55 protein-coding genes and 3 pseudogenes are annotated in these 55,991 nt (G+C 61.5%); 44 read left to right on the forward strand and 14 right to left on the reverse strand.

Translation table 11 applies throughout. From position 1 onward, the window contains the following. Window positions 1-240: 240 nt before the first annotated feature. From ABIB90_RS31480 to ABIB90_RS41695, 5 genes and pseudogenes are all read left to right on the forward strand, one after another. A pseudogene (locus tag ABIB90_RS31480) lies at window positions 241-540 on the forward strand (zincin-like metallopeptidase domain-containing protein); the annotation flags it as partial. A gap of 109 nt (window positions 541-649) precedes the next feature. Continuing rightward, a complete protein-coding gene (locus ABIB90_RS31485) occupies window positions 650-892 on the forward strand; it encodes a hypothetical protein (protein ID WP_354202052.1) in 243 nt (80 codons plus the stop codon). Then, window positions 892-1,953: a DUF7146 domain-containing protein gene (locus ABIB90_RS31490; RefSeq protein WP_354202053.1), complete on the forward strand. Its 1,062-nt coding sequence runs from the start codon at window positions 892-894 to the stop codon at window positions 1,951-1,953. The genes ABIB90_RS31485 and ABIB90_RS31490 overlap by 1 nt, the downstream gene beginning before the upstream one ends. Before the next feature lie 330 nt (window positions 1,954-2,283). Further along, window positions 2,284-3,207, forward strand: a complete 924-nt coding sequence (locus ABIB90_RS31495; RefSeq protein WP_354202054.1) for an SLOG family protein — start codon at window positions 2,284-2,286, stop codon at window positions 3,205-3,207. 135 nt (window positions 3,208-3,342) lie between these two features. Continuing rightward, window positions 3,343-3,522, forward strand: a complete 180-nt coding sequence (locus ABIB90_RS41695; protein ID WP_502918249.1) for a hypothetical protein — start codon at window positions 3,343-3,345, stop codon at window positions 3,520-3,522. 964 nt (window positions 3,523-4,486) lie between these two features. Here the strand turns inward: ABIB90_RS41695 and ltrA are convergent. After that, entirely contained in the window at window positions 4,487-6,013 is a 1,527-nt protein-coding gene (ltrA, locus tag ABIB90_RS31505; RefSeq protein WP_354202055.1) for a group II intron reverse transcriptase/maturase, read from the reverse strand. A 625-nt stretch (window positions 6,014-6,638) separates the two neighbouring features. On the opposite strand from ltrA, the gene ABIB90_RS31510 reads away from it, so the two are divergent. Next, window positions 6,639-6,959 carry a DUF736 domain-containing protein gene (locus ABIB90_RS31510; protein ID WP_354202056.1) on the forward strand — a complete coding sequence of 107 codons (321 nt, stop codon included), beginning with the start codon at window positions 6,639-6,641 and terminating at the stop codon, window positions 6,957-6,959. Window positions 6,960-7,013: 54 nt separating this feature from the next. On the opposite strand, the gene ABIB90_RS31515 is transcribed toward ABIB90_RS31510, so the two are convergent. After that, window positions 7,014-7,241 (reverse strand): helix-turn-helix domain-containing protein, encoded by a 228-nt coding sequence (locus ABIB90_RS31515; protein WP_219685726.1) that lies wholly within the window; start codon window positions 7,239-7,241, stop codon window positions 7,014-7,016. 197 nt (window positions 7,242-7,438) lie between these two features. Here ABIB90_RS31515 and ABIB90_RS31520 point away from each other — a divergent pair, with 197 nt between their 5' ends. From ABIB90_RS31520 to ABIB90_RS31550, 7 genes are all read left to right on the forward strand, one after another. Continuing rightward, entirely contained in the window at window positions 7,439-7,711 is a 273-nt protein-coding gene (locus tag ABIB90_RS31520; protein ID WP_354202087.1) for a DUF2285 domain-containing protein, read from the forward strand. Between the two features lie 165 nt (window positions 7,712-7,876). Beyond that, entirely contained in the window at window positions 7,877-8,071 is a 195-nt protein-coding gene (locus ABIB90_RS31525) for a transcriptional regulator domain-containing protein (RefSeq protein ID WP_219685448.1), read from the forward strand. A gap of 169 nt (window positions 8,072-8,240) precedes the next feature. After that, window positions 8,241-8,651: a DUF2285 domain-containing protein gene (locus ABIB90_RS31530; RefSeq protein WP_354202057.1), complete on the forward strand. Its 411-nt coding sequence runs from the start codon at window positions 8,241-8,243 to the stop codon at window positions 8,649-8,651. A 132-nt stretch (window positions 8,652-8,783) separates the two neighbouring features. Further along, on the forward strand, window positions 8,784-9,065 hold the full coding sequence (locus ABIB90_RS31535; RefSeq protein ID WP_018454787.1) for a helix-turn-helix transcriptional regulator: 282 nt from the start codon (window positions 8,784-8,786) through the stop codon (window positions 9,063-9,065). 21 nt (window positions 9,066-9,086) lie between these two features. Further along, window positions 9,087-9,968: a replication initiator protein A gene (locus tag ABIB90_RS31540; RefSeq protein ID WP_354202058.1), complete on the forward strand. Its 882-nt coding sequence runs from the start codon at window positions 9,087-9,089 to the stop codon at window positions 9,966-9,968. A 289-nt stretch (window positions 9,969-10,257) separates the two neighbouring features. Then, window positions 10,258-10,722 (forward strand): DUF2840 domain-containing protein, encoded by a 465-nt coding sequence (locus tag ABIB90_RS31545; RefSeq protein ID WP_354202059.1) that lies wholly within the window; start codon window positions 10,258-10,260, stop codon window positions 10,720-10,722. Next, a complete protein-coding gene (locus tag ABIB90_RS31550; protein WP_219685381.1) occupies window positions 10,719-11,231 on the forward strand; it encodes a S26 family signal peptidase in 513 nt (170 codons plus the stop codon). The genes ABIB90_RS31545 and ABIB90_RS31550 overlap by 4 nt, the downstream gene beginning before the upstream one ends. Window positions 11,232-11,737: 506 nt before the next feature. Here ABIB90_RS31550 and ABIB90_RS31555 read toward each other — a convergent pair. Next, window positions 11,738-12,778: an IS110 family RNA-guided transposase gene (locus ABIB90_RS31555; RefSeq protein WP_354202060.1), complete on the reverse strand. Its 1,041-nt coding sequence runs from the start codon at window positions 12,776-12,778 to the stop codon at window positions 11,738-11,740. A 210-nt stretch (window positions 12,779-12,988) separates the two neighbouring features. Between ABIB90_RS31555 and ABIB90_RS31560 the strand changes: the two genes are divergently transcribed. From ABIB90_RS31560 to ABIB90_RS31585, 6 genes and pseudogenes are all read left to right on the forward strand, one after another. Beyond that, window positions 12,989-13,675 carry a lytic transglycosylase domain-containing protein gene (locus ABIB90_RS31560; RefSeq protein ID WP_354202061.1) on the forward strand — a complete coding sequence of 229 codons (687 nt, stop codon included), beginning with the start codon at window positions 12,989-12,991 and terminating at the stop codon, window positions 13,673-13,675. A gap of 196 nt (window positions 13,676-13,871) precedes the next feature. Further along, window positions 13,872-14,935 (forward strand): annotated as a pseudogene (locus ABIB90_RS31565) (IS110 family RNA-guided transposase). A 547-nt stretch (window positions 14,936-15,482) separates the two neighbouring features. Beyond that, window positions 15,483-17,246, forward strand: coding sequence for a relaxase/mobilization nuclease domain-containing protein (locus ABIB90_RS31570; RefSeq protein WP_354202062.1), 1,764 nt, complete (start codon window positions 15,483-15,485; stop codon window positions 17,244-17,246). A 40-nt stretch (window positions 17,247-17,286) separates the two neighbouring features. After that, a complete protein-coding gene (locus ABIB90_RS31575) occupies window positions 17,287-19,272 on the forward strand; it encodes a conjugal transfer protein TraG (RefSeq protein ID WP_354202063.1) in 1,986 nt (661 codons plus the stop codon). A 6-nt stretch (window positions 19,273-19,278) separates the two neighbouring features. Continuing rightward, window positions 19,279-19,707 (forward strand): ribbon-helix-helix protein, CopG family, encoded by a 429-nt coding sequence (locus ABIB90_RS31580; RefSeq protein WP_027519220.1) that lies wholly within the window; start codon window positions 19,279-19,281, stop codon window positions 19,705-19,707. Between the two features lie 112 nt (window positions 19,708-19,819). Then, window positions 19,820-21,154, forward strand: coding sequence for an MFS transporter (locus ABIB90_RS31585; protein WP_354202064.1), 1,335 nt, complete (start codon window positions 19,820-19,822; stop codon window positions 21,152-21,154). A 10-nt stretch (window positions 21,155-21,164) separates the two neighbouring features. On the opposite strand, the gene ABIB90_RS31590 is transcribed toward ABIB90_RS31585, so the two are convergent. Further along, window positions 21,165-22,484, reverse strand: a complete 1,320-nt coding sequence (locus tag ABIB90_RS31590) for a type II toxin-antitoxin system HipA family toxin (RefSeq protein ID WP_354202065.1) — start codon at window positions 22,482-22,484, stop codon at window positions 21,165-21,167. Beyond that, the gene (locus ABIB90_RS31595; protein ID WP_354202066.1) at window positions 22,484-22,735 is read right to left on the reverse strand and encodes a helix-turn-helix domain-containing protein; all 252 of its coding nucleotides are present in this window, start codon (window positions 22,733-22,735) and stop codon (window positions 22,484-22,486) included. Before ABIB90_RS31595 ends, ABIB90_RS31590 begins: the two co-directional genes overlap by 1 nt. A 441-nt stretch (window positions 22,736-23,176) precedes the next feature. On the opposite strand from ABIB90_RS31595, the gene trbB reads away from it, so the two are divergent. From trbB to ABIB90_RS31650, 11 genes are all read left to right on the forward strand, one after another. After that, entirely contained in the window at window positions 23,177-24,091 is a 915-nt protein-coding gene (trbB, locus tag ABIB90_RS31600) for a P-type conjugative transfer ATPase TrbB (protein WP_354202088.1), read from the forward strand. A gap of 1 nt (window position 24,092) precedes the next feature. Further along, window positions 24,093-24,416 carry a TrbC/VirB2 family type IV secretion system protein gene (locus tag ABIB90_RS31605; RefSeq protein WP_219685390.1) on the forward strand — a complete coding sequence of 108 codons (324 nt, stop codon included), beginning with the start codon at window positions 24,093-24,095 and terminating at the stop codon, window positions 24,414-24,416. Next, window positions 24,416-24,679, forward strand: a complete 264-nt coding sequence (locus ABIB90_RS31610; protein WP_354164947.1) for a VirB3 family type IV secretion system protein — start codon at window positions 24,416-24,418, stop codon at window positions 24,677-24,679. The genes ABIB90_RS31605 and ABIB90_RS31610 overlap by 1 nt, the downstream gene beginning before the upstream one ends. Window positions 24,680-24,689: 10 nt before the next feature. Next, window positions 24,690-27,131: a conjugal transfer protein TrbE gene (trbE, locus tag ABIB90_RS31615; protein WP_354164950.1), complete on the forward strand. Its 2,442-nt coding sequence runs from the start codon at window positions 24,690-24,692 to the stop codon at window positions 27,129-27,131. Beyond that, entirely contained in the window at window positions 27,128-27,859 is a 732-nt protein-coding gene (trbJ, locus tag ABIB90_RS31620; protein ID WP_354164953.1) for a P-type conjugative transfer protein TrbJ, read from the forward strand. Before trbE ends, trbJ begins: the two co-directional genes overlap by 4 nt. Beyond that, complete coding sequence (gene trbK-alt, locus ABIB90_RS31625; protein ID WP_354164956.1) at window positions 27,859-28,215, forward strand: putative entry exclusion protein TrbK-alt; 357 nt, start codon at window positions 27,859-27,861, stop codon at window positions 28,213-28,215. Before trbJ ends, trbK-alt begins: the two co-directional genes overlap by 1 nt. Next, window positions 28,212-29,441: a P-type conjugative transfer protein TrbL gene (gene trbL, locus ABIB90_RS31630; RefSeq protein ID WP_354164959.1), complete on the forward strand. Its 1,230-nt coding sequence runs from the start codon at window positions 28,212-28,214 to the stop codon at window positions 29,439-29,441. The genes trbK-alt and trbL overlap by 4 nt, the downstream gene beginning before the upstream one ends. Window positions 29,442-29,541: 100 nt before the next feature. Next, entirely contained in the window at window positions 29,542-30,225 is a 684-nt protein-coding gene (trbF, locus tag ABIB90_RS31635; protein ID WP_354165209.1) for a conjugal transfer protein TrbF, read from the forward strand. Beyond that, window positions 30,222-31,256 carry a P-type conjugative transfer protein TrbG gene (trbG, locus tag ABIB90_RS31640; protein ID WP_502917000.1) on the forward strand — a complete coding sequence of 345 codons (1,035 nt, stop codon included), beginning with the start codon at window positions 30,222-30,224 and terminating at the stop codon, window positions 31,254-31,256. Before trbF ends, trbG begins: the two co-directional genes overlap by 4 nt. Next, on the forward strand, window positions 31,253-32,464 hold the full coding sequence (locus ABIB90_RS31645; protein ID WP_354164962.1) for a TraB/TrbI/VirB10 family type IV secretion system protein: 1,212 nt from the start codon (window positions 31,253-31,255) through the stop codon (window positions 32,462-32,464). The genes trbG and ABIB90_RS31645 overlap by 4 nt, the downstream gene beginning before the upstream one ends. A 3-nt stretch (window positions 32,465-32,467) precedes the next feature. Beyond that, complete coding sequence (locus tag ABIB90_RS31650; protein WP_007594481.1) at window positions 32,468-32,713, forward strand: DUF2274 domain-containing protein; 246 nt, start codon at window positions 32,468-32,470, stop codon at window positions 32,711-32,713. Here the strand turns inward: ABIB90_RS31650 and ABIB90_RS31655 are convergent. The 3 genes from ABIB90_RS31655 to ABIB90_RS31665 all read right to left on the reverse strand — a co-directional run bounded on the left by ABIB90_RS31655 (window position 32,680) and on the right by ABIB90_RS31665 (window position 35,172). Continuing rightward, window positions 32,680-33,639 (reverse strand): LysR family transcriptional regulator, encoded by a 960-nt coding sequence (locus ABIB90_RS31655; RefSeq protein ID WP_354164965.1) that lies wholly within the window; start codon window positions 33,637-33,639, stop codon window positions 32,680-32,682. The genes ABIB90_RS31650 and ABIB90_RS31655 overlap by 34 nt on opposite strands. A gap of 84 nt (window positions 33,640-33,723) precedes the next feature. Further along, window positions 33,724-34,356 carry an acyl-homoserine-lactone synthase gene (locus ABIB90_RS31660; protein WP_354164968.1) on the reverse strand — a complete coding sequence of 211 codons (633 nt, stop codon included), beginning with the start codon at window positions 34,354-34,356 and terminating at the stop codon, window positions 33,724-33,726. An 87-nt stretch (window positions 34,357-34,443) separates the two neighbouring features. Further along, on the reverse strand, window positions 34,444-35,172 hold the full coding sequence (locus ABIB90_RS31665; protein ID WP_354165215.1) for a LuxR family transcriptional regulator: 729 nt from the start codon (window positions 35,170-35,172) through the stop codon (window positions 34,444-34,446). A 311-nt stretch (window positions 35,173-35,483) separates the two neighbouring features. Between ABIB90_RS31665 and ABIB90_RS31670 the strand changes: the two are divergent. Beyond that, a pseudogene (locus tag ABIB90_RS31670) lies at window positions 35,484-35,732 on the forward strand (oxidoreductase dimerization domain-containing protein); the annotation flags it as partial. Between the two features lie 1,046 nt (window positions 35,733-36,778). Here the strand turns inward: ABIB90_RS31670 and ABIB90_RS31675 are convergent. From ABIB90_RS31675 to ABIB90_RS31685, 3 genes are read right to left on the reverse strand one after another with little or no spacing between them, the layout of a single operon-like run. After that, window positions 36,779-37,681, reverse strand: coding sequence for an efflux RND transporter periplasmic adaptor subunit (locus tag ABIB90_RS31675; RefSeq protein ID WP_007594476.1), 903 nt, complete (start codon window positions 37,679-37,681; stop codon window positions 36,779-36,781). After that, complete coding sequence (locus ABIB90_RS31680; RefSeq protein ID WP_219679320.1) at window positions 37,678-37,896, reverse strand: DUF1656 domain-containing protein; 219 nt, start codon at window positions 37,894-37,896, stop codon at window positions 37,678-37,680. The genes ABIB90_RS31675 and ABIB90_RS31680 overlap by 4 nt, the downstream gene beginning before the upstream one ends. Beyond that, window positions 37,893-39,962 (reverse strand): FUSC family protein, encoded by a 2,070-nt coding sequence (locus ABIB90_RS31685; RefSeq protein WP_354202067.1) that lies wholly within the window; start codon window positions 39,960-39,962, stop codon window positions 37,893-37,895. The genes ABIB90_RS31680 and ABIB90_RS31685 overlap by 4 nt, the downstream gene beginning before the upstream one ends. Window positions 39,963-40,052: 90 nt before the next feature. On the opposite strand from ABIB90_RS31685, the gene ABIB90_RS31690 reads away from it, so the two are divergent. Further along, entirely contained in the window at window positions 40,053-40,991 is a 939-nt protein-coding gene (locus ABIB90_RS31690) for an AraC family transcriptional regulator (RefSeq protein WP_148754953.1), read from the forward strand. Here ABIB90_RS31690 and ribB read toward each other — a convergent pair. Then, a complete protein-coding gene (ribB, locus tag ABIB90_RS31695) occupies window positions 40,950-42,026 on the reverse strand; it encodes a 3,4-dihydroxy-2-butanone-4-phosphate synthase (RefSeq protein ID WP_007594472.1) in 1,077 nt (358 codons plus the stop codon). The two genes, ABIB90_RS31690 and ribB, sit on opposite strands and share 42 nt — an antisense overlap. A gap of 142 nt (window positions 42,027-42,168) precedes the next feature. Beyond that, complete coding sequence (locus ABIB90_RS31700) at window positions 42,169-42,726, reverse strand: Lrp/AsnC family transcriptional regulator (RefSeq protein WP_245285907.1); 558 nt, start codon at window positions 42,724-42,726, stop codon at window positions 42,169-42,171. 676 nt (window positions 42,727-43,402) lie between these two features. Between ABIB90_RS31700 and ABIB90_RS31705 the strand changes: the two genes are divergently transcribed. The 12 genes from ABIB90_RS31705 (at window position 43,403) to ABIB90_RS31760 (ending at window position 54,732) form a co-directional block, all read left to right on the forward strand. After that, window positions 43,403-43,756, forward strand: coding sequence for a VOC family protein (locus ABIB90_RS31705; protein WP_007594462.1), 354 nt, complete (start codon window positions 43,403-43,405; stop codon window positions 43,754-43,756). A gap of 156 nt (window positions 43,757-43,912) precedes the next feature. After that, a complete protein-coding gene (locus ABIB90_RS31710; protein ID WP_246648545.1) occupies window positions 43,913-44,371 on the forward strand; it encodes a flavin reductase family protein in 459 nt (152 codons plus the stop codon). Window positions 44,372-44,484: 113 nt separating this feature from the next. Further along, on the forward strand, window positions 44,485-45,354 hold the full coding sequence (locus ABIB90_RS31715) for a branched-chain amino acid ABC transporter permease (protein ID WP_148754989.1): 870 nt from the start codon (window positions 44,485-44,487) through the stop codon (window positions 45,352-45,354). A gap of 70 nt (window positions 45,355-45,424) precedes the next feature. Further along, on the forward strand, window positions 45,425-46,369 hold the full coding sequence (locus ABIB90_RS31720) for a branched-chain amino acid ABC transporter permease (protein ID WP_035995144.1): 945 nt from the start codon (window positions 45,425-45,427) through the stop codon (window positions 46,367-46,369). Further along, window positions 46,366-47,091, forward strand: coding sequence for an ABC transporter ATP-binding protein (locus tag ABIB90_RS31725; protein ID WP_007594457.1), 726 nt, complete (start codon window positions 46,366-46,368; stop codon window positions 47,089-47,091). The genes ABIB90_RS31720 and ABIB90_RS31725 overlap by 4 nt, the downstream gene beginning before the upstream one ends. Then, window positions 47,084-47,803 (forward strand): ABC transporter ATP-binding protein, encoded by a 720-nt coding sequence (locus tag ABIB90_RS31730; protein WP_007594456.1) that lies wholly within the window; start codon window positions 47,084-47,086, stop codon window positions 47,801-47,803. Before ABIB90_RS31725 ends, ABIB90_RS31730 begins: the two co-directional genes overlap by 8 nt. A 105-nt stretch (window positions 47,804-47,908) precedes the next feature. After that, the gene (locus ABIB90_RS31735; RefSeq protein WP_148754957.1) at window positions 47,909-48,673 is read left to right on the forward strand and encodes an enoyl-CoA hydratase/isomerase family protein; all 765 of its coding nucleotides are present in this window, start codon (window positions 47,909-47,911) and stop codon (window positions 48,671-48,673) included. A gap of 4 nt (window positions 48,674-48,677) precedes the next feature. Then, a complete protein-coding gene (locus ABIB90_RS31740; RefSeq protein WP_007594454.1) occupies window positions 48,678-49,469 on the forward strand; it encodes a creatininase family protein in 792 nt (263 codons plus the stop codon). Window positions 49,470-49,636: 167 nt separating this feature from the next. Then, window positions 49,637-50,770: an LLM class flavin-dependent oxidoreductase gene (locus tag ABIB90_RS31745; protein ID WP_354164986.1), complete on the forward strand. Its 1,134-nt coding sequence runs from the start codon at window positions 49,637-49,639 to the stop codon at window positions 50,768-50,770. Between the two features lie 16 nt (window positions 50,771-50,786). Next, window positions 50,787-51,566, forward strand: coding sequence for an enoyl-CoA hydratase/isomerase family protein (locus ABIB90_RS31750; RefSeq protein WP_007594449.1), 780 nt, complete (start codon window positions 50,787-50,789; stop codon window positions 51,564-51,566). Between the two features lies 1 nt (window position 51,567). Beyond that, window positions 51,568-53,433 carry an AMP-dependent synthetase/ligase gene (locus ABIB90_RS31755; RefSeq protein WP_007594447.1) on the forward strand — a complete coding sequence of 622 codons (1,866 nt, stop codon included), beginning with the start codon at window positions 51,568-51,570 and terminating at the stop codon, window positions 53,431-53,433. A 75-nt stretch (window positions 53,434-53,508) separates the two neighbouring features. Further along, on the forward strand, window positions 53,509-54,732 hold the full coding sequence (locus tag ABIB90_RS31760; RefSeq protein WP_354164989.1) for an ABC transporter substrate-binding protein: 1,224 nt from the start codon (window positions 53,509-53,511) through the stop codon (window positions 54,730-54,732). 72 nt (window positions 54,733-54,804) lie between these two features. Here the strand turns inward: ABIB90_RS31760 and ABIB90_RS31765 are convergent, their stop codons facing one another. Then, entirely contained in the window at window positions 54,805-55,626 is an 822-nt protein-coding gene (locus tag ABIB90_RS31765) for an AraC family transcriptional regulator (RefSeq protein ID WP_148754990.1), read from the reverse strand. Window positions 55,627-55,991: the final 365 nt, after the last annotated feature.

Raw genomic sequence — 55,991 nt, forward strand, 5'->3', positions numbered from 1 at the left:
CCAGATCTACATCCACGCCGATATGCGGATGAAGGAAAAGGCGCTCGCTCTCGTCGCCGCACCATCCGCGCCGCCGGGTCGGTTCCGGCCGGACGACAAACTGCTCGCGTTCCTTGAAGGGCTCTGATTATGCCGAACAGCCGCATGGCCAACACCGGGATATCCAGCCTCCAACAGAGGCCATGCGGCATAATCTGGATCGCGGCATTATGCGCCTTATGCCGATATCGGCATAACGTGCATGCCAGCGGTCATCCGTCGCGTCTGAACCGTGACCTGTCAGGCAACTACGGTACTAGGAAGTATGCCTTCGAGGAGCTGGTTGCGGAAATCTCGTCTGCGTTCAGTTGCGCCTCGCTCGGCATCGTGCCGACGGTGCGGCATGCCGACTATATCGGCTCTTGGCTTGAAGTCTTGCGCGAGGACAATCGTGCAATTATCCGGGCTGCTTCCAAGGCCAGCAAGGTTGCCGATTATCTGCTTGGCTTTCTCCCAGAACCCGTCGGCGACATGCCGACGGAGGACCAGCAGGCGGCGTGAGGTTCTGCTCGGTGGGCACCGGCACAAGAGTAAGAGGGGGCAGGGTTGTTTCCATGATGGGTTGGAGGCCGAGAGATAGGCTCCCGGCCGCCCGTCGTGGAAAATCAGCATGCTAAAAGCTGTCCAAAAGATCACGTCGGCCGGTGTCGGAGTGACCGGTGGAAAGCGCATCGAAGTATCGGGATCCAATGCCAAGACGCGCAAGAGCTTGCGAGGGGACGGCCTCTTTGAAGAGATCATCTTCTGTCAGCTCCTCATGTTCGTGCGGATGGGCGCAAGTGGCATAGAGATGCTGTCGAAGGTACGCGACCGGTATCCGGTCGAAGGTGCCCTTTGGCAGGAGGCGGCCTGATGTCCCGCCAAGCTTGCGAGCTGGCACGCCGCCTCGCGCGCGACGCGGAGGCGGTATGCCGACACTATCTCTCCAATGGCAAGCGGGCGGGGCGGTATTGGGTGGTCGGCGACGTCCACAACAACCCCGGCCGCTCACTGTTCGTGCGGCTCCAGGAATCGCCGAAGGGAGCGGCGGGTAAGTGGACCGATGCCGCAACCGGCGCGCATGGTGATCTGCTCGACATCATCCGCGAAACTCTGGCTCTGCGACACTTTCGTGAGGTCGCCGAGGAGGCGAGGCGCTTTTTGAACCTGCCTCGTTCTGAGCAGAAGCCCGCCCCAAGACCTATTCCCCCAGCCGTACCGCCCGGATCGCAGGTAGCCGCCCGTCGGCTCTTTGCGATATCCAGCCCGATCGAGGGGACACTGGCTGAAACGTACCTGCAGCGCCGCGGAATAACCCGCGTCCACCATGATGGCAGCCTGCGCTTCCACCCACGTTGCTACTATCGGCCCGACGAGCATTTGCCGACTGAAACCTGGCCGGCGATGATCGCCCGCGTCACGGATCTTGACGGTCGGATCACCGGCGTGCACCGGACCTGGCTCGATCCGGACGGCTTTGATGGTGTTCGGCTCGGCAAGGCTCCGATCGATACCCCACGACGGGCCATGGGCGATCTTCTCGGCAATGCCGTTCGGTTCGGCGTGGTGGACAACGTGCTCGCTGCCGGCGAGGGTATAGAGACGATGCTTTCGTTGCGCTGCGTGCTGCCGACCTTGCCTATGGCTGCTGCACTCTCGGCCAATCACCTCTCCGCCATGACGCTGCCGTCTAGCCTGCGCCGGTTCTACATTGCGCGCGATGCCGATGCCGCCGGTGATGCGGTGCTGGCAATTCTCAGCCAGCGGGCAGCAAACGCCGGCATTGAAGTGGTCGTGCTGTCGCCCCGGCTGGGCGACTTCAACGAAGATCTGCATGTCTTCGGTCTCGAAGCCCTCCGAGCAGCGCTGCGGTTTCAGCTTGTGCCAGAGGATATCGTTCGCTTCCTGCATTCGTCGACGGTGGCCGCGGAATAGCTCCCGGTCTTCGATCGACGTTGATAGGCCGGTCATAGGCGAGGTCAATACCGGAAGAGGACACGACCTCGGCCTTCTAGAGGTCGATCGGACGGCAGCCGGCCCGGGCCGGCAATGGCTGCGTTCGGCTATTTTCCGCCGCGCGCCAGAGATGTGAAGACACATCATGCAGTTGGCCGCGCGCTTTGCATCGCGAAGCAAAATAGCCGGCCTCTGCCATCCTCCGCTGCCGCTTCGGCCCTGTCGGGTTCTGGCCCGGCCCGCCCGCCGTCAGAGGATCGCCACGAAGGCCGCGATGGTCGCGGCCGATCCGGCAAAGGACCTCTTCCCATGACCGACCATGACGACATCGAACCGCCGCATGCCTCTTCCCCGACCGACCACATCCTCACGGAAATACAGCTCTTCGGCTATCGTCCCTTCGACGACCAACCCGATCCAAGACCGCTCCCGGAGGGCAAGATGATCGTCGGCGCCATAGCGGACATGTTTGATGCCCTGGTTGCGACCCTGAACGACACGCGACTTGAGCCGGACCTTGACAATCTGCTCTGGTCGACCGTCAACCTGTTCCATCGTGCCATCGACCGCGTCGAACGCCACCTCGATGACAACGAACAAGCGCAGCATAAGAGCCAGCGCGAGCAGAACGGCTCGGAAGTGCGATCGGTCGAACTCGAGCGCCTGACGGCCGAAGGCATAACGCTGATCGAGCGCCGCAACTGCCTGGAGCTCTTCCGCGACCAGGCCATCGAACAATTTGAGGTCCACACCGGTTCGGCCTGGCGCCCACGATCGGGATCATTGGTCAATCACCGAACGCTCACCGCAGCAATGATCGACTCCCGCGACTTCATCGCCGCCAAGCGTCGTTCCGAGACCGAGGTCATGTTGCCAGCTGGACCGAAAATCGCACTCACCGGTGGGCTCGACTTCAACGACCACAACCTCATCTGGGGCCGCCTCGACAAGGTTCACGCCAAGCACCCCGACCTGGTCCTCCTCCATGGCGGGTCGCCGAAAGGCGCCGAAATGATCGCCTCCAAATGGGCGACCAACCGCAAAGTACCGCAGATCGCCTTCAAGCCCGATTGGACGAAACACGCCAAGGCGGCGCCGTTCAAGCGCAACGATGCGATGCTCGAACTCCTGCCGATCGGCGTCATGCATTTCCCGGGCACGGGAATTCAGGACAATCTCGCCGATAAGGCGAAGCGGCTCGGCATTCCCGTCTGGAAGTTCGGCGGCGCATGAGCGCCGTGTCGCCTCGAAGACGCCAAGGTGGAGTTGCTCGCCGCAACTCCGCCTCGTTTCGTTTTTACATCCAAACTGCGCCGTGGTGGTGGTGGAAGGCGCGATTGATAGATCCATGCACATGGAGCCACCGCCATGCTCGCGCTTGGGCTTGTTCTCAACACACTCGGTATCGGTTTGTTTTGCTGGGCCATCTTTGCGCTCGCGGTGTATGCGCTACCGTTCTTCGTCGCAATCAGTGTCGGGATCTTGGCATTTCGTGATGGTACGGGCGTCTTCGGCGCACTGCTATCGGAATTGCTTCTGGCGCGCTGACGCTTGCCGCTGGTTCGCCGTCGCCGTTAGTCGGTCCTTGACCTTGCGCGTCGCGATCGCAACCGTATTCACGGTCCCCGCAGCGATCGCCGGCTATCAGGTGATTTTTGCCCTATCGCAGATCGGGGTGCCTTCGTTGGCTTGGCGCGAGGCGTTCGCATGCCTAGGAGCGGTTTGCATCGGCGGCACAGCATGGACACGCTTGGCCGTTTTTGCGGGGACCCTCCCGTCGGAGTAGGCCGGGGCGGTGGAGAATGCGCCTGAACCAGTTCTCACAGCCGCCGCGCACGAGCGGTGAGGCTTCGTCGCGGTCATCGGCCGAGCAAGACGGCACAGGGCGTCACGTTGAGCGAGGGATCGTCGAGCTTGAGCGAGAAGTAACCGCGCTCCCTCCTCGGGCGCTTAAGCAAGCCGTACCGGTCTCTGTCTGGCCCACATAGCTGCGGCCGAGCGGCGCGCTCCGTTCGATCATTCGTTCCGGGACGATACCGCCCTTTGCGGCAGATTGTTTCTCTTTCTGCGCCGAACCCTACCAACCCCTTGTTCAGCAGAACCGAGATTCGCCAGTCTTCTCCTCAAGATTGCGATTCAGCACGCAGACCAAGTGGCCTCTTTGATGGCTTGATCTGGCCAAAGACCGGCTGCGCCTCGATCGTCTGAGCCGCAACGCCTTTGATGCGATTTTCTTCCCCTGGGCTTCGCCCATTCCTCGCGAGGCAAGAAAGTCGCAACAACGGCGTCCTCCGCTGCGCTCCGGCCCGAACGGGTGCGTCGCCGATCGTCCTCGGCCTTTAGATCGCCGTCGAGGCCGCGGTGGTCGCGGGCTCGAAACACAACAGGTAGAGTAGGGGCACAGCGCCTGTCCGTCTTGCGACGGATGGTTTCTGCGCCCCTCTCGCCGAACCGGGCGTGCAAGTTTCCAAGCAACCGGCTCTCCATGCGCGGCTTACGCCGCGTGTGGTCCTCACGCGTCCATGAGGGTGTTGAACGACGCCCAGAAGCGATCGGCTCCTTTGCGGAACTTCTCGCCAGGATCGTTCCATCCGTTCGGTATGCGTATGCCCCGGTGCGGGAAGTGGAGTGATCCGCCTTCCCGGAAGAACCGCAGCGATTTCGGTCCGTCGACCCATCGCCAGCGGCTGTCGGGCGCTGTTGCCTGGAAGCGGCGACGCAGTTCTTGCCACGTCGTCTTAGGATGCTTCCGGTGCAGCCATCGCCCGATGCGCTCCCACAGCCACCAATCCAGACTGGCGAAGTCCCGCGTGGCCCACGTGGCGTAGCGGTAGTAGTTTCGCCATCCGGTGATGACCGGGTTGAGATCGTCGATGAGATCGGCAAGGGCTTGGCCTGTCGGCGTCGCCCTCACCCTGACCTTGATCTTGTGGCGCAGGTCTTTCAGCTTGCTCTTCGGAATGAAGAGATTACCGACCATACGACCGGTGCGGCGTGCCTTGGTCTGCACCACTCGATAGCCGAGGAAGTCGAAGCCTTCCTCGACGCCGGTGATCCTGGTCTTTTCCATCGACAGTTCCATGCACAATTCCGTTTTGAGGAACTGCGCCAACGCAAACTTTTCGGCTTCTGCTTCCTCGCGGGTCCCGTCCGTCAGCACGACGAAGTCGTCGGCGTAACGTACGGCGTAGAATGTAGGCCTGTTTCTCCGGCGATCGTAAAGCCGCCGGTCGGCTGCATTCTGCGGTCGTTCGCGAGGGCGCATCGACCACCGTCCGTATCTCTCGTCGATGGCCGCCAGATAGACGTTGGCCAGCAATGGCGAGATGATGCCGCCCTGCGGGGTGCCCGTAACAGGGTGGCGGACGGTGCCCTCGATCATGACACCGGCTTTTAGGAAGGCGAGCACGAGCCTGAGGATCTTGCGATCCCCGATGCGTCGGCGCACACGCTCCATCAGCACATGATGATCGACGGCATCGAAGCAGCCCTTGATGTCACCCTCGATCACGAAGCGGTACTCGGAAGTGCCGCTGGGTGTGGGGTGCAGTCGTCGCTGGATTTTCGCCAGCGCATCATGGGTGCTCCGGCCGGGCCGGAAGCCATAGGAGGTCGGATAGAAGTCCGCCTCGAAGATCGGCTCCAGCACGAGCTTCAAAGCCATTTGCACCAGTCGGTCTTTGAGCGTCGGAATGCCGAGCGGACGCACCTTGCCGGGCTTACCCGGTTTGGGGATCAGCCTTTGCCGGACAGGCTCGGGCCGATAGGTGCCGCTGCGTAGTTCACCGCGGATATCCTCGATGAACCGTACTGCGCCGCCCAGCTGCTCTTCGACCGTCTTCCGCGTGACGCCATCGGTACCCGGTGTGCGGCTGCCTTTGTTACGGGTCAACCGACGCCAGCTTTCCAAAAGCGTCCTGCGGTCGCATACGATGTTGAACAGATCCGCGAACACCTTTTCGGCATTCGCGACACTCCACCTGTGAAGCTTGCGCTGCATGTCGAGGACGAACGCGGTATTCACCGCGCCGGGCCTCATCGGCCCGCCTCCTGCCGGCTTGCTTCACCCACTGTCTCCCTTCGCCATGTGGACGGCTTTCCCGCCCTCCGACTACTACGAAGACTCCGCCCCCTGCCGCGCCAATCATCGGTCGCCTCGATCATCTCGCGCCATCCGGCGCGAGAGAACACGGCAAGGTTCCCAAGTTCACCTGTCGTCCCTTCACCTGCCTTAGGGACCGACTCTACCCCGTGAGGATTCCGGCCAACGGCCACCGCAAGCTGGGCCGCTGGCTGACGTGCGCGATCACGCACGTCCCTGATCTCCGTCCACTCAGCGGAAATCGGCACTCCTCCGGTCTTTCGACCGATCCGCCCACTTCCGGTTCGGCGGATTCCATGTTGCAACGAGGCTTCAAACATCGGTTCGATAACTCTTTCCGTAGCAGGTACGCTCGCCGGACCAGCCTCGGACGGAAGTCCCGGGTCGTCCGACTTTGACGGGTTCTGCTCATTTATGGCTCGCCGGAGGCACCCAGCTTACCTCACCCGTCTGCTTCAACCCCCGTGCTTGCGGCACGTGGGCTGCGGGGTCTCCCACCCCGCAGGGGCAACAAGTGCGCGTGACGGACTCCACCCGTCACTCTTGGCGCACGAGAAGTGACATGGCTAACATCGGTTCCTTCAAGAAGGTCGGCAACGATTTCCAGGGCGAGATCGTCACCCTGAGCCTGCAAGCCAGGGGCGTCCGTATCGTCGCCGAGACCAACCGCTCCAACGACAACGCTCCCAGCCACCGCATCTATGTGGGCCGGGCTGAGATCGGTGCAGCTTGGTCGAAGCGCTCGGAGGAAGGCCGCGACTACCTCTCGCTCAAGCTCGACGATCCCTCCTTCAACGCGCCGATCTACGCGAACCTGTTCGATGACGAAGGCGCTGAAGGCTACACCCTCCTGTGGTCGCGGCCGCGCAAGAGCGGCGAATAGACGCTCCGCCAAGCCCCGTCCGGTCCGCCGGGCGGGGCGCTGACCTGAGCCAGCTTACGATTTGCTAAGCCGCGCAACCTTTTTGAGCAGGTCTCCCGGTTCGACCCCCAAAGCTTCAGCAATTTGCCCGAGCACGGTGACGCTTGCCGATACATCGCCGCGCTCGATGGCGCCGACGTAACGCGCGCTTAAACATGCGCGCTCGGCCAGTTCCTCCTGCGTCATTTGTAGATCGTGGCGTTTCCGACGCAGGTTCACAGCCATGATCTCTTTGAGATCCATGGCGATATGGGAACTGAGCCGGAACGATCGTTCTAGGAACGATCGTTCCTATTCGTATCAAAACGTGCTATCCATTGTCCCAACGCCGAGCGCGGCCGCCCTTGGCTGCCGATCTACTGAATGAACATCCAGCATTCTAACGGGCAACGGAGGTCTGGATTGCGACCAAGGTTTCTGGGAGTTTAAAAGCGGGTATGATGCAGAAACCCTCCCTCGATCCAGACGTGGCGGACTGTGCGCCGAATGACCCGGTGCTTACGGCCTATGACGAACAGCATGTCGTCACGTACATTCGCCTTTTGCAGGCGGAGGGTCAGGGAGCGGACTGGCAGGAGGTCACTCGAATCGTCCTGCATATCGATCCAGAGCGAGAGCCGGACCGTGCGCGGACCGCATATCAGAGTCATCTTGCACGCGCAAAATGGGTCACCGAGCAGGGACGTCTTTTACGCGGCGCCGGCTCAAACTAGAACGAAATCGCTGGCTGGAGATTGCAGTCAGAATGATTTTCTTCCGCTTACCGGTGGTTATTTTCATGCACCACGTGGTGCCAAACTAGGGACTTCCTACAACCCCCTCGTTTATAGTTATTGCGCCGCAATCCTTGTTCGTTAAGTGCAATGGGGGCGGAAGCAATGCCTGAATTCGACTGGCGGTCGCCGGATTCGTTTAAGAGCCTAGAGAATGCTGAGATCACTGAAATCGCCTGGGTAGGTCTTCGTATGAACGTGGACTACCAACGTGACTACGAGGCGATCATCGCTAACAACTCAGATGGCGCGGTGACCGAGGAGTTCAGGAGGAGGTGGGGCCTCTGCTTTCGCCCATGACCCCCAGAGGTCGTTCCACGAGCAGACAATCTTTTGGGCGCCCGAGGTTCTCCCGACCGTCGTCCCGGTCACTGTAACCGCTTCAACGCCTGGTCAAAGCCCAACGCCTCAGCCGCCGCTTGATCTCGCATCAGGTCAGGTGCGCCGTGCCGCTGACGGCTGGCATGCCGTGCTGCAAATCGGTTCGGTGGAGCACCGCATCTGGTCGAAGCAGCCGCTGACCGCAGGCGCTCGCTATGCGGCCGAGTTGCCGTTTGACGGCGATTTGGAGGCGCGCGCGCATGCCGCCACGCGGCTGTGGCGCGCGATGAATGGACACACGCCAGGACCTCCGCTTCATCGCGTGCCCAAACAGCGGCGCGAACGACTGTGCGCAGCCCTTCGCGCGGTGACCGCGTATCTGGCCGGCGCGACTTATCGCAGCATCGCAGAAGCTCTGTTTGGCAAGGCGCGCATATCGGATCGTGGCTGGAAAACACACGATCTGCGCAGCCGAACCCGTCGCCTTGTACAAAGCGGCCTCGCATTTGTGCACGGAGGTTATCGCAAGCTGCTTCGGCCCAGGCGCAGGGTCGAGTAGCGCCGTTCCTTGGGGTGTCGAAAATCGACCCACCGATATTCGGCATCCCCGTCCGAGATCGCGCTTCTCCATGATGACCGCACACACGCCGGCGCCGCCATCCGCGGTGCGCTGTCATCCTGGAGTTCTCAAATGCCCGATTCGACGGCCGGTCTACCTCCGCGCTTCCTGCGAACACCGGAGGCTGCGCGTTACCTTGGCCTTTCCGGTCGCACGCTCGAGAAGCACCGCACGTACGGCACCGGCCCGACGTATCGGAAGATCGGCGGACGCGTCGTCTACGCCGTAGACGATCTGAAAGCCTGGGCTGACCTCGGCGCCAAAACGTCGACGTCTGACCCCGGGAAGGGGACCGTGCTGCCGGCCAAGAAGCATCCGGTGCTGCGCCCATATGCTGGCCAGGAACGTCGCTGATCGCGGGCGAGAGCAGTGACCATGCGGCGCAAACACCATTCCGAGCGCGACCAGCTGGAGCTCTTTCGGGCGGTCCCTGGGGATCTCGCGCCGCGCGATGCGCAGGATCTGATGGCTTATCCCTTCTTCTCGCTTGCAAAAACGAAGCGGATTGCACCGATCGACTTCCGTGCCGGCGCGATCGCAATGCGGGTCGAGGCCGTGGCGGAACACGGCATGGCAACCATCTGGGATGCCGATGTTCTGATCTGGGCCGCGTCGCAGATCGTCGAGGCGCGTGACGCCGGCTTGAGGACGTCGCGCCTTATGGCTGCAACGCCTTACGAGATTCTGACGTTTGTCGGCCGCGGCACCAGCGCCCGAGATTATGATCGCTTCAAGGCCGGTCTCGACAGGCTTCAGTCAACGACCGTGCTGACCTCGATCCGCCAGCCGGCAGAGCGCCGGCGGCATCGCTTCTCCTGGATCAACGAGTGGAAGGAGACGGCCGATGCAAATGGTCGTCCATTTGGGCTCGAGCTGATCCTGCCGGATTGGTTCTATGCCGGCGTCATCGGTGACGCACTCGTTCTGACGATCGACCGCGCCTATTTCGATCTCACGGGCAGGCTTGAGCGGTGGCTCTACCGGCTCGTGCGCAAGCACGGTGGACGCCAGGATGGCGGCCGGAGCTTTGATCTTGTGCACCTCCATGCGAAGTCCGGCATCATCTCGCCGCTCAAGCTCTTTGCTTACGACGTCCGCCAGATCGTCCAGCGCCAGGCATTGCGCGGCTATCAGCTCGCGCTCACGCGCGATCCGAAGGGTACGGAGCGATTGAACTTCGCACCTACGCCTGTTGATCCCTTAACGGCACGCTTGCGCCGCCGCGGTCTCATTCCAAATTCGGAGGACAACCTGTGAATCAGCTCGTGCTATCGAGGACCGCAACCCTCGTGCTATCGGGGACACGATCCTGGTGCTATCGGGAACCGAAATCGAGCTTAAGAGCTTGTTTTTCCGCGCCTTCCCGCTGGTCTAACTTCACTAACCAGAAATCCTTCGGATTTCTTCTAACGGAGCAGGCCGAAAGCCACGTTGGCGGCGCTCGGCAACGGCAGTCCGACAGTTCAGCCTGCCTTTGCAGGCCACGCACACTCTCCATCGAGCCTCAAGCCCACGGCTACCAGCTCCAGCGTCAGGGAGCCGCCGCATGAGCGATCTCACGGAAGTGGAAGTGTTGTGGCTCGAGAAGCGCATCGAAAACCGCCTTCGGTTCGGTCGCATCGTCAAGGAACGGAAGCTTGATGGTCACCGGCGTGTACTGTCATTCGCGCCTGGCAGCATCTTTGCCTTCGTCCGTTGGACCTCCAGCGACTTTGGCACGATCATCTCGCGGATTGACATCTTGCGCGCGGTCGCGCCAGGACAGCGCTGCTCGACCGTGCCGTATGTGAAGCCGGGCGGAGAGATTTTGCTGCGGCTCTCCGGTTGGCCGAAGGTCGAACGAGTGCTGCAGATGGTCGATGCGGTCGAAGCGCTCGGCATCGATCCCGCCGATGTCGCTCCTGATCATTGGCATCACGTTCATAACCGTCTGTCCGTGAACGAAAATCCGCGTCCGTATACGAAAGCGCGCCATCAAGCCTGGTTTAATCGTCAAAAGGTGATGCGATGACGTGCCGTTTCATCATGCTGATAACGACGTTCGTGGTTGCTGCCGCCCTTGTCACGACAATCTTTCTGGAGCCGCTTCCGCTCTACATCTGGAATGCATCGACGAGCGTACCTATCGGTCTCTATCGCTTGCGATCGGCAAAACTCTTTCATGTCACAGAGCTGGTCGCCATTCAGCCGCCGGAACCACTTGCGACCTTTCTAGACCTGAACGGCTATCTGCCGGTCGGCGTCCCCATGCTCAAGCGGGTCTTGGCGCTGCCGGGGCAGACGGTCTGCAGAAGCGGTCTCACTATTTCCGTGAATGAAATTGAAGTCGGCCAGGCCCGGGATCGTGACGGACGCGGCCGGCCGCTGCCGAAATGGCAGGGCTGCCGCGTCGTCGCAGACGGCGAGCTCTTTCTCATGAACTGGCAGTCTCACGATTCTCTTGATGGCCGATATTTCGGATTCTTGCCGGGGTCGGCGGTGATCGGCCGTGCCCTCCCGGTGTGGACGTGGGAGGAGTGATCGTGCGTGTTCTACGTTTCCGTTCTGCCATTCCTCTGTTCGATCAAGTGCAGGACCATTCCTCCGTTCTCTAATCGCGGCCCATCATGCAAATCCTTTCTTTCCATTTCTCAGCACACACAAGAGTGCTGGTCTTGTCCGTCGAAGCGATGGCGAGCGAAGGTTCGCTTGGAACGGCGAGGTCAAGCCCGAAGCCGCCGGAGGCGGGGGCGCAAAGCGCCAGGCTTGAGCTTGCTGTGCCAAGCGAACACACTGTTCAGCCAGTTTCGACCCTATGCCACAACACCGCTGGCCATACCGTCAGTCGCTGCCGAGTCCACGGTTCTCTTCGCAGTCTGATTGGTTTTACAGCTGCATTTATGCGTCAGGAGGTCGGCGCCGCTATGTCCCGAGCGCGGTCTGCATCTCTGCAGCCGCAGGAGGAATGGCGCGGTCGCCGGCGCTCGTCCCGGCAGGGACCTCTTACCGCTATCGCAGACAGCGGATCTCCATGTTGGTTGTACCGATTAGGTGATCGCGGTGTGGGGACTCCACTGGAACGCCGTCCCGTCACGCCACATGTGATGCAATATGACCGCCAGTTTCCTTGCCACCGCGACCATTGCCCGTTTGCTTCCCAATCGTTCGATCAATGCGCGTCCCCATTGCTGGAGTGGGGAAGGTCGGGAGCAGCGGCGCAACACAACGCAAGCAGCCTCATAAAGCAAGGTTCGCATAGCTGGGTCACCAGCACGCGAGATACCTCCAGCTCTATCGGTTTCTCCCGACTGGAACCTGCGCGGTGTCAGCCCAAGATATGCGGCAACGGTCCGCGAACGTCTAAACCGGTGTGGATCTTCGACCGTGCTTATGTACGAGAGCGCAACGATCACGCCGACGCCAGGGGCACTCATGAGGCGTTTGGCGATCGGATCGGCGGATGCGCGACGGCACAGCGCACGATCGAAAACAGTGATTTGGTCTTGCAAGGTTTTCAGCGCAATCAGCATTGGTTCGACGATCGTCAGCAGTACCGGATTGTCTTGGATCGCAGCGCGAACGATCCCAATGTAACGCCGTTGACTTCCGATCTTGAGGATCATGCCGAAGGTCTTCAGCAGTCCGCGGACGGTATTCTTGATCTTCAGGGCCGTGCTAACGAGCTGCGCGCGGGCGCTGATCATGGCGCGGACCGCATAGGTATCCATACTCTTGACCAGCACCTGCCGAAACCAGCCGACGCGAACCACCTGGGCGATTCCATGCGCGTCGTTGGCGTCCGTTTTGTTAATCTGGAGCGACAAGGCCGCCTTGGCATGGCGGGCGTCGATGCAAATAACTGGAATTCGGCGCTTCTTCAGCTCGTGGAAGAGCCAGACGGAAAGCATGCCGGTCTCGAGGCCAACGCGCACAGCATTTGGCGCATGCTTGCAGACAACCTGCTCAATCTCGTCAGGCGTCGACGCGCAACATCCTCGCCAAAGCGTCCTACCGGCTTCATCGACTACACAAGCTTTGGTTTCTTCAAGCGACACATCAAGACCAACATATTGGGTGATCGGCTGCATTGCGTTGCTCCTCGGATAGGGAATCAGTGCGCAGAGGCTAGCAAGGAGCCTGCTCCGCGATTACCCCATGTCCCGACCAAAGCTTGCAAAGCCGACGCGCGCAGCGGCGGTCCAGCGCGGCCGAAAGGCCGGCGCGAAGCGGCTTTACCCTGGACGGGCGCGAGCACGCCGGCACTCTTGCATTTTTTCGAGAGGAGCCTGTGCGCTGCCGTGCCCCTGTTCGTGGCACTGACTGTGAGTAACGCTGCTGCTGTCGCCGAGACGCGACCGGCAGAGCTCACAGCGAGTTATCAAACTGGCAATTCATTTGCGGATTTCGTTGAAGCGGCCTCGCGTCGCTTTGGCATGCCGGTGCGATGGATACTGGCAGTCATAGACGTCGAAAGCGCCCGAAACGTGCGTGCCAAGTCACCGAAAGGCGCCATGGGGCTAATGCAGATCATGCCGGAAACCTGGGCGGAGCTACGTCTGCGGTACAACCTGGGCAACGATCCCTACGATCCCCACGAGAACATCCTTGCAGGTACGGCGTACCTGCGCGAACTGCGCGACCGCTTCGGTGCGCCAGGCTTCCTTGCAGCCTACAACGCGGGACCTGCTTGTTATGGAGAGCATCTCGCCGGCCGTCCGTTACCAGCTGAGACCCAGGCCTATTTGCAGAAGCTTGTGCCCGGCATCGGCAGCGACATTGCCATTTCTAGCGCTGCAAGTCTGCGGCCATCGGTGGGATCGATCTTCATTGTGCGGCTTGAAAGCTCAAAAGCCGCTGCCCGTCTGCAGCCTGTGCGCTCGCCGACCCTATCGCCGACGGCCGCTTCGGTTCACGACATCTCCGCCATTGTGCCACGGACAGCAAAGTTGTTCGTCGCGAGATCTGATGCGGGAGGCTCGCAATGACTGAATGCGCAAGCTGGCATGCATTGGCGTGCTCTGGAGAAGAATGGAGGGAATGGGGGGAGCAATGGGAAGGCACAGCAGGACGGCTCTTCAAATCGGGCTTCGAGATACCGGTGCACGGGGATAGTCACCCGGTGGCCGAATCCGGAGCGTGGTGCAACCACTTATGTGGTCGTTCACACAATGGAGAGCTCCAATGAAACTATATGTTGGATTGGACGTCGGTCTTGACGAAACCAGCCTTTGCATCGTCGATCGTGAGGGTCTCACGGTTCGCGAAGTGAAGGTCAGCACGGAGCCGGAGGCGATCCGCTCCGCTGTGGAGAGCTACGCGGATCGCCTCGATAGAGTGGGAGTCGAGGCGTCATCGCTTGGCATCTGGCTCTATCGCGAGCTACAGCCAGCCGGGCTTCCGATCATTGTCGTGGAAGCGCGCCAATTGCGCGTTTCGTTATCGACGATGCGCAACAAAACGGATCGCAACGATGCGCGCGGCATCGCGCAGATGATGCGGCTGGGCTGGTATCGTGCCGTCCATGTCAAGAACATCGAGATGCAGAAAATGCGCTCGCTGCTAGCCAACAGAAAGCTCCTCAAGCGCAAGCTGGTCGACCTTGAAAACCACATTCGTGGCACGCTGAGGGCGTACGGTCTGATGGTTGGAGCGGTCGGACGAGGGGGATACGAAGCGCGGGTCCGCGAGCTCATCGAGCACAGCGATCCGGTATTTTGCATGATGATTGAGGCCATGTTGGACGTACGCCGAGCGATCTTCGAGGGCTACGAACGATTGCATAAGGTGCTCCTGCAGGTCGTCCAGCATGATGCGATCTGTCGTCGGTTGATGACCGTACCTGGCGTCGGTCCCGTTGCCGCCCTTTCGTTCAAGGTCGGTGTTGATGACCCTCTTCGTTTTGCACGATCCCGGACAGTCGGCGCACATTTTGGCCTGACGCCGAGGCGACACCAGTCTGGAACGTCATCGACTACGAAGGCCGAATTACCAAACAGGGCGACGTCGCGGTTCGCGAGGCGCTCTGCGAGGCGGCAGCAAGCCTGCTGCTACGGGTCAGGAAATGGTCGGCGTTGCGGGCGTGGGGCCTGCGGATCGCCAAACGGTCGAGCATGCTGTGCGCGATCGTCGCGGTCGCACGCAAGCTTGCGAGCATCCTGCACAGGATGTGGGTCAATCAGACCGACTTCCACGTTGGGTTCGGCGCCAAGGTCACACAAAGATTGCGTTTGAAGCCTGCGCAGTAATTGCTGCGGGGACGCAAAAGTTTAGCGCTGGTGTTGCAGCCGGCATGTTGAGAAGGAGCAACCATTAGAGATCCGCGCGCGCGGTGAGCGTCCCCTGGCGGTGCCGCGAAACGGGGAATGTCCGCTATCTCTTGCCTGCTGCCATCTTCGTGATGAGAGCGCCAGACTGCTTGGACGGCCCTGTTTACGAACCTGATGAAGAGCATGCGACGGCCGATGTGCTGAACGCGAAGGAACGCATGGACCCCGCCTGGAGAATGCAAACCGCGGTCGCGGCTTTGGTGAGGTGTGCGCGTTGTTGTTGCAAGGCGTGTGTGATGACTGAAGTGCAGAGAGTCGAAGAAAAGCGTAGGAATGAGTTGACTTTGAATGCCCGATTAGGAAGGCGAGATAAAAGGGGCTCGCCGGTCGAACCGCAAGCCATTGGCATGGCTTGGGTTCTGGCGTGCCGGTCGGTCGGGGCGCGTGCCGCGCCTTACATTTTGACGAATACAATCAAACGCGTTTTCGGCACCTTGCGCTCTATTGATCGTTGGGGGGCCCTGCCGTGAGCGTGGGCGACAGCGATCTGCGTGTTCGGCCCGGGCGCATCCGTACCACCCGCGCGCCGAAGCCCAAGAGCTTCATCAACCAGGTGCTGCGCGCAGCAAAGAAAGCAGGACACACATCGAGTCAGGCCGTGGCTGGCGGGCGTTCTGCGGCTTATGGGCGCTCGACCTTTGGCCGGGGCCGGCTGTCCTTTAGCCGCGCCAGACTGTTCAGCCCGACACGGCGCGTTGTGGTGAAGGCGCGCGTGGTTCGGCACAAAGGGCGAGCCTTCCGTTCAGCCCCCCTGACCGCCCACCTCTCATATCTGAAGCGCGACGGCGTGACTCGAAGCGGCGAGAGAGCCGAGATGTTCGATGCCGGCAACGACCGTGCCGAGAGCGCGGCCTTTGCTCAACGATGCAAGGACGACCGGCATCATTTCAGATTCATCGTCTCGCCGGAAGACGCCGGCGACATGACCGACCTGAAGGCCTTTACCCGCGACCTTGCCAGGCAGATGGAGACCGATCTCGGCACGCGGCTTGATTGGGTGGCTGTCGACCATTGGAACACGGACAACCCTCACGTCCATCTCCTCGTTCGGGGCGTAGATGAGCAAGGTGCGGATCTCGTGATCTCCCGCGACTACATCAGCAAGGGTCTGCGCTCACGCGCCGAGGAATTGGTCGGTATCGAGCTGGGGCCAAAGCCTGAGCACGAGATCTTGAATTCGCTGGAGAGGGAAGTCACAGCTGAACGATGGTCGCGACTGGACCGAGAAATCCGGCTGGCGGCTGATGAGACCGGCGCTATCGATCTTCGCCCGGAGAGTCCCGGCAAGTCCGATCCCGAGATCCGACGCCTGATGGTCGGTCGCCTTCGACATTTGGAGAAGATGGGCCTTGCCGCATCCGAGCTACCTGGGGAATGGATGGTCGGGCTCGAGGCCGAGCGTAGCTTGCGCGACCTCGGGATGCGCGGCGACATCATCAAGACGATGCACCGCGCCTTTACAGAGCGTGGGGAAGCGCGCGGCCTTGCCGACTTCGTCATCGAAGGCGGACAGCCGACGTCCGGGATCGTCGGACGACTTGTCGATCGGGGATTGCATGACGAACTCACCGGCGAGGCTTACGCCCTGATCGACGGGACTGACGGACGCGCGCACCACGTCCGCTTGCGTGGGATCGAGGCCTTCGAACATGCACCGCCGCTCGGCGGAATCGTCGAAGTCCGACGCTTCGGTCAAGCCGGCGACGTGCACCCCACCTTAGTCCTCGCGACTCGTTCCGATCTCGGCCTTGGAAGCCAGATCACCGCAAAAGGCGCGACCTGGCTCGACCACAGGCTCGTCGAACGCGACCCCATGCCGCTTGCCATTGGCGGATTTGGCCGTGAGACCCGCGACGCCATGGAAGCCCGTTGCGAGCATCTGGTTCAGGAAGGTCTGGCGCGGCGGCAGGGCCAACGCATCATCTTCCAGCGCGGCCTTCTGGACACCTTGCGCCGACGTGAACTGGACGAGGTGGCCGCAAAAGTCTCGGCCGACACGAGGCTGCCTCACGTGAAGGCAGCCTCCGAGGAACATGTGGCAGGTACGTATCGCCGTCGTCTGACGCTCTCCTCGGGGCGCTTCGCCATGATCGATAACGGGCTGGGCTTCCAGCTCGTGCCCTGGTCGCGCGAGCTCGAGAAGAGGCTCGGCCAGCACGTCACCGGCGTCGTGAAAGACGGCGGCGGAATCGAATGGGGTTTTGGTCGCAAGCGCGACCTAGGCCTCTAGCTTGAACTCGCCAAATTTAATTGCACAAAGGACGTTTGGGATGTCCGGAACCAAGATCCTCTGGGGGCAGGTGATCGTTGTCGGCCTGATCGTCTTGCTGGCCATCTGGGGCGCGACCGAGTGGACGGCCTGGCGGCTCGCCTGGCAGCCGGAGCTTGGGCGGCCCTGGTTCGAACTGGCGGGCTTGAAGGTCTATTACCCGCCGATCTTCTTCTGGTGGTGGTTCGTCTTTGATGCCTATGCGCCTCAGGTCTTTGTCGAGGGCGCCTTCATCGCAGCGTCGGGGACGTTTATCTCGATCGCGGCGGCGATCGGCATGTCGGTCTGGCGGGCGCGTGAGGCCAAGAACGTTGAGACCTATGGTTCGGCGCGCTGGGCTGATGCAGAAGAGGTTCGAACGGCCGGACTTCTTGGCCCGGATGGCGTGGTGCTGGGTAAGCTCGCCCGGGACTACCTTCGGCACGACGGACCGGAACACGTCCTGTGTTTCGCGCCCACCCGGTCCGGCAAAGGTGTCGGTCTTGTCGTGCCTTCGTTGTTGGCGTGGCCGGGCTCGGCCATCGTGCACGACATCAAGGGCGAGAACTGGCAACTGACGGCCGGCTTCCGCGCGCGACATGGCCGCGTCCTGTTGTTCGATCCGACCAACCCAAAATCCTCAGCCTACAATCCGCTGCTCGAGGTCCGGCAGGGAGAGTGGGAGGTTCGCGACGTCCAGAACGTCGCCGATGTCCTGGTCGACCCCGAGGGCTCGCTCGACAAGCGGAACCATTGGGAGAAGACCAGTCATTCGCTTCTGGTCGGCGCCATCCTTCATGTCCTTTACGCGGAGGCCAACAAGACCCTGGCTGGCGTCGCCGCCTTCCTGTCCGACCCGAAGCGGCCGATCGAAGCGACGCTGAAGGCGATGATGACCACCGCGCATCTTGGCGAGCAGGGTGCTCATCCCGTGGTCGCCTCGACCGCCCGCGAACTCCTCAACAAGTCCGAGAACGAACGTTCAGGCGTCCTGTCCACCGCGATGTCGTTCCTCGGGCTGTACCGGGATCCCGTCGTGGCCCAGGTGACCTGCCGCTGCGACTGGCGGATTGCCGATCTGATCGCAGATAGCCGCCCCACGACGCTGTACCTGGTGGTGCCTCCCTCGGATATCTCACGAACCAAACCATTGATCCGCCTGGTGCTGAATCAGATCGGCCGACGCCTGACCGAGGACTTGCACGCCCGCGACCGCCGGCATCGTGTCCTGATGATGCTGGATGAGTTCCCAGCGCTTGGGCGGCTCGATTTCTTCGAGTCCGCGCTCGCCTTCATGGCGGGGTACGGCATCAAGAGTTTCTTGATCGCGCAGTCGCTCAATCAGATCGAGAAGGCCTATGGGCCTAACAATGCGATCCTCGATAACTGTCACGTCCGGGTCAGCTTTGCGACCAATGACGAGCGGACCGCGAAGCGTGTGTCCGATGCGCTTGGTACGGCGACCGAAATGCGGGCGATGAAGAACTATGCCGGGCACCGATTGAACCCATGGCTGGGGCATCTCATGGTCTCACGGCAGGAGACGGCAAGGCCGCTGCTGACACCAGGCGAGGTCATGCAGCTTTCGCCAATGGACGAGATCGTCATGGTGGCGGGGACGGCGCCCATTCGAGCTCGGAAGGCTCGCTACTATGAAGATCGGCGGTTTATCGAGCGGGTCTTGCCGCCGCCCGATCCAGCCGCATCCGGCCGGTCACCGCGAACGGACGGATGGTCTGCATTGGGAGCGCCCAAGCCGGAGTCGCTTCCAACCGAAAGGGGGCGAGCGGAGGAAGATCCGGCGAATAGCGGCCTTCGTCGCGAGCCCGAACTCCCCGATCACGTCGCGATCGCCAAGGAGACGGAGGAACCGACGCCAGCCGAGGAATTTGCCGTCGTTCTTGACGACGACGAGGACGCGGTCCGCCAGTCCCGGCTTCTCCGTCAGCAAATGCGCGGCGTCGCCCGTCAAGCCGCCATGGACCCGAATGACGGCATGGAGCTCTGAGGCAATATGCGCGACCGGATGAACGTGTATTTCCCGCCAGAGCTTCTGAAGCAGATCTCGGATCTGGCCGATCGCCAGAAGCTCTCCCGGTCTGCGATCGTGGAGGCGGCCGTTGCTTCGTTTCTGTCGCCGGATGGATCGGACAGGCGGGAGGCGGCGTTTACCCGTCGCCTGGATCGACTGTCGCGTCAGCTGCAGAGACTGGAGCGAGACGTCGGTTTAACGGCCGAGACGCTGGCTCTCTTCGTCCGTTTCTGGCTGACGGTTACGCCACCGCTACCGAACGACGCGCAGGCGGCTGCGCAGGCAAAAGGCCGGGAGCGGTTTGAAGGATTTGTCGAGGCGCTCGGGCGTCGTTTGCAAAAGGGGCAGAGCTTTCTGCGTGAGATACCGGAAGATATCGTCCGTCAGGAGCCCGCCGGCGGACCTGACTGATCGCTCTCTATGCGCCATCGCGCGAACTCTTCTTTTTCTACGCCAGCCTACGACCGCAGCAATTTAGCCGAGCCTATAAAAAGCCGAACGCGCTATCGGCTCGAATGAGTTGATGAGCAAGAAGGCCGGCATGCAAGTTACAAGGACGTGGCGTCTCACCGTGCGCGTATTTCTACCGTTTGCTGCTGGCTACTATCTTTCGTATCTGTTTCGGACGATCAACGCTTTGATCGTGAGTGATCTCAGCTCGGATGCCGGGCTTGGGTCAGCCAACCTCGGACTGCTTACGTCAGTCTATTTCCTGGTCTTTGCGGCGGCTCAGGTCCCGGTCGGTATATTGTTGGACCGCTTTGGTCCGCGTCGGGTCCAGAGCGCGCTGCTCTGGTTCGCAGCACTGGGCGCCGGACTGTTCGCCGTATCGACCGGCTTCCTGTCGTTTTTGATCGCGCGTGCGATGATCGGGCTTGGCGTCGCGGGGGCGCTGACGGCAGGACTTAAGTCCATCATCCTTTGGTTCCCCAGGGAGCGAGTTGCCTTGCTCAACGGCTACATGATCATGCTGGGATCAATAGGAGCGGTGACCGCCACAGTTCCCGTCGAACACCTGCTCGCTTGGATGGGCTGGCGGCAGCTCTTTGAGGTCCTGGCGGCTGCGGCCGGTGCCACAGCGATCCTCATCTATGTCGTAGTTCCTGAGCAACGCGTTATCCCGTCGAAAGCACCAGTCTCCGCCACCCTGGGATCCGTTTTCAGCGACAGGCGCTTCTGGCGGATAGCCCCGTTGTCGGCGACTTGCGTTGGTTCAGCTTGGTCGCTGCAGGGATTGTGGGCATCACCGTGGCTTGCAGACGTGGAGGGCCTCGATCGCGCAGGCCTCGTCAGACAGCTGTTCATCATGTCGATCGTACTCAGCGGCGGTGCCTGGTTGTTCGGCATGACGATCCATCACGTCAAACGAACAGGTCTCACGGCTGAGACGATATTCGCGATGGTGGCCGTGCTATTTATCGCAGCCGAGCTAGCCTTGATCCTGCGAGTACCTCTGCCGTCCATCTTGCCCTGGTCGGTTGTCGCAATCATCGGAACGGCAACTGTGGTCAGCTTTGCCGTGCTAGCTGATTACTTTCCGTCGGAGCTTGCCGGCCGTGCCAATGGCGCCTTGAACGTCTTGCACTTTGGTTGGGCATTTCTGGCACAATATGCGACCGGACTGATCCTGGAGCAATGGTCCACGAACGATGGCCATAGGTCGATCTTGGCTTATCAAGTCGCGTTCAGTCTCAACGTAGCGCTGCAGATCGCGGCGTTGGTTTGGTTCGGGCTACCTTGGATCCAATCCTTTGCTTGCTGGATGAATTCAGTCCCTTCCACCATGCCGGTCAGCGCTTTCGACGTGGTCGAAGCAAGCATTTTCTGCGAGCAATCGGACGGCGAGGTGGAGTGGTGACCCGCGCGACCTAAGCGCCACTCTCCGTCGTGACGAGGCTGTTGAGGCGTCGCTTCGCGCCGGTCGCGATGGATTCTGCCATCGCCTGCGGGAAATCTTTCGGCAGCTTCGCAATCGTTGCGTCGATCTTCGTGCCAGCCGTATCCGCGAGCTCTTCGATGATGCCGCGAACCACGCTGTCGGGCAGGCCGCAAGTCCTTGCGGTTTGCACGAAATGTCGGCCGAGAATCGTGTGTACTACGTAGTGGCGACTATTGCCGATCGCCATGGCGAGCTTCATCTGGTTTTGCGTGATCTGCTTGGCATCGAGGCTCGGTTGCGTTGAGATGATGTCGTACAGCGGCGCGAGGACGAATCGTCCGCCGGGCGAGAGGTGGATGCTGAAATTCTTGGCGTGGCCGTCAGTAGCCGCCAGAAGCCAGAAAACGATTTGTGCCTTGAAGAAGGTCGCCTGGTCGGTCGTCGGTGTATCGCTGCCTTTGAGGAGATCAGAGATATTTCGGATGCCCGGGCCGCCGTCCGATTCGTATTTGCGCCCGGGCGGGACGGAAAGCGCCTGACAGCAATCTTCCTGTGGCAGGCGCAGAAGCCGTCCGTCGTGCGCCCATGTGCGGTCGAATCGCTCGATGGCGAGCACGCGCCGGCCCGCGAAATCAACGATGCGCGACTTGGCGACGGGCAAGTCGAGCGCGGCGACGAGCTTCAGGCAGAGATGCTCGTTTTCAACGCTGTGGGTCAGGTCGACGCCGTTCGGTAACCTGCCGATCTGCGGTTTGATGATGTGCGTGGTGGCGGTCGTGCCGTGCGGCACATGCCACTTGTCCTTCCAGTAGAGAAGCGCGGTTTTTTCCTGGGCTCCAGCCAGAGAGATACGAAACTCCTGATCGGGACCGATGCCGAGCGGATTGTTGGCGAGATTGGCAAGGATCGCCGCGATGTCCTGGTCGCTCGCGAGGCGAGCGTCAATCGCGCCCGCCGCTCCGGGTGCCGTTCCATCCGGAAGGAATTGCAGGGCGCCGACACAGTCGCGGCCGATCGCGGAAAGCAGGCTGTAAGCATCGGCTCCGCCGGCATGCGCGCGTTCGGCGACACGCCGGCGGATGTCGTCGTTATCGGGAAGCAGGTTATCGAAGACTGCAATGACGGGGTCACCGATATAGCGGTCTTCGCGTAGAGGCATCGATACCGAGACCGGGATGGCGTTCTCCCATCCCAGCCAGGCTTCGTCGTATTGGAAATCGATGGCGCCGCTGCTCTCCCGCCGCAGCCGCCCGACCAGACGAGCGTTCAGGTAGACGTTGAGAGGCGCTCGGATAGGACGGCGTCCCATCAGAACAGATCCTCGATGGCTTTGGCCGACACCTTCGTGCGTGGTCGGAGGACCAGTTCCAGGTCGAGCGCGGCCAGCGCATCCATGAGGATGCGCAGTTGCGTCGCTGGTTCGCCGGCCTCCAGCTTCGAGACAGTCGCTTGGCGCGCGTGCATCTTGTCGCCTAGGCCGCTCTGGCTGAGTTTTTTTTGCCGGCGGTGCCGCTTAATGGCGGCGCCAAGCTGCTGCGGGGTGCGAGCGATTGTATCCATTGGGGCTTGATACGCGAACGCGTATAAAATGTCAATATACGTGGATGCGTATATAGAGAAAATATACGAACTCGCGTATGGAACATCAATATACGCAATCGCGTATAGCGCTTTGGCCCGATCACACCGCAGGCGGATGTTGCAGTGATTGAATGAATAGCGCCGGCGCCACGGTCATACTATGAGCGCGTATGATGAGGCCGAGTGGTGAGCAGCAACTCGCAAGCGACCCGATGCGATTGAGTAAGCCTCAAACATCGGTTCTCGGTCTTTCTTTTTCTACGCCAGTCTGCGATCACCGAAAGCGCTCGTTGCGCCAAGCCCATTGGTGCCTTTTCTAATCATCCCCACCTGAGGGCCCGCTGTGGAGGTCCTCATTCGGTGGGGACGTCGGTGGCAATCCATTCCATCCAATCGGAAGCGAATTCGCGCGGTGCGCGAATGCTGCGTAGCGCGCTTGGCGCGGCGATTGCCAGCTACCTCGAGGATGAAACGATCATCGAGGTGATGCTCAACCCGGATGGGCGGTTGTGGATCGATCGGTTGTCGAGCGGCTTGATCGATACAGGCGAAACTTTGTCCGCAGCAGATGGCGAGCGCATTGTTCGCCTGGTGGCGCATCACGTCGGCGCCGAGGTGCATGCCGGCGCGCCTCGGGTCTCGGCCGAATTGCCCGGAACCGGGGAGCGCTTCGAAGGTCTCTTGCCTCCCGTCGTGGCAGCTCCGGCGTTCGCGATCCGCAAGCCCGCTGTCGCCGTCTTTACGCTCGACGACTACGTCGCCAGAGAGATCATGTCCTCGAAGCAGGCCACAATCCTGAAGGGTGCGGTCGCCGCTCGTAAGAATATCCTGGTGGCCGGCGGGACATCGACCGGCAAGACAACGTTGACGAATGCGCTCCTGGCCGAGGTGGCAAAGAGCTCCGATCGGGTCGTTCTGATCGAAGACACGCGCGAACTTCAGTGCAGGGCGCCCAACCTTGTAGCATTGCGGACCAAAGATGGCGTGGCGACGCTATCGGATCTCGTTCGGTCCTCGCTGCGACTGCGTCCCGATCGTATCCCGGTTGGCGAGGTCCGCGGTGCGGAGGCACTCGATCTGCTCAAAGCTTGGGGCACCGGTCATCCTGGCGGCATCGGCACGATTCACGCGGGCACCGCGCTCGGTGCCTTGCGGCGGCTTGAGCAGCTCATCCAGGAAGCCGTCATGACGGTTCCGCGTGCCCTGATCGCCGAGACCATCAACCTCGTCGCCGTCCTTGCGGGGCGCGGCGCCGACCGTCGTCTCTCCGAGCTCGCCATCGTCTCGGGGCTTGGAGCCGCCGGTGACTACAGCCTTTCATCAGCAGGAGACTGACATGCGTCTGCAATTTCGCTTTTTTCGTGGGGCATCGTTGGCGGCTTTCGGCGCGGTGCTCTTGGCAGCACCGCCGGCATGGGCCGCCGGCTCGAACATGCCGTGGGAGCAACCGCTCAATCAGATCCTGCAGTCGGTCGAGGGGCCGGTCGCCAAGATCATCGCCGTCATCATCATCGTCGTCACCGGCCTCACGCTCGCGTTCGGAGATTCCTCGGGTGGTTTCCGCAGGCTGATCCAGATCGTGTTTGGTCTGTCGATCGCGTTCGCGGCTTCGAGCTTCTTCCTGTCGTTCTTCTCCTTCGGCGGCGGCGTGGTGATCTGATGGATGAGCCGGTCGCAGGTTTTGTCGTGCCCGTCCACCGCGCGCTTACCGAGCCCATCCTGATGGGCGGTGCGCCGCGATCGGTCGCGATTGTCAACGGCACGCTTGCGGCCGCGCTTGGGCTCGGACTGCGACTGTGGATCGCGGGTCTGGTCCTCTGGTTCATCGGCCACATGGCCGCCGTCTGGGCCGCCAGGCGCGATCCCGCCTTCGTCGATGTGGTGCGCCGACACCTGCGCATTCCCGGTCATCTCAACATCTGAGCCCTCGGTCATGATGAACCTTGCCGAATATCGTCATTCCAACGCGCGTCTTGCCGACTTCCTGCCTTGGGCCGCCCTGGTCGATGAGGGCATCGTCCTGAACAAGGATGGCTCGTTCCAACGAACGGCGAAATTCCGCGGCCCCGACCTCGACAGCGCAGTGCCGGCCGAACTCGTCGCCGTCGCCGGCCGTCTGAACAACGCCCTGCGCCGCCTCGGATCGGGCTGGGCCGTATTTGTCGAGGCGCAGCGCCATTTTGCGGGAGCCTATCCTCCGAGCATCTTTCCGGATGCCGCATCCGCGCTGGTCGATGCAGAACGCAGGGCCCAGTTCGAAGAAGCGGGTGCACACTACGAGTCCAGTTATTTCCTGACCTTCCTCTATCTGCCACCGGAGGAGGGCGCAGCCAAGGCAGAGCAACTGCTCTATGAGGGGCGCGATCGCTCTGTTGGCGCAGACGCTCGCGAGGTGCTCCGCGGGTTCGTCGACCAAACCAGCCGCGTGCTGGGGCTTCTGGAAGGCTTCATGCCTGAATGCGCATGGCTCGATGATCAGGCCACGCTGACCTATCTGCACTCGACGATTTCGACCAGGCGGCATCGCGTTCGCGTGCCCGAAATTCCCATGTACATCGATGCGCTGTTGGCGGACCAGCCGCTGACCGGCGGGCTCGAGCCGATGCTGGGCTCGGCCAGTCTGCGAGTTCTCACCGTCGTTGGCTTCCCGGGTGCGACCACGCCGGGAATTCTGGATGACCTCAATCGCCTGCCATTCTCGTATCGCTGGTCGACCCGGGCCATCATGCTCGACAAGACCGATGCCACCAAGCTTTTGACCAAGATCCGCCGCCAGTGGTTCGCCAAGCGGAAGTCGATCGGGGCCATTCTCAAGGAGGTCATGACCAATGAGGCCTCGACGCTGCTCGATACCGACGCCCATAACAAGACGCTTGATGCCGACGCTGCCCTGCAGGAACTGGGATCGGACCAGATCGGGCAGGCCTTCGTCACGGCGACCGTAATCGTCTGGGACGGCGATCCCAATGCTGCCGATGAAAAGCTCCGGCTGGTCGAGAAGGTCATCCAGGGCCGGGATTTCACCTGCATGATCGAGACGGTGAACGCAGTGGAGGCCTGGCTCGGCAGTCTGCCCGGGCATGTCTATGCCAATGTGCGGCAGCCTCCGGTGTCGACTCTCAACCTCGCCCATATGATTCCGATGTCGGCCGTATGGGCGGGCGAGGCGCGAGATCTGCATTTTGGCGGTCCGCCACTGCTGTTCGGAAAGACCGAGGGATCAACCCCCTTCCGGTTTTCGCTCCACGTCGGTGATGTCGGCCATACTCTGGTGGTGGGGCCGACAGGTGCTGGCAAGTCGGTCCTGCTGGCGCTGATGGCAATGCAGTTCCGCCGTTACCCGAACTCCCAAGTGTTTGCGTTCGACTTCGGTGGTTCGATCCGCGCGGCCGCGCTCGCCATGGGCGGCGATTGGCATGATCTCGGTGGTGCCTTGTCTGATGGAGGCGATGAAGCCGTCGCGCTGCAGCCGTTGGCCTGGATCGACGACGCTTCCGAGCGCGGATGGGCCACCGAATGGATTGGTGCGATCCTGGCACGCGAAAAGGTCGAGAGCACCCCGGAGGTCAAGGACCATCTGTGGTCGGCGCTGACGTCTCTCGCATCAGCACCGAGGGAGGAACGTACGCTTACGGGCCTGTCAGTCCTTCTGCAATCGAACTCCCTGAAGCGTGCTCTTCAACCCTATTGCCTGGGCGGACCATCCGGCCGGCTGCTCGATGCTGAATTCGAGCGCCTTGGCGAATCCTCCGTCCAGGCGTTCGAGACCGAAGGGTTGATCGGAACGAGCGCGGCGCCTGCCGTGCTGGCGTACCTGTTTCATCGCATTGGGGACCGTCTCGACGGCCGTCCCACGCTTCTCATTGTCGATGAAGGGTGGCTTGCCCTCGACGATGACGATTTCGCCGGCCAGCTTCGCGAGTGGCTAAAGACGCTTCGCAAGAAGAATGCGTCTGTCATCTTCGCCACCCAATCGCTTTCGGACATCGATGGTTCGGCGATCGCGCCGGCGATCATCGAAAGCTGTCCAACACGCTTGTTGCTGCCGAACGAGCGGGCGATCGAACCGCAGATTACGGCGATCTATCGCCGTTTCGGCCTGAATGATCGCCAGATCGAGCTTCTGAGCCGGGCGACGCCCAAGCGTGACTACTACTGCCAGTCGCGCCGGGGCAACAGGATGTTCGAGCTTGGTCTGGGGGAGGTTGCGCTCGCCTTCACGGCAGCGTCATCCAAGACAGACCAGGCTGCCATCGCACAGCTCTTCGCCGAACATGGATCCGACGGCTTCGTGCCGGCCTGGCTCCAGCACCGCGGCGTCGCCTGGGCCACGGACCTGATTCCCGGCCTCGTCAATCTGGAGAAGTCGCAATGAGGCGCCCTGGTCTATTCGCCGCCGCTGGCAGCATTGCCCTGACCCTTTGCATCGCGGCGCCCGCAGGAGCGCAGTGGATCGTCTTCGATCCCAACAACTACGTCCAGAACGTACTGACCGCCGCGCGCGAGCTGCAGCAGATCAGCAATCAGATCACCTCGTTGCAGAACGAAGCGCAGATGCTGATCAACCAGGCAAGGAATCTGGCAAGCCTGCCGTACTCCTCGCTGCAGCAACTGCAATCCTCGATCCAGCGGACTCAGCAATTGCTGGCCCAGGCCCAGAGGATCGCCTACGACGTCCAGCAGATCGACCGCGCGTTCTCGACCAGCTATGCGCCGGCGAACGGCAGCCAGTCCAGCCAATTGCTGATCACCAATGCGCAATCGCGGTGGCAGAATTCTGTCGCGGCGTTGCAGGACGCGCTCCGGGTCCAGGCTGGTGTCGTCGGCAACCTCGATACCAACCGCGTCCAGACATCGGCGCTGGTGACGTCGAGCCAGGGTGCCAGCGGCGCCCTCCAGGCGACCCAGGCCGGCAACCAGATCCTCGCGCTCCAGGCGCAGCAGCTTGCCGATCTCACCGCCACTGTCGCGGCACAGGGCAGGGCGCAGAGCCTTGAGGCGGCGCAGCGCGCGGCAGCCCAGGACCAAGGACGAGAACAGCTCCGGCGATTTCTGACGCCAGGGCAGGGCTATCAATCCCAGGACGTGCGGATGTTCCACTGATGACCGATACAGGCCCATTCAAGGCGTTGTCGCTACTCATTTCAGTCGGGGTGCTGGTGGTCGCAGGCTGCGCAATTCACCTCCGTGGCGGGGAAGAGACCTCTGCGTCGCCAACGGCAGAGCAGACCAAAGACATCGATCGTTCCGAGCTTGCGCGCTGCCGCACCGTCTCCTTCGAAGATGCAGCGGACTATCAGCATTGTCAGAAGGTCTGGGCCCAAAACCGCCGTCGCTTCTTTGTCAGGCGGGACGGTGCTGCCGCTGTAGAAACCGGCGTGACAGCGGTGCCGAAAGATCAGAGCCGGATGCCACAAGGATATCCGCCCGCCCGGGTGCCCGAGGAAGGTAAGCCATGAGCGGCACCGGCATCATCGACCAGTTCCTCGAGACATTCACCCGCTACATCGACAACGGCTTCGGGCTTTTGGGTGGTGAGGTCGGGTATCTCGCGACAACGCTTGCCGCCATCGACATCACGCTTGCCGCCTTATTCTGGAGTTGGGGGCCGGACGAGGACATCATCGCGCGTCTCGTCAAGAAAACGCTCTTCGTTGGCGTCTTTGCGTATCTGATTGGCAATTGGAACAACCTCGCAAGGATCGTCTTCGAGAGCTTTGCCGGGCTTGGTTTGAAAGCGTCCGGTTCAAGCCTCTCCGCATCAGACTTCCTGCGACCGGGAAAGATCGCTCAGGTCGGGCTCGATGCTGGAAGGCCGATGCTCGATTCGATCTCTAACCTGATGGGCTACATCAGCTTCTTCGAGAATTTCGTTCAGATTGTCGTTCTCTTGTTCGCGTGGGTCGTGGTGCTGCTCGCCTTCTTTATTTTAGCGATCCAGCTCTTTGTCACGCTGATCGAGTTCAAGCTCACGACGTTGGCCGGCTTCGTGCTCATTCCCTTTGGCCTGTTTGGCAAGACGGCCTTCGCGGCAGAACGGGTCCTCGGCAACGTCATATCCTCTGGGATCAAGGTTTTGGTCCTGGCCGTCATCGTCGGCATTGGCTCAACCTTGTTCTCACAGTTCACGGCGGGTTTTGGCGGCGCGCAGCCAACAATCGAAGATGCGATGACGCTGGTGCTTGCGGCGCTCTCCCTGCTGGGCCTCGGTATCTTCGGACCGGGAATCGCAAACGGGCTAGTGTCAGGCGGACCGCAGCTCGGCGCCGGCGCCGCAATTGGAACAGGCCTTGCTGCCGGCGGCGTCATTGCGGCAGGTGCCGGCCTTGCCGCCGGTGGCGCTGGTCTGGCTGGTGGTGCGTTTGCAGGCGCGGGGCGCGGTGGAGCTGCCATCGTGAGCGGCACATCCGCGGCGTATCGAACCGGCGGTCTTGCTGGTGTCGCCGAGGCGGGTGGCTCGACGCTCATGAGCCCGTTACGTCGAGCCGCGGCCGCATTCGCCGGCAGCGGGCAGGCGAGCGATCCGGCTGCGAGCACGTCCGCAGAGGGGCAGCCCGATTGGGCGCGGCGCATGAAGCGAGCCCAGACCATTCGGCACGGCGCGTCGGCGGCCGGCCAGGCAGTGCGCTCTGGTGATCATGGCGGCAGCGGCTCTTCTGTCGATCTCTCAGAAGGGGAGCGCTGAGAGCCAGCCAACCGCCAATCTACCGCCCGCCGCCAGCAGGGCCTCAAACGGCACGCCGCACCAGTTCAAGCCAATCACTCGATCTCAGGGGCAACTATCCATGTTCAGACGACCTTCCGTTCACTACGGGCGCATGCCCGAACCTGTCACGCCCTACCAAAAGGCAGCGCAGGTCTGGGACGAACGCATTGGATCGGCGCGCGTGCAGGCCAGGAATTGGCGCTTGATGGCCTTTGGTTGCCTCATGCTCTCGGGCGGCCTGGCCGGTGGACTTGTTTGGCAGTCAGCACAGGGATCGATCACGCCTTGGGTGGTTGAGGTTGATCGCCTGGGCCAGGCCCAACGTGTCGCGCCAGCCAACATCGATTACCAGCCCACAGATGCTCAGATCGCCTATCACCTGGCGCGCTTTATCGAGGACGTCAGAGGCTTGCCGGCCGACGGCATCGTTCTGCGCCAGAATTGGCTTAGGGCGTATGACTTTACGACCGATCGTGGCGCGGCCGCGCTCAACGATTTTGCACGCAACAATGACCCCTTTGCCAAGCTGGGCAAGGCGCAGATCTCCGTCGATGTGTCGAGCGTCATCCGTGCGTCTTCAGAGAGCTTCCGGGTCGCATGGACCCAACGCATCTACGAGAATGGCTCGCTGAGTGCGACCGAGCGCTGGACCGCGATTCTCACGGTGGCAATCGAGACGCCGCGCGATGCCGAACGCCTGCGCAAGAATCCCCTTGGCGTCTATGTCCGCGCCATCAACTGGTCGAAGGAGCTGGGGCAGTGATCAAGACGACGCGTGACATGAGTTCAAAAGGTCCGATCCAATACCGCAGGTTCAGCTCGCGCAGGTGCAAGCTCGCGGGTTTGAGGCGAGCCCTTTTACCAGCCCTGCTGCTTGGCACATCAGCCCTCGCTGGATGTGCCACCTACATTCCGCCGGAAATCAGCTATGACGCCGAGGTCCCGCCATTGCCGGCGCCTCCAGTGGCGCTCGAAGACCGATCTCGCCCGCTTCACGTTCCGCCGCTCTGGAAACCCGTTCCCGGCGGTAAATCAGGGGCCAAGGAAGACGTTGAACCCGTGAGCCGGGTTGAGACCGCAAACAGCGCGGCGCGCGTGGAGCCGCGCAAAAAAGGGTACTTCAACGCGGCGCAGATTTACGCCTTCAGCCCTGGGGCGCTCTACCAGGTCTACGCCGCTCCCGGACAGATCACGGACATCGCTCTGGAAGAGGGAGAGCAATTGACGGGATCTGGACCGATCGCGGCCGGAGATACCGTGCGCTGGGTCGTAGGCGATACGGAAAGTGGTAGCGGCGACACCCGTCGCGTCCACATCCTGGTCAAGCCGACCCGGGCGTCGATCGAAACCAATCTTGTCGTCAATACCGACCGGCGCACCTACCTGATCGAGCTCCGCTCTCGCGAGCGGCCGTACATGCCGTCTGTCGCCTGGTACTATCCGGAAACCGTTCGCGAACGATCGCGCTCAGTCGCCCTCAGACCCGCAATTCCAGATCCGGCGCAGCGTGTGTTTCGTTACGCGATCGAGGGCGACAGTCCACCCTGGCGGCCGCTCGCGGCGTATGACGACGGCCGAAAGGTCTATATCGAATTCCCGCAAGGGATCGTGCAGGGCGAGATGCCACCGTTGTTCGTCATCGGCCCGGACGGCAAGACCGAGCTCGTCAATTATCGCGCCTACGGCAATGTGCTGATTGTGGACCGGCTGTTTGCAGCCGCAGAACTGCGGCTCGGCGGTGAGCACCAGCAGAAGGTCAGAATTGTCAGGACTGACGGGAGGCCGTCATCATGAACACGCAGGATGAAAACAATCGGGACGGGTCTAATCCCCCGCAAACACCGGAGGAGCAATCCAGGAGCTTCCGCCTGCGCGCCGAACCTCCGCGGGTCACGCGACTGTCCCGCAAAGTTCTCGCCGGCGGCAGCGCTGTCGCCTTGCTTGTCGTCGGCGGAGCCGTGTTGTGGTCGCTCCAGAGCAATCGCCCACGCAACCAGACGACCGACGAGCTCTATAGCACGGATCATCACAATCTTGCCGATGGAGTCGAGGCGCTGCCGAAGGACTACACGGGCGCTTCACGCCAAACCGTGCCGCAGCTTGGTCCGCCGCTCCCAGGCGACCTCGGTCGACCGATCCTGGCCGCTCAAGGCCAGTCGCCGACAATCGGTGGTGATCCGGAACAGCAACGCCGGGATCAAGAGAGCGAGGCGGCCCGCATCAGCCATCTGTTCGCTCCGAGCAACGGGAGAGAGGTGCGTCCACCCGCCGCTACGGCAGCCGGAGGCGAGCGCTTCCTGCCGCCGAATGCATCGAGCACCAGCGAGGATGGATCTGCGCAAAACGCGCAGGACCGAAAAATTGCGTTTGTGAACGGTTCTGTGGATCGCCGCACGGTAAGCCCTGACCGCGTCAGCAGGCCCGCTTCACCATACATTGTGCAGGCTGGGACGGTGATTCCAGGAGCGTTGATCACCGGGATTAGGTCAGACCTTCCCGGCCAAGTCACGGCGCAAGTGACGGAGAATTTATACGACACTCCGACCGGACGCTTTTTGCTCGTGCCACAAGGAGCGAAGCTAATTGGCAGTTATGACAGCCAGGTTTCGTTCGGCCAGTCCCGCGTTCTGCTGGTCTGGACGCGGCTGATCATGCCGAACGGCCGCTCAATTGTTCTGGAGCGGCAGCCTGGTGCAGACGCCTCAGGCTACGCCGGGCTCGAAGACCAGGTCGACAATCATTGGGGTGAACTGTTCAAGGCCGCGGCACTATCGACCTTCTTGGCGGTCGGGACTGAACTTGGCGCCGGTTCGGACACCAACAGCAGCGACAGCGCAATTATCCAGGCATTGCGCCACGGCGCCTCGGATTCACTGAACCAAACCGGGCAGCAGGTAGTTCGGCGCAGCCTCAACATTCAGCCTACTCTTACCGTGCGACCCGGCTTCCCAGTTCGCGTTGTCGTCAATCGTGACCTTATACTTGCGCCTTACGGAGGGTAGGAGATGCCAAAGCTTAGAATAGGAGCGCTGCCCGACGACAAACCGGTCAAGGTCACCACTGAACTTCCGGCATCAGTGCATCGGGATCTTGTCGCCTATGCGGAGGCCATGGCGCGCGAAAGCGGGCAGCGGATCGATCCGGCAAAGCTTGTCGCGCCGATGCTGGCCCGCTTCATGGCCACGGACCGCGGATTTGCAAAAGCGAGACGGGCCGGTCACGCCCCGGGTGTTGGCGGAGGCGAGGGATAGCGTTCTGCCAACAGATTGAGGAAACGCTTCAGAGCCGGATTCTGATTGTCTTCGCGCCAATGCGCATAGAAGTCCACCCGGCTTGGTCCCGTTCCGTCCTGCAACTCTCGGTACACAACGCCAGCGAAGCTTGTGCCAATATCCGATTCCATAGCCAGACTGAGCCCCATGCCCATACTCGTAAGACTCTTGATAATGCCGCGGCTTACGTCATGGCGCTCTACCTTGGGCCGATCGTCGGGTAGTACGAGCTTCGAAATCAAAAGATCCTCGAGCTCTCGTCCTGGATCATACTCACTTAGAAGGATCTTTTCGTTACGCAAATCTGTCCAATAGACGATCTCGCGTGCCGCCAAGACATGATCCTGCGGCAGCGAGATCAGGATGCGTTCGCTCCAGAGCAATAGTGATCTTGTGTCCTTTGAAGCCGGACGTCCAGGGCTAACGACAACGTCGACGGTTCCGTTACCGAGGGCAGTCATCAAACGAAAGCGTGAGCGTTCCATCGTTGCCAGTTCAAGCCCTGGTAGCAGCTTCTTGAGCTCACCTATCGTCGCTCGCAAATTGCCGGTGGACATGGATGTGAAGAAACCGACGACAAGATGGCCAGTATCGCCGCGGCCACCGGACCTTCCGGCATCAACGAGCATGTCGACCTGCTCCAGTATTAGCCGTGCAATGCGCAAAATTGCGCATCCGGTCAACGTAGGCTTGATACCCCCGCTTGAGCGCTCAAACAGTGAAGTGCCCACGAGGTGCTCGAGCTGACCGATAGCACGGCTGAACGCGGTGTGCTTGATTGAAAGCGCTTCCGCGGCTCGTCGAAAGCTACCGTAGTCACAAGCGGCGACCGCGAGTCGAAGCTGTTGCAGGTCAATAGCTCTCGCTGCGTTTCGCTGGTCGTTCCTGGTCTCAATTTCCGCCATGTTCATAGCTCGGTAAGCGAACCGCAAGATACCCGTCCCCGCTCTAGGCGGGGACGGGCATATCGTTTGTTGGCCTGGATCGTCCTATGCGGCCGCGGAGATTACTGGCGTCCAAAGGGCCGGTGCCGAAAGCCCGCCGGCTTTACGAAGGCTGGCCAGAGTATCGCGCGAAATCTCGAGGTAACCGGCCACGGCTAAGGTGTTGCCAATGGCGGAAGGATTGCCAATGCGCCGCAGGGGCCAACTGGCTCGTCGAAGGATTCGCTCAATACGGACGTCCGTGACGGTAACGATGTCAGTGAGTTGTCTTGAGAGTCCGAACTCGACCATTCCCGCAAATAGCTCGTAAGCAGCACGAGTAAGACCGTGATCTCCCTTCGGAGCATCGGCAGCAACATCGATTGCGAATCTACTACTTTCCCAAACGAGAGGAGTTGACGGCGCGGGTTGGTTTTCAAGAAGCGTAGGAAAGGTTTCGCAAAGCATGGTCGGGCCGAGTGTGGGGAGGAGGCGTACGGAACCTTGCACCTGCCCGTTGTCACATAGCTGGACTAGGTAAGCGGGATGCAGTGCATCGAAATCGTCGATCTCCATGTCGCCGCTGGTCTGAACGTCCCATGCCATGCGATTTTTGAAAACGCGATATCGTAACCGATGCATTTCGGCGAGAGTTTCGGCGAACTGGCCATACAAGGACGGTGTGATTAGCTGAATCATAGTCCCTCCAAGGGGTGTGTACATCGTCACCTTTGGAGCGGATCACGGGTCTTAAGTCATTACCTGTAGTTGTAGGGGGCTGCGCCCCTAATTTTGCCCTTTTCTTTTCACGGCGGCTAAGCGGGCTACCGCTTGCACAATCGTCCGAACACCGAGTTTTTTCTTCGCGCCTTCTAGGTAGAAGGCAACCGTGTTGCGCGAGATGCCGAGAATGCATCCAATCTCCCAAGCGCTCTTGCCCCGAGCTGCCCACTCCAAGCATTCGAACTCGCGCGGGGATAGGCATGCCCCCTCTATTTCGTGTACATTTGCTAGCTTTCGGCGGGTATGAGCATGGAAATACATCGCCATAAGCTGAAGAACGCGTCCATGCGATTCAATGAACCGTTCGAATTGTGGGCGGCTCTGGTCAACGGCAAAGGTCAATGCAGCGATGGGGCCGTGGCCATCGTGAATGGGCACCGTAAAGCCAAACCGAATTCCGAATTCCGCGGCCTCTTCGAAAAGCCGATGCTGTGCTTTCGATGTGAACTTCGAGTTGAAATTAACCCCCCATCGAAAGGGCTCGGGGTTTCGAAGAGCTTCTCCGATGACGGGATCAAGCACTTGATAATTGCTTCGTAGATAGTGTGCTACCCACCGCGATGGATATGTAGAGATTAGGCGCGGTTTGCCTTTGCTTGAGTGCTGGAGAGCTAGATAGGCAAAACACGATAGGTCCAAAGCGGTCGCTGTGTCCGCCATGGCTTTGGAGAAGTCTTGGAGATCTTCTGCGGTCGCTAGGAGATCAATGAAATTTTGAAAGATGCGGTGCATCGCTGCCAAGCAAGCCGTGCATGGTGCGAGAGCAGAGATCTCGCCCAATTCGTTGATTGTGCCCACAACAAGTGACCAAAGAGCCGCGCTTCGCGGCCAGTGAAGTCAGGGCAAAACGCTCTTGTACCAAACACCACAACGTCGTGTCTCGTACAGTTTGTCTTTGCCTATTCTCATAACGACCCCGGCATTTTGTGCCGAAATCGCATCCGTCACCCCCAAAGCGCCGAATGTGATGCGGCTATGCAACTGGCCAGGGGCCTGCATGTGCCGGGACACTGCGTTGACCGGCCAGAAAGGCCAGTTTGCCGACCAAGCTGATCATCGACCAAGAGACTCGCCGGATCATCGACGGTGTGATCGTTGGCCCGCAGGCTGGCGACATGATCGGAGAATCTGTCCGGCGATCGAGATGGGCGCCGATGCAATTGATATCAGCAAAACCATTCATCCGCATCCGACGTTCGGAGAAACAATAGGCCTTGCTGCCGAAGTACGAAGGTGTTTGCACGGATGTGTTGCCGGGAGCGAAGAGGTCGACCAAGCGCGCGAGCCACTAGAAATTCAAAACATGAGCCTGCATCAGGTGTCTCGCTGCCGATCGTTCATATGGGACCCGAATATGGCGGGAACTTCTCGGAGGGAGGTCAAGGTACCTTGAGCGTTCAGGAGGAGGAATTTGCCGCGGCATGTCGATACGTCGTTCTGGAGAGAAGACCTGATCTAGCAGCATCCATCGTCATTGCAGACAGCCAGCTCAGGATTGGGAATGATCCGCATGTTCGGTCGCATTTGTAGAACTCGGTCTTGCCAGATTGGTGCGAGTTCTACATCTCGCAATCGAAGGCAAGGCGATGGCGCTGGAAAAAGTGCCTAGGCTCCTGTTCGACCTGTCGAGCTTCAGAAGAAAGACGCTCCGCGCGCTAGGTAGAGACGATCGAGGACAGTACCTCGGGAAATAGGCGCGATTTCGTCAGCGCGCGATTTAAAGGAATGGACACTCATCATCGCAACGCGAACCCAGGCAGTCATCCTCGGCAGAACCCTCGGCGATTGGGAGCTCTGAATTGCAAAAGCAGGTATGGCGGCGCGGGCATTGCGAGATCTGAGCCGGGCGATGAAATGAGCTGTTCTGGACGTGCGGAGCCTGGTGATCGGGACCCTTCAAGTTTCGCGCGCGCTTTTTGGTGCAGTCGAAATCGTACCTCGCGTCAAATGCCGAAAATGGCGCTGAGAGCTGCGGACTTCAGCACAAAATGCGGTCTGATGTGCACGATAGTAGGCTGCCCGATGTCGTTCGTTAGATTTCCGCGATCGAATTCTGCATTCGGCGTTTGCGAAAGATATCCGATCTGTCGTTTCCTCCCTCTACTTGGCCCGGCGCGATCGGCGGGCCCTTTCTCAAGGTCTGGCTACATCTGGTGCCGCGGCCAAACGGCGCTATTTCGCGATTCTTGCTTGCGCTTACGGTAACAAACGCTAGTTGTTTCTATGCTCCGGACCAGACTACGAATCTAAGGGGCGGACGTTCGAATCGTTCCGGGCGCGCCATTCAGCTTTGCTTTCATTAGATTTTCTTGGCTCCGGCTGAACGCGTTACCGAGCGTTACCGTAGAACGTCCATGGTGTTTGGCGGTGCGTTGCGGTTTCCAACATTGACTTGCACCGTCGCAGTCGTTCCGACGATCAGGCGATCGACATCTTTGCGCGGGATGCGGACCCGAACCGGAATGCGCTGGGCGAGCCTGACCCAGGAGAACGATGGATTGACGCTGGCGAGCAGGCTTGACCCCAAACTTCGATCGCGGTCCTCGATTCCGCCAGCGATACTCTCGACCCGACCGCTCAGCGTCGTTCCGCTCATCAGCTTCACGTCAACGGCGTCACCGACGTGGATCCGCGGGATCTTGGTCTCCTCGAAATAGCCTTCGACACGCACGGTGTCGATGTCGATCAGCGCCATGATGCCGCGCCCCGCGGCGAGATAGGTGCCGGGCCGTAAATCAAAATTGGTCACGCGGCCGTTCGCGGGCGCCCGGATTTCGGATCGATCGAGATCGAGCCGCGCGATCTGAAGGTCGGCCACGGCCTCACCATAAAGCGCCTTGGCTTGCAAATCCGTAGCGCGGATCGTCTCGCGCTGTTGCTGCGACACGACACCTTCGCTCAGCTTCTCGTATCGTGCGCGGTCGCTCGCTGCCTTCTCCGCGGCGGCTTCGCGGTTGGCCAGAGACGCCTCTGCTTGTTGGACGGCGAGGCGGAAACGGTCGGGATTCAGCCGCAGCAAGATATCGCCCTTGCGGACGACCTGATTGTCCCGGACCAGCACCTCGTCGACCAGCCCGGAGACATCGGCGGCAACGGCGATGATGTCGGCGCGGACGCGGCCGTCCCGTGTCCATGGCGCCGCCTCATAATGCTCCCACATGCCGATGCCGACCGGTGCCGCGACGCTCACCATCAGGACAGTGAGCATCATGCGGGGAAACATCGAACTCATCGTTGTCATAGCGGCAGCTTTCCCAGAACAGCGTAGAAGATCTTGGTCAGAATGACGAAGACGGCGAAGTCGAACAGCGCGGGGTGCCACGCATACCTTCGAATATGGACGCCGATGAATTTGCGGTTGGCCGCGGAGGCGATAAAGCAGGCCGCGAGCGCACAAGCACAGGCCAGCGCAAACGTCGGAACGTAGGCGCCGGCAATGGCGATTTCCTCGTTCATGGCATGGCCTTTCTGGACAAAGCATGAGCATCCGGAAACATCGTCCGACGCAGGCCGATCAGCGCGAGCGTTCGCTGCTGGCAGGCGGTCGTGTCTTTGCGCGTGTCGCACAGCGCGTTGTCGATCGCGGCCAGAAGGGCGCGCGCATCGTCAGGCTTCAGTTTCGCGTTGCCGCGGGCCAGCCAGCGGAATGCCTGCGACAGCATCGGCAGAAGCTGCTGGAGGCCAGGGTCGCTGCGCTCGTCCTCGTGCACTGCGGCTTGCCTGAGCGCGAGCAGATCGAGGCCGATTTGCAGCGCGGCCAAAGGACGGGCTTCCACCGCGATGTCCGTCGTCGCGCCAGCCAGCCGAGGGATCACCATGCCGAATCGATCAAGCATGATGCTGGTCCATCTGGCGCGGCTCATCGGCCGCCGTGCAGCAGCCAGCCTCGCCAGATCGGACCAGCCGTGGCGCAGCAGACGCTGCGCCGCTCCCGATGCCGACAGTGAACGCAGCAATCGAATTGCGATGAACGCTGTGAGAAGTCCGATCATCGCAGCCGCATTGCTATTGATGAACAGAGCGAAGTCGGCGCTGAATTTGTTCTGGAGGTCGAGCGCGCTGATCAGTCCGAGACCGAGCGCCAGCGCCTTGATGAAATGCCGGGGATTGGCCTGCAGATAGCCGATCACCAGAAAGGTCGGCGCCAGCGAGAACACCAGCATCGGAAAGCCGGTGATGGCCGGGAAGATCACGAACAGGTAGATCGCGGCGATCGGCAGGCAGGCCAGCGTCCAGAGCGCGGAGCAAATCAGCGTTGGCGCGGGATCGTCGAGGCTGCTGTAGAGCGCCGCGGCGATGGCGGCGATTTGCGTGGCGACGCCGCCTTCCGGCCAGGCCGTCGTGATCCAGACCGTGCAGCAGCCGAGCACGGCGACGCCAAGAGCGACGACCGACAGAACGGCAAGGCCGGGATCGCTGTGCAGGCGTCGTCTCACGTGTCGATCCCGCAGGCCAGCTTGGCTCCAAATGGCAGGGTGAGCACCGCTGTGCAATGCGCGCGACAGGTTTCGCGCGGCAGCCAGCGCTTCGATCAGCGTGGCCAATCTGGCCGCGGTTCCGGCCTCGATCAGCCGATCCCATTCGCTGCGATCGTTGCAACAGGTCGCTTCGAACGATGTGCACTTTCTGATCAGTTCGTCGGAAGTGGCCGGTGATCGCTCTGACGCACGTGTCCAGTCGGCGAGTTCAGACAGCAGGTGGTTCAACTCGGCCGAGCGCCGCTCTCCCAAGGCGGCGAGTCCGTCCTCCACCGACAGCAGCATCGGCAAGACCAATGCGAGCTGGTCCTGCACGGCACCGATGGCGCGCAGGTCCGGCTTGCTCGCGGCGGTGTCGTAGCGCAGTTGCGTCGACAGGATCTCGATTTGCGTGATGCCCGCAGCGAGCTTCCAGCGCCCCGTATTCGGTGCCTTGTCGACGCGCGCGCAGAGCACATCGGTGGTCCGGGCGAAGGCGTCCGACAATGCGGCGCAGAGGGATTTCAGCACAGGAGTAGTGACGTCGCGCGGGAACAGCAGGGTGTGCACCAGGGTCGCACAGCCGATGCCGAGCAGGATCTCCTCGACACGCGACAGCGCGGTCACAAATACCATCGCCGGAACGTGGACGCTCGAGAACGCGATTGTCGTCGCGGTGTAGCCTGCCAGCAGGAAAGCATAGCTGCGCGGCGTGCGGTCCTGCAAGGAGATATAGAGGCAGAGTCCGGCCCATGCGGTAACGGCAACCGACAATAACGCGGGTTGATCGACCAGGATCGGGACCAGCGCCAGCGCCGCGCAGGCGCCCAGCAATGTCCCGACAAAGCGGTAGACGGCGCGTGACCGAACCGCGCCGGCGAACGGCTGTGCGGTCAGATAGACCGTGAGCATCGCCCAATACGGCCGCTCCAATCCGAGCCGGAAGGCAAAATAGATCGCGAGTATTGCCGCGATGAAGGAGTTCGCCGAGAACAGCGCCCATTTCGGATCGAGCCGGCCGGGCGCTGCTGCTGCGAGAAGCCGAGACAGAAATGGTGAAGGCATGATGTGATCGTCCGTGAAGCACGGAGACCATAGGCGTTGCTGCGTCGAGAGAATTTCGTTATTCTGCCAATTAATTGCTAAAGGATGACAATGCGCGGCACGCTCTATCAGCACTATCGGCGGTTCGATCCTGACATTTTGGACCGTCCGATCGTGGCCGGCATGGTGGATACCCGGGAGCAGGAGGACGAACTGCCGGTTCATATCCATCGCAAGGGACAGCTCGTCCTCGCCCAGCGCGGCGGTGTGACGTGCGAAGTGCCGAGCGGCCTGTGGATGGTCCCGCCGCGCTGCGGCGTCTGGATTCCCGGCGGTATGCCCCACAGCAATCGCGTCAGCGGCAACGCCAGCCTGCTGTTTCTCTATGTGGACATGGATGCGGCGAGCGTGCCGCAGGAATGCTGCACGCTGTCGATCTCACCGCTGTTGCACGAGCTGATCCATCGGATGGCGACGCTGCCCCCGCTCTACGATCCCGACGGCCCGCCCGCGCAGATCGCCGCGGTGCTCCTCAACGAGTTGATCGCCATGCCGACCGAACGGCTGCATCTTCCGATCACGCGGAGTTCGAAACTGCGTATGATCGCCGATGCCTTGATGGACAATCCGGCCGACCGTAGGACCGTGGCGGAGTGGGCGCAAGCCGTCGCGCTCGGCGAGCGGACGCTGATGCGCATTGTGCTCGCCGAGACCGGCATGACCTTCAGTCGCTGGCGTCAGCAGCTTCAGATCATCGTCGCCATCCAGAAATTGTCTGCTGGCAACACGGTTCAGTCCGTGTCCGAGGCGCTCGGCTACGAGTCGGTGAGTGCGTTCATCACCATGTTCAAGAAGGCGCTTGGCAAATCGCCGGCGCGCTACTTCTCCGAGCGCGAGGCCGGCCAGGCTGGCCCGGGGGAGACCTGCCGCGAGACGAACTGCAAGCTTCGCCGGATGCCTGAGGTGCGGGACGCGCTTAATGGACTTTCGCAACGCGGATGGCTGGAGTTAGAGCGCTTCGTTTCGGACGATCTCGATGCCGAAGCCTGACAGTCCCTTGAAGTGATGCGTCGACGACGTGAGGTGACGGATGGAGCTGATCTTGAGATCCCGCAGGATCTGGGCGCCGACGCCGATCTCGCGCCATTGCCGATTACGGTCGTCTTCGCGCGAACTGATCGGGCCTAGCGGCGCAGGCGGAACGCCCGCCGCGCCGTCGCGCAGATAGACGAGCACGCCGCTGCCATTATCCTTGAAGCGTTGCAGAATGACGTTCATCTTGGCCTGTTCCTGACCCGAGAACAAATCGCGCAGGATGTTGGGTTTGTAGAAGCGCGTAAGGACGTTGGTGCCGTCGCCCAGTTCTCCGTAGATATAGGCGACGTGATGAATTGGGTCGAACGGCGAGCGATACGAATAGCCCTGGAGCGGGCCGATCGGGCTCTCCGCCGTGACGCTCGAGACGCGCTCGATCAGCGTCTCGCGGGCCTGCCGGAAGCTGATGAGGTCTGCGATGGTGACCTGTTTCAGCTTGTGCTTGTCGGCGAACGCCGCGACTTGCGGCCCCTTCATCACCGAGCCATCGTCGTTCATCAGTTCGCTGATGACGCCGACCGGCTCGAGACCTGCCAGTCTGCACAGGTCGACGGCGGCCTCGGTGTGACCCGAGCGCATGAGTACGCCCCCTTCTTTTGCGATCAGCGGGAAGACGTGTCCCGGCCGGCAAAAATCGCCGGCGCCGGCGTTGGGGTTGGCGAGTGCACGGCAGCACGAGGCCCGCTCTTCGGCCGAGATGCCCGTACCGTTATCCGGCCGGTAGTCCACTGACACGGTGAACGCCGTGGTGTGAGCCGAGTCGTTGTTGACAACCATCGGGTCAAGCCGCAGGCGTCTCGCGTCTTCGAGGGTAATCGGAGCGCAGACGATTCCCGATGTATGGCGAATGATGAAGGCCATCTTCTCAGCGGTACACCGCGAGGCGGCAACGATGAGGTCCCCTTCGCCCTCGCGATCGTCGTCGTCGGTGACCACGACGATTTCGCCGTCGGCGAGCGCCTGCAGGGCCGCTTCGATCACACCCGTCATCTCGGTCGCTCTGCTCGCTGGAACCGACGGGTGCTCGCGTTGGGTCTTGTGCGGATTGTCAGGCTCGCAGCGCCGCTCGAGCACTCTGCCGATCTTAACTTCACCATTATTGTCAACTGGCCGGAGCGCATGGCGGGGCGCCTCATAGTCTTTCCACGCTGTAGCTGGGACGATTGGTGTCCAGCCCGATCGGCGCATCGGACAGCAAAGGACCAGTTGGGTCGTATCGGGGTCTTGGTGAGCGCTCCAGAGGGCGCGAGGGGTTGGCGCAAGCCTTGACGGTGACCGGCCGATTGGTGTCGATCGGCAGCACGGTCTTGTACGAAATGCGCTTGAGGGCCAGATTTGATCGAATGCTGCTGACGCCGGGGATGCGGGATAGTTTGTTGACAATCAGGTCTTCGAGATCTTCGATGTCGGCCGCCATGACGCGGAGCATGTAGTCGCTCTCACCGGTCATGAGATAGCATTCCATTACCTGGGCCAGCCGGTCGATGGATCGTGTGAAATTCTCGAGGGACGTCTGGACCTGCTTTTCCAGCTTGATCTGGATGAAAGCCGTTACACCAATGCCGAGCACGGCGGGATCGAGAAGGGCGATCCGTCGATCGATCACACCGAGCTTTTCGAGTGTTCTGACGCGTGCCAGACACGGCGACGGCGAGAGATTCACGCGTGATGCGAGCTCGACATTGGTCAAGCTCGCATTCTGCTGGAGCTCGTTGAGGATCTTGATATCTATTCTGTCGAGAGAGGTCGTTGACATCGCGTATCTCCCAATTATGGCAGTCTTCTGCAGCGCGTATCACCGTCGTTTGCGGGGTGATGACAATCGCGTGGTAAAAGCTAACCGCAATTGCGCTTGTGGGATTTCGACAAATCATCGACTTATATTGAAAAACCGTCAACCTTCGCATTGTGCATTGCGATCAGGAGGTTAGTTGCCTACTTCTGATACATTTTTTGCCTATGCGATATGCAGGCCGACGTTGATCCGCGGATTCGGTCAAGATGTAATGCCCGCCGCTCCATCGATTGGCTCCCCATGTCACTTGACGGGATGTGCAGCAGAGCTCGATGTCGAGAGCTGCCCTGTTTCGTACAACCGCCTGTCGTCGCGTGTGGCCCTGGTCCCACTTCGCTGACCACGCCGCGGGCGTTGCGTGAGACAAAAGGTTCGGCAGCAACGACGCCCACCCTCGTCAACCAGAAAATGGCAAAGATCGGCCGGATGCAGAGTTGGATCTAGCGACTCGACAAGTTGTTACAGCATAAAATGCTGATGAAGCTTCTGTGACAGGCGTTGTTCAAGCAGTAATGCTGAGAGGCTCGGGCGACTATCCACCCACGATCGCACTTGGGTAGCGACGGTTTGGATGTCGAGCGTGAAACTGAAGCAAGTCTATTTGACAGCGAACGATCCTGGACGCCTGGCCGAGTTCTACGAAGGCCTGGGTCTGAAGGTGCGCTTCGCTGACCCCGGCAAGTGGATCCAGTTCGTGAGCGATGCGGCTGCGTTCTGCGTCGCCGGACCGACGGAGTCGGTCTCGGACCAGCTGCAAGATGCCGTTCTTGTCTTCGATGTCGATGACCTCGAGGCCGCCATGGAGCGTGCCGCAGCCATGGGGGCGCAAGTCGGCGCAGTTCGGGACATGGCCAGTCACGGCCGTGCGGTGAAGGTGCGGGATCCGGGCGGCAACGTCATCCAGTTCTATCAAGCAGCCGGATAGCTCAGACGTTCACCGGGGCAGCGCTGCATGCCCGGACTCACAACCAGACAAAGAGGGCGCATCCATCCCATGAATCCAAGGGTCGTAGCCATGCCGTCCGCAACACCGCCGCTGTCCGAAACGAGCCCACTCGATGCCGCAGCATTCCGCGCTGCAATGCGCAGCGTGCCGGGCACCGTGTCGATCGTCACGGCAGGCCGGGCGCCGAACCGCCATGGTCTGACACTGACGGCGGGCTGCTCACTGTCGGCGGCTCCGCCCAGCGTGCTGGTTTGCGTCAATCGATCTGCCGGTGCGCACGACACCATTCTCAGCAGTCGGTCGTTCTGCTGGAATATTCTGGGGGTCGAGCATCGCGATCTGGCGCTCAAGTTTTCCGGGCAGGACGGCAGCAAGGGCGATATCCGCTTCGGCGACGGTTTGTGGTGCGATCTCAAAACCGGAGCACCGAGTCTGGTCGGCGCGGTCTGCAGCTTCGATTGCCGCGTGGTGAATGCTTACAGCGACAGTAGTCACACCATTTTCACCGGAGAAGTGGTGGCTCAGACCACGAGAGCCGGATGTGAGTCGCTCGTCTACATCGACGGATGTTTCGCCGCGCCAAAGGCGGTCTGAAACACAGACGACGTCAGGCGCCGCTACGTTTCCGCTACAGCCAAGATGGAACCGATCAGCATGCAAGGAAGACGAAGACTTTCCATCGCGCATCCATCAGCGGTCGGTCGCTGATGCTGTCGCTCTGGCTCAATGTCATCGCCGGCGGGGTGCTCATCGGACTGGTTTACGGGCTCGTCGCGCTCGGTCTCACGATCATCTTCGGCGTCATGCGCGTGGTCAATTTCGCTCATGGCGAGATGGTCGTGTTCGGGATCTACATCGGATACTGGACCGTTCGAATTTGGGACGTCCCGATCTTTCTAGCCGCTGCGGTCGCCGCGGTCGTCATGTTCGTGTTCGGCTATCTGCTGGAGACGCTCGTCGTGAAGCGGTTCGTCAACCGGCCGCATCATTATCAGTTTATCGTCTTCATCGGCCTCTCACTGCTTTTCAGCGGCGTATTGCTGATGTCGTTCGGTCCGGATCCGCGGCCGACGGCGTCTCAGCTGTCCTTCCAGACCGTGAGCGTGGGACCGCTCACCTTGGATTGGGCCCGCATCCAGGCGGCCGCTACGGCCGGCCTGCTAATCGCCGCACTGGGAGCCTATCTGAAGTACTCCGCATTCGGCCGATCGCTGCGGGGCGCCGCCAATAATCGACTCGGCGGACTGGTGGTCGGGCTTAATATCCCTCGGGTCTATGCGGTGACCTTCGGCATCGGAGCCGCCTGCGCTGGCGTCGCCGGCGCATTGATCTCGCCGCTGTTCGATGCGCAACCCTATCTCGCCGTCGACTTCACGCTGCTGGCCTTCGTGACGGTGATCGTCGGCGGTCTCGGCAGCTTCGGCGGCGCTCTTCTGGGCGGCCTGACGATCGGAGTCGCCGAAGCGATCGCGGCCTTGATGTTCACGCCGTCGATGAAAACTGCACTCCCTTACGCGCTCCTGATAATCATCCTGATTTTACGTCCGAGGGGGTTTTTCGGTGCAAAGGACATCTGATCAAGCCAGCGACAGCAAGCGTTGGGGCGCCGGCGCTCTGGTCTTCGCCGCCCTGGCCATGGTGGGTGGCATGTCCAACGCCTACGTCATCTCGCTTCTGACGATCGTCCTGTTGTTCACCTTCCTGGGACAATCGTGGAACCTGATGCTCGGGATCGGCGGGCAGCTATCCATCGGTCACGCGCTGTTCGTTGGAATCGGTGCGTATGCGGTGGCGATCCTGAACATCAAATACGGCGTCACCCCGTGGATCGGTCTGCTGCTGGGCGCGGTGATTGCGGGCTTCGTCGGCGCGGTGCTGGCGTGGCTGAGCTTCCGCTTCGAGGTCCGTGGCATCTATTTCGCGCTGCTCACGATCGCAGCCGCCGAATTCGCCCGGATCATGTTCGGCGGGTGGGACTATGTCGGCGGCATGCAGGGCCTGTTCTATCAGGCGCCGAGCGGCACGATGGACCTCGGGATGCTGCGCGGTGACGCGCGGTTTTACTACTTCGTCGCGCTCGCGCTTGCGGCCATCGGCGTCGCGGGAACGGAGCTGATCTCGCGGTCCTATTGGGGCTATGTCTGGCGGGCGATGCGGGACGACGACGAGGCCGCCCGCGCGCTGGGGGTGCGGACGTTTCGCCACAAGGTGCTGGTGGTCTCGATATCGGCCGCGACGGCCGCGATCGGCGGCGGCGTCCTGGGCCTGGTGCAGGGCGCGATCTTTCCGGATTCGATCATGGGCATGGCGATCTCGGTCGATGTCCTGATCGGCCCCGTGGTTGGCGGATTGGGCACTGCATTCGGCCCGCTGGTCGGCTCGATGGCCGCGATCCCGCTGCATCACGCCATGGGGGCGCTCGGCGACAGCCTGGGGCTCCCCGGACTGAACAGCGTCGCCTACGGGGCGGTGCTGATCCTGGTCGTGTGGTTTCTGCCCGACGGCATCTGGCCGGCGATCGTCCGGCTCTACGGGGCGATCCAGCTGCCGGCGCGCGGCCGGATCTCACAACTGCGGAAGGCCGAGGAATGACCGCGCTGCTCGAAGTGAAGAACTTGACCAAAGCGTTCGTTGGATTGGTTGCGGTCAATGACGTCAGCTTCTCACTGCAGGCAGGCCGCATCACCGCCCTGATCGGGCCGAACGGCGCCGGCAAGACCACCTGCTTCAATCTCGTCGCCGGGGCGCTGAGACCGACCGCCGGGCAGGTGTTGTTCGAGGGGTGTTCGCTCGAGCGCGAGCCGCCCGAAGCGGTGTGCCGCATGGGCATTGCGCGCACCTTCCAGATCGTCCGGCCGATGAAAGATATGTCGGTGCTCGAGAATGCCATGGTGGGCGCCTTCAGTTGGACGACGAACGTCAAGGAGGCGCGGGACAAGGCGTATGAGTCGCTCGAAAATGTCGGGCTCGCCGGCAAGGCGAATGCCCGGACGGATCAGTTGACGTTGCCCGATCGCAAGATGCTCGAGATGGCGAAGGCGCTCTCGACTCGCCCTAAGTTGCTGCTGCTCGACGAAGTGATGGCGGGGCTGCGTCCGACCGAAGCGGCCGGCGTCGTCGGCGTGCTGCACCGGCTCGCCGAGAGTGGACTGACGATCCTACTGGTCGAGCACGTGATGCGGATCGTGATGGAAGTGGCGTCGACCGTGGTGGTGCTTCACCACGGCGTCAAGATCGCCGAGGGCAAGCCGTCAGAGGTGGTAGCGGATCCTGCGGTGCTGGAAAGTTATCTGGGAGCCGGTTTCCATGCCTGACGACGCGCTTCTCGAAATCGACGACCTGTGCGTGGCTTATGACGGCTCCAATGCGCTGAACGGCGTGTCGCTCCGCATCGGCAAGGGTGAACTGATCTGCGTGGTCGGCGCCAACGGCGCCGGCAAGACCTCTCTGATCCGATCAATCGCGGGGATCGTGCCGTCGTCGCGCGGTTCCGTCAGGATCAACGGAGTCGAAATCTCGCGGCGACCGCCGTGGGACATCTGCGAAATGGGCATCGCTCAGGTCGCCGAGGGCCGCCAGATCTTCAGTGCGCTTTCCGTCGAGGACAATCTGCTGATCGGCGGCTCGCTGAAGCGGGCCAGGCACGACCTGGCAAATACGCTTGATTCCGTCTATCAGCTGTTCGGGCGACTTCGCGAGCGCCGCGACCAGCTCGCCGGCACGCTGTCCGGCGGCGAGCAACAGATGCTGGCGATCGGTCGGGCGATCATGTCGAAGCCAGAAATCGTGATGTTCGACGAGCCGTCGATCGGACTGTCGCCGGCGCTGACCGATGTGATGTTCGGCGTCGTCAAATCCCTTAACGAGCAGGGCATCACGGTCCTTCTCGTCGAGCAGAATGTCGCCAAGTCGCTCGCGATGAGCAGCCGCGGCTATGTGCTCGAGAACGGCTCCGTGGTGTTGCATGGATCTAGCCGCGATCTGCTCGAGAACCCCGATGTCCAGCGCGCCTATCTGGGATTGTGAGGCGCGCCGTCTCGGCGAGGCGTCGGGCGTTGCGGCTCTCGTCGCGCCGCCGTTCGGTCCACCGCTCCCCGGCTGTTGCAGCCGCCTCTCGCTTGGGTCTCATTGATGAACACTGCCACTTCTCTCCTGATCGAGCGTGATCAAGACCTGGTCACGATCACAATGAACCGGCCGCCGGCCAATGCGCTGAATGCGCAACTCATCGTCGAGTTGCTGGAGGCGATCCGGCGCCTTGCCGACGACGAGAATCCGCCCGGCATCGTGCTCACCGGAAGCGGCGACCGCTTCTTCAGCGCAGGCGGCGACATCAAGGAAGTCGTCGGGATCGACGTCGCGAGGCCGCGCATCCGGTTCTTCCACGAACTCCTCGTGGCGATGGAGAACTATCCGGGCCCGATCGTCTGCGCCGTCCGCGGCTATGCGGTCGGAGGCGCCCTGGAGTTTCTGCTGCATGCGGACTATGTTGTGGCCGATGCGGTGTGCAAGATTGGATTTCCGGAAATCAACCATGGCCTGCTGCCGGTGACCAAAGGCATGCGCCGGGCCGTCGAGAAGCTCGGCGTGCGGGCGGCGCAAGAGCTGCTCTACTGGGGCGAGCTCGTCGGCGCGGAGCGCGCCGTGGCGATCGGCGCCGTGAATGAGATCGTCCCGACCGAGGAGGTCGCGTCCCGTGCGCGAGACGTGTGCGGCGTGTTGCGGCAGAAAGACCGCAAGCTGTTCCATGCCATCAAGCGATCGCTCAACCTCACCGCGCAAATGAGCGATCAGGCGCTCGAAAAAATGACCGTGGCCGACCTCGATGCCTATGTCACAGCCGAGAGCTCAACCAACGCGCGTGCGAGATTTTTGTCGAAGAACAGTAAGGGCTGAGCCGATGACGCGCGGATATCCCGATCAGATCTATCTGGAGCAGATGAGCCACGAGGAAGTCGCCGCGGCGCTGGCCGATGGGTGCACGACGGTAGTGATCCCGCTGGGGGCCGTCGAGCAGCATGGGCCGCATTTGTCTTTGGGCATGGATGCGGATCATGCCGATGCTCTGGCCGAGCGGATCGCGCGCAGCCGCGGCAACACGCTGGTGGCGCCGACCATCACGGTCGGCTGCTCGTCTCACCATCTGCCATTCGCGGGTACGATCTCGCTACGGCCGGAGACGCTGGAAGCGATTTGTGTCGATTATTGCACAAGCCTGGCGCGGCACGGCTTCAAGCGTATCCTGATTCACTCGGGTCACATTGGCAATTTTCCGGTCCTGAAGGACATGCTCGGTCGCTTGCGCGAGGCCGTCCCCTCGGATGTCGAGATCCTGGCGTTCTTCGACTCGACGAAATGGATCGACACGTGGCGCGATGCGGTGCGCGAAGCCGGAGGAGACGTGTCGGCCGTCGGCGGGCACGCCGACATCGCCGAGACGTCGCTGATGATGGTCATTAGGCCCGACAGCGTCAGACCGGACCGCTTCGAGGTGGGCCATCTTGGCGGCTTGTCGGAGGCTGATCTCGAGCTGATGTGGAAGAACGGCATCCGATCGGTTTCGCAGAACGGCGTGATCGGAAGTCCGATCGGCTCGAGCTACGCCATCGGCGAAGCGTGCCTCGCGGCGGTCGCCGAGTTGCTGATCAAGACCTTCGATAGCGAGGCCGGAGCCGCTAGCGCCCGCCGTTGACGGTCAGCCCGTCCGCTGCGTGGCGAAGCTTCCCGGGGCGTCTGCCATGTTGCGAATGCTGACAGCATAAAATTCGGAAAGCGTTACTACGCAACGCGGCTTTCGGGCGAAAATATCGCCACGCCTATGAAACCCTGTGCCATCTCGCAAGCTAAAAGGATTGAGACATGGCACTTACGTTTGGGTTCTGGTCTGAACAGGAAACCCAGGTCGGCCACAGTTACTCGCGCAGGCTTCACGAACTGGTCGACGAAGTCCGTCTGGCCGAGAAGGTCGGCTTCGACTGCGTCGCGCTCTCCGAGCAGCACGTGGCACTGGGCGGGATCTCGAGCTCGGCGCCCGAAGTGGTGTTCGGCTATCTGGCCGCGGTGACGTCGCGCGTCAAGCTGCGCGCGGCGGTGACGCTGATGCCGCAGCGCATCAATCACGCCTTGCGTTCGGCCGAGCGGCTTGCCGTGACCGACATCCTGTCCAACGGCCGCATGGAATTCTACGGCGGCCGCGCCAACACCACCATCGCGATGCGGGCGTTCAACGTCGATCCGAATGAAACGCTGGCGCAGATGGAAGAAGGACTGGCGCTGCTGAAAACGGCGATGCGCCAGGACATTTTCACGTTTGACGGCAAGTACTACCAGATCCCTCCGCGCCAGCTGGTTCCGAAGCCGCTGCAGAAGCCGCATCCGGTGATCGGGATCGCGGCGACCAGCGAGCGCAGTCATCTCTGGGCGGCCTCGCAGGGCTTCGCCGTGATGAGCAGCAACATCTATCAGGGCTGGGAAGCTCAGCAGAAGCTGATCGACGCCTATCAAAAGAACTGGAAGTGCGACGCGGAGGGACCGCTGCCGCGTCCGCGTATCGGCATTCCGCTGTTCATCGGCATCGGGAAAACGGACGAGCAGGCCAAGGCAGATTATGCCGGCCCGCTAATGCACTATGCCAAGATCTCGACCGATGCCTATCCGCGTCTCGCGGCGATTGCCGACGACTACAAATACATGGGGGAGAGCGTGCCGTCGATGGAGCGCGCCGCCAACGACTGGGACTATCTGGTCAACGAGTCGGCCACGACGGTGTGCGGCAGCCCCGATACGGTCATTCGTCAGATCGAGAAGTTCGAGGCCATGGGTATCGACGAGGTGCTGCTGCACATGGACTCTGTCCCGCACGAAAAGATCATGGAGGCGATCGACATGGTCGGTCGCTACGTCATCCCGCATTTCAACGACGGGAACAATGTCGTGCGGCCGACCGAGGAGATCCTCGGGCAGATCCGGCTGATGCGGACCCAGAAGCAGTAATCGAACGGTGAAATCAATGTCGCAATACGGCTACAAGTACCTGATCGTCGAGCAGCGCGCCACTGGCGTCGCGATCGTCACGATGAACCGCCCGGAGATCCTCAACGCGATCAACTGGGAGATGCACGAGGAGCTCGAAGACGTCTTCGTCAAGCTGGATCACGACAGTTCTGTCAACGCGATCGTTCTCACCGGTGCGGGCCGCGGATTTTGCTCTGGTGGCGATCAGAAGTCGCTGGATAAGGGAACGCTGCCGTCCCCGACGCGCAGCGGTCGCCACCTCATCCGCAACATGTTGGAAGTCGAAGTGCCGATCGTCGCGGCCGTCAACGGTGTCGCGGTCGGCCTGGGTGCCACGCTCGCGCTGTTCTGCGACGTGATCTATGCGAGCTCGACAGCCCGTTTCGCCGACACGCACGTCAATGCCGGCGTCGTCGCGGGCGATGGCGGCGCGGTGATCTGGCCGCTGCTGATGGGGCCGGTACGCGCGAAGCACTATCTGATGACCGGCGAATTCATCTCCGCCGAGAAAGCGGCTGCTATCGGCATGATCAACGAGGTGGTCGCAGACGGCAACGTTCTCGATGCCGCGATCGAATACGCCGAACTGCTGGCAAGCGGGCCGAAGGAATCGATCGTGTGGACCAAGTACAGCGTCAACAAGATCATCAAGCAGTACGCCCACCTGCTGCTCGACACCTCTGCGGCGCTGGAGATGTTGACGTTCAAGTCGCCCGAGCGGGCCGAGGCGGTTGCCGCATTCGCAGCCAAGCGCAAGCGTTTCGCGGAGCGCTGAGATGAACGTCGCTGAGATGACATCCGGCGCCCAGTTGGCGGATACGACCGTCGTGCAGCTTTTGGCCGCGCGACTCGCGGAGCGGCCCGACAAGATCGCCTTGCAACAAAAGCGTCACGGCGCCTGGACCGCCATGACGTGGGGCGCCTATGCGCAGCGTGTCGTGAACCTGGCCAGCGCGCTGCGGCGTGCTGGTCTCGAGCGCGGCGATCGGGTCGCGATCATGGGCGATTCGTCCGAGGAATGGCTGATCGCGGACATGGCCACGATGTGCGCCGGCGGCGTCATGGTGGGCGTGTACTTCACCTCGTCACCCGAAGAAGTGGCTTACTGCTTCACGGATTCAGGCGCGAAGTTCGCGTTCGTCGGCGGGGAGCCGCAGCTTCGCATCGTGCTCGCCTCCGGTCGGGCCGAGCAGCTCCGCGGCATCATCGTGCTCGACCTGGATTGGACCGGCGAGGCCTCGGCGTCGATCAAGTCGCTGGCCGACTTTGTTGGAGCACTCGATGTCGATGCGCATGACTATCTGCAGAAGGAGAGCGCGACAGCAAAGGCGTCCGATGTCGTCAGCATCGGCTATACGTCCGGGACGACCGGAAACCCCAAAGGCGCCATGCTGACGCACCTTTCCATTCTCGCCGGCGTTCATTGCATCACCCTGTTCGGCCCCAGCATGCGCGAAGAGGAGCACCGGGTGGTCGTGCATTTGCCGATGTCGCACACCGTGGCGCGCGGGCAGGCGACCACGTTGCCGCTGATCGCCGACGCAGTTCCATATTTCGGCGAGACGACCGCGGATTTCGCCCAGACGATCAAAGAGGTGAAGCCGACCTACTATATGGCGCCGCCGCGGTTCTACCAGCGCTTTGCGACACAGATCCTCAGCAAGGTGCATCCCGCCGGGGAAGCAGGAGATCAGAACTACACGCTCGCCATGACGATCGCGCGCAGGGCGCTCGAAGACCGTCAGCGCGGCCACGAGGATGCCTTCGTCTCGAAACTGTTCGCGGCCTGCCGCGAGCAAGTGTTCCTACCGCTGCTCGCGGAGGTCGGTTTCGACGAGCTGAAGGTCGCGTTCACCTCGTCGGCGGCGATGCCGTCCGAGCTGATGTCGCTGTGGCAGTTGTGGGGCTTGCAGCTCAAGGAGTGCTACGGCCAGACCGAACTGGTCGGTGCCAATCTGGTGCAGATGGCGGAGTGGCCGAAGGCCGGCAACGTCGGGGTCCCTCTGCCGGATCCGGCCTGGGAAACCGCCGTGCTCCAGGACGGCGAGATGATCGTCCGTGGACCGGGATTGTTCGCGGGCTATTGGAACAAGCCGGACGAGACGAAAGCGGCGCTTCGCGACGGCTGGCTCTACACCGGCGACATCGTCGAAGTGTCGCCGGAAGGAACCTTCAAGCTTGTCGACCGGAAGAAGGAGATCATCAACACGTCGAACGGCAAATCGATCAGCCCGACTCAGATCGAAAACGAGCTGAGGCACAGCCCGTTCATCTCCGAGGCGGCTGTGATCGGCGAGGGGCGAAAATATCTCACCGCCCTGATCGAAGTGGATGCCACCGCCACAATGGACTGGGCGAAGTCGCGCGACGACAAGATCGCGAGTTACGCGGACCTGGCAGGCTCCGAGATCGTCAACCGGCTGATCGAGGCGGAGATCGGCAAGGCCAACGGAAGGCTGGCGCGAGCCGAGCAGATCAAGGCGTTCCGCATTCTGCCGGAGGAGCTGTCGCTCGAGAACGGCGTGATGACGCCGACGCGGAAGAAGCGTCGCAAGCAGATCAACGAGCGCTATCAGTCGCTGATCGCGTCGCTCTACGACGAATCCGAGGAGAAATTGATCAAGGCGGAGATGGGCCTTTGACGTCGGCGGTCGCTCCTCAAACGTACGAAACCACTAGTCGAGAAAGATTTCACCCCTTAGCAACAGGACATTGAGATGACCAAGCGAAGCGGAATCACGCGGCGGACGATTGTAGGAAGCGGATTGGGAATTGCGGCAGGCCTGGTATCTAGGCCATCGTTTGCGGCGAACACGAAGGTGAAGGTGGGAGCGATCATGCCCAGCAGCGGCGTGCTGGCGTTTCCCGGTCAAGCCTGCGTGCGCGGCATCGATCTCGGCGTCAAATTCGCGCGTGAGAAGTTCGGGCTCGACATCGAGATCGTTCACGCCGATACGCAAAGCCGTCCGGAGAACGGTCGGATTGCCGCCGAGAGCCTGATCCGGCAGGGCTGCACCGTGCTGATCGGCGCGTGGGATTCCGGCGCCACCATTTCGGCGTTGCAGGCCTGCGAGGCCGCCAAGGTGCCCATGGTGGTCCACATCGCGAGCGCTACCCAGGTGACTTCGCAGGGCTTCACCCAGGTGTTCCGCTATTATCCCACGTCGCTGACCATCGTGCGGCAATCGCTGACCGAGCTGAAGTCCGTGCTCGGCACGCTGAAGGATCCGCCGAGCAGCGCGGTCGTTCTCCATCTCAACAACACGATGGGGCAGTCGACGGCGGCCAGCATCGATCAGGCGTGGAAGGAAGTGGATGTTCCGCTCAAGATCGCGCAGTACATTGCCTATGACGAGAAAGCGAAGGATCTGTCGGTAGAGGTCGCCAAGGCGAAAGCGTCGGGTGCCGATGCTTTGATCTCGGTCACGCGCGTCAACGACGCGATCATGATCGCGCGCGAATGCATCAAGCAGGGCTGGGACCCAAAGATGGTGTTTTCGCCCAACTCCAACGGCGTGTCGGACAAGGCGTATCACGACGCGCTCGGAAAGTATGGTGACGGTCCGATTCTGTCGGCGTTGTGGCTCAATCCCAAGGGCGCCGAGACCGACAAGATCGTGAAGATGTTCGCGGCCGACTACCCGAATGACTGGTTCGATGCCAATGCGGGCTGCGCGTTCGAGGCGGTGCAGATCGTCGCAGACGCCGTGACGCGGGCGGCGTCGCCGGAGTCGGCGGCGATTCACGGCGCGCTCAAGAAGACCGACATGAAGCCGATCCTGATGTACGGCGACAACACCAAGTTCGACGAGACCGGCCAGAACATCCACTGTTCGATGGTGATGCTGCAGGGTTTGAAAGGCAGGCCGCGGGTGGTGGCTCCAAAGGCCATTGCGGAAGTGTCGCTCGAGTATCCGCTTGCGCCTTACAGCAAACGTTGACGTCGTTACGGGCGGCCCCACGAAAGCGTCGTGGGGTCGCGGTCGTCAAAGGCTCAGGCAGGGACGTGCGAACTAGGGCAAACCGTCCGAATTGATCAGGCGCGACCGCTCGGCAAGGAAGCGGCGGGGGCTCTTTCCCATCGTCTTCTTGAACATCGTGATGAATGCGCTGGGCGTTTCGTAGCCCAGTTCGAGCGACACAGCCTGGACCGAAGTGCCCGCCGTGAGGCGTTGCATGGCGATCAGAATGTGGAGACGCTGGCGCCAGCGCCCGAAGGTCATCCCTGTTTCCTTGGCGATGAAGCGTGCGAACGTACTCTCGCTCATCGCGTAGCGCGAGGCGACTTCGTCCATCGTGCTGCGGTCGCCCGGATTATTCAACAAGGAGGTCGCGAGGTGTTGAAGACGGGCGTCGGGGGAGATCGGCAGATACATTTCATCCGTTGTCGACATCTGCACGAGTTCGTCGAGCAAAACGCGGCCGAGACGGCTGGTTGGTCCTTCCAGCGGATAGAGCGGTGGGAACACCGAGAGACGGTGGATCAATTCGCGCACCAGCGACGTGATCATCAGCGTGCAGCAGGTCCGCGGCAGCATGCTGACCTGCGGATCGATGAACACGGTGTAGAGTTTGCCGAAATCGGCCACGCAATTGCTGTGCTGCACGCCGGCCGGGATCCATACCGCGCCTTGCGGAGGCACGATCCACAAGCCGCCAGGCGCCCGGCACATCACCGAGCCATGAGATGCGACGACCAATTGGCCTTTGCGGTGTGAGTGCAGCGGCAGATCGTCGTTGTCTTTGCTGGTTTCGAGACAGAATGAAGTGACGGGACGATCGAACTGATCCGGATCGACAGGATCATAGTTGATCCGAAGATCGGGCAGATCCATTCGCGCAAATTCGCGATCGAACTCGGTCTCGGGCGGCATTTCAATCCTGCCAATTCGTCAAGTCGGTCAAGCTTTGATGCAGATCCTGCTGCTAGCCGAGGTTAGCTGTTTTGAAAGGTCAGGTCACTAGTCGCGGCGAGCCGTCGAGTTCGCTGATCTGCGACAAGATGCCCGCTACTGCGGCGTGAGCGCTGAGCGATGCGGCATGCTGCGCCGTGACCAAGCGGGAGCACCTGTCAGGCGGCCGACGGCTCGATCACTCGCCCGATTAAACCAACAGCAGAGAATGCTGCAATGCGAGCCTCGGCGTCCCGCCGGAGCCGGGCAATCTGTCGGAACGCGGCCGTATTCAGCAGCACGTGCCA

The organism is Bradyrhizobium sp. JR4.1, from assembly GCF_040548605.1.
GTDB lineage: Bacteria > Pseudomonadota > Alphaproteobacteria > Rhizobiales > Xanthobacteraceae > Bradyrhizobium > Bradyrhizobium canariense.

Coding starts and splice junctions, on each gene's coding strand:
- ABIB90_RS31585 (WP_354202064.1), top strand. CDS start 19,820: ATGAGCAAGAAGGCCGGCATGCAAGTTACAAGGACGTGGCGTCTCACC.
- ABIB90_RS31535 (WP_018454787.1), top strand. CDS start 8,784: ATGCCCGATTCGACGGCCGGTCTACCTCCGCGCTTCCTGCGAACACCG.
- trbF (WP_354165209.1), top strand. CDS start 29,542: ATGTTCAGACGACCTTCCGTTCACTACGGGCGCATGCCCGAACCTGTC.
- ABIB90_RS31555 (WP_354202060.1), bottom strand. CDS start 12,778: ATGCAGCCGATCACCCAATATGTTGGTCTTGATGTGTCGCTTGAAGAA.
- ABIB90_RS31760 (WP_354164989.1), top strand. CDS start 53,509: ATGACCAAGCGAAGCGGAATCACGCGGCGGACGATTGTAGGAAGCGGA.
- ABIB90_RS31680 (WP_219679320.1), bottom strand. CDS start 37,896: ATGAACGAGGAAATCGCCATTGCCGGCGCCTACGTTCCGACGTTTGCG.
- ABIB90_RS31710 (WP_246648545.1), top strand. CDS start 43,913: ATGCGCAGCGTGCCGGGCACCGTGTCGATCGTCACGGCAGGCCGGGCG.
- ABIB90_RS31665 (WP_354165215.1), bottom strand. CDS start 35,172: ATGCACCGCATCTTTCAAAATTTCATTGATCTCCTAGCGACCGCAGAA.
- trbL (WP_354164959.1), top strand. CDS start 28,212: ATGAGCGGCACCGGCATCATCGACCAGTTCCTCGAGACATTCACCCGC.
- trbJ (WP_354164953.1), top strand. CDS start 27,128: ATGAGGCGCCCTGGTCTATTCGCCGCCGCTGGCAGCATTGCCCTGACC.
- ABIB90_RS31725 (WP_007594457.1), top strand. CDS start 46,366: ATGACCGCGCTGCTCGAAGTGAAGAACTTGACCAAAGCGTTCGTTGGA.
- ABIB90_RS31645 (WP_354164962.1), top strand. CDS start 31,253: ATGAACACGCAGGATGAAAACAATCGGGACGGGTCTAATCCCCCGCAA.
- trbB (WP_354202088.1), top strand. CDS start 23,177: ATGCTGCGTAGCGCGCTTGGCGCGGCGATTGCCAGCTACCTCGAGGAT.
- ABIB90_RS41695 (WP_502918249.1), top strand. CDS start 3,343: ATGCTCGCGCTTGGGCTTGTTCTCAACACACTCGGTATCGGTTTGTTT.
- ABIB90_RS31605 (WP_219685390.1), top strand. CDS start 24,093: ATGCGTCTGCAATTTCGCTTTTTTCGTGGGGCATCGTTGGCGGCTTTC.
- ABIB90_RS31550 (WP_219685381.1), top strand. CDS start 10,719: ATGACGTGCCGTTTCATCATGCTGATAACGACGTTCGTGGTTGCTGCC.
- ABIB90_RS31595 (WP_354202066.1), bottom strand. CDS start 22,735: ATGGATACAATCGCTCGCACCCCGCAGCAGCTTGGCGCCGCCATTAAG.
- ABIB90_RS31540 (WP_354202058.1), top strand. CDS start 9,087: ATGCGGCGCAAACACCATTCCGAGCGCGACCAGCTGGAGCTCTTTCGG.
- ABIB90_RS31525 (WP_219685448.1), top strand. CDS start 7,877: ATGCCTGAATTCGACTGGCGGTCGCCGGATTCGTTTAAGAGCCTAGAG.
- ABIB90_RS31705 (WP_007594462.1), top strand. CDS start 43,403: ATGTCGAGCGTGAAACTGAAGCAAGTCTATTTGACAGCGAACGATCCT.
- trbE (WP_354164950.1), top strand. CDS start 24,690: ATGATGAACCTTGCCGAATATCGTCATTCCAACGCGCGTCTTGCCGAC.
- ABIB90_RS31765 (WP_148754990.1), bottom strand. CDS start 55,626: ATGGATCTGCCCGATCTTCGGATCAACTATGATCCTGTCGATCCGGAT.
- ABIB90_RS31655 (WP_354164965.1), bottom strand. CDS start 33,639: ATGGCGGAAATTGAGACCAGGAACGACCAGCGAAACGCAGCGAGAGCT.
- ABIB90_RS31650 (WP_007594481.1), top strand. CDS start 32,468: ATGCCAAAGCTTAGAATAGGAGCGCTGCCCGACGACAAACCGGTCAAG.
- trbK-alt (WP_354164956.1), top strand. CDS start 27,859: ATGACCGATACAGGCCCATTCAAGGCGTTGTCGCTACTCATTTCAGTC.
- ABIB90_RS31685 (WP_354202067.1), bottom strand. CDS start 39,962: ATGCCTTCACCATTTCTGTCTCGGCTTCTCGCAGCAGCAGCGCCCGGC.
- ABIB90_RS31510 (WP_354202056.1), top strand. CDS start 6,639: ATGGCTAACATCGGTTCCTTCAAGAAGGTCGGCAACGATTTCCAGGGC.
- ABIB90_RS31545 (WP_354202059.1), top strand. CDS start 10,258: ATGAGCGATCTCACGGAAGTGGAAGTGTTGTGGCTCGAGAAGCGCATC.
- ABIB90_RS31675 (WP_007594476.1), bottom strand. CDS start 37,681: ATGACAACGATGAGTTCGATGTTTCCCCGCATGATGCTCACTGTCCTG.
- ABIB90_RS31720 (WP_035995144.1), top strand. CDS start 45,425: ATGTCCAACGCCTACGTCATCTCGCTTCTGACGATCGTCCTGTTGTTC.
- ABIB90_RS31495 (WP_354202054.1), top strand. CDS start 2,284: ATGACCGACCATGACGACATCGAACCGCCGCATGCCTCTTCCCCGACC.
- ABIB90_RS31490 (WP_354202053.1), top strand. CDS start 892: ATGTCCCGCCAAGCTTGCGAGCTGGCACGCCGCCTCGCGCGCGACGCG.
- ABIB90_RS31740 (WP_007594454.1), top strand. CDS start 48,678: ATGACGCGCGGATATCCCGATCAGATCTATCTGGAGCAGATGAGCCAC.
- ABIB90_RS31590 (WP_354202065.1), bottom strand. CDS start 22,484: ATGGGACGCCGTCCTATCCGAGCGCCTCTCAACGTCTACCTGAACGCT.
- ABIB90_RS31575 (WP_354202063.1), top strand. CDS start 17,287: ATGTCCGGAACCAAGATCCTCTGGGGGCAGGTGATCGTTGTCGGCCTG.
- ABIB90_RS31520 (WP_354202087.1), top strand. CDS start 7,439: ATGCAGAAACCCTCCCTCGATCCAGACGTGGCGGACTGTGCGCCGAAT.
- ABIB90_RS31660 (WP_354164968.1), bottom strand. CDS start 34,356: ATGATTCAGCTAATCACACCGTCCTTGTATGGCCAGTTCGCCGAAACT.
- ABIB90_RS31580 (WP_027519220.1), top strand. CDS start 19,279: ATGCGCGACCGGATGAACGTGTATTTCCCGCCAGAGCTTCTGAAGCAG.
- ABIB90_RS31735 (WP_148754957.1), top strand. CDS start 47,909: ATGAACACTGCCACTTCTCTCCTGATCGAGCGTGATCAAGACCTGGTC.
- ABIB90_RS31485 (WP_354202052.1), top strand. CDS start 650: ATGCTAAAAGCTGTCCAAAAGATCACGTCGGCCGGTGTCGGAGTGACC.
- ABIB90_RS31730 (WP_007594456.1), top strand. CDS start 47,084: ATGCCTGACGACGCGCTTCTCGAAATCGACGACCTGTGCGTGGCTTAT.
- ltrA (WP_354202055.1), bottom strand. CDS start 6,013: ATGAGGCCCGGCGCGGTGAATACCGCGTTCGTCCTCGACATGCAGCGC.
- ABIB90_RS31755 (WP_007594447.1), top strand. CDS start 51,568: ATGAACGTCGCTGAGATGACATCCGGCGCCCAGTTGGCGGATACGACC.
- ribB (WP_007594472.1), bottom strand. CDS start 42,026: ATGACGGGTGTGATCGAAGCGGCCCTGCAGGCGCTCGCCGACGGCGAA.
- ABIB90_RS31750 (WP_007594449.1), top strand. CDS start 50,787: ATGTCGCAATACGGCTACAAGTACCTGATCGTCGAGCAGCGCGCCACT.
- ABIB90_RS31745 (WP_354164986.1), top strand. CDS start 49,637: ATGGCACTTACGTTTGGGTTCTGGTCTGAACAGGAAACCCAGGTCGGC.
- ABIB90_RS31690 (WP_148754953.1), top strand. CDS start 40,053: ATGCGCGGCACGCTCTATCAGCACTATCGGCGGTTCGATCCTGACATT.
- ABIB90_RS31715 (WP_148754989.1), top strand. CDS start 44,485: ATGCTGTCGCTCTGGCTCAATGTCATCGCCGGCGGGGTGCTCATCGGA.
- ABIB90_RS31515 (WP_219685726.1), bottom strand. CDS start 7,241: ATGGATCTCAAAGAGATCATGGCTGTGAACCTGCGTCGGAAACGCCAC.
- ABIB90_RS31610 (WP_354164947.1), top strand. CDS start 24,416: ATGGATGAGCCGGTCGCAGGTTTTGTCGTGCCCGTCCACCGCGCGCTT.